The organism is Luteibacter sp. TLI7-4A (assembly GCF_056754745.1).
This window is the reverse complement of record NZ_JBPGWO010000001.1, coordinates 1,253,033-1,310,703: the sequence shown is the minus strand read 5'-3', so window position 1 is coordinate 1,310,703 and position 57,671 is coordinate 1,253,033. Positions and strand designations below refer to the sequence as shown.

Sequence of the window (57,671 nt, the reverse complement as noted above, 5' to 3'; positions counted from 1 at the left end):
GCCGCGATGCATGAGCGTGAGGCGGTCGAGGCGTAGGTGACAACAGGCGTACAGTGGCGGCTATCCTTTCTTAGAACAGGCCGTTGGAGCGGGCGTAGTCGTATAACTGTTTGTCGCCGTCCAGACCGAGCTTGCGCATGGCATCGCGCTTCTGCTGGCTGACGGTTTTCACGCTACGTCCTGTGCGTCGGGCGATTTCGGAGACAGTAAGGCCCTGGGCCAGGAATCGCACTACTTCGGCCTCGCGCGGGGATATCGACCCAGGCTCGTTGTTGGCTATCACCGTCTCTTCGATCTGTTTACGCGTACGTTCGCTGAGATAGATGCGTCCCGCGCAGATGACATCGATCGCAAGGATCAGCTCCCGGGTCATCGCCATCTTGTCGACGACGCCACCCACCCCGATCGCAAGCATGCCTTGCACCAGAGCGGGATTGCGGAGCATCGTGAGTACAAGAATGGAAAGCTTCGGATAATTTTCGCGTATCCCGGCCAACATGGACAGGCCATCCTCGGAAGGCTGATCGCCCGGCATGGAGAAATCGGTGATAAGCAGATCGCAAGGCTCGCGTGACAGCAAGCTGGCCAGCTCCCTGCCATTGCTCGCCTCGCCTATGATGCTGAACCTGTCTCCATAGCTTTGCAGCGCTGCTTTCAACCCCATCAGTACAACAGGATGGTCGTCGGAAATAATGACCCGCACTGCGCACCTCACCCTACGGTTTATGGTCACCCCATAACTCAGCCATCACCACCGCGTATAAATCTTCGCACACGGCATGATTTGTGCATGAATTGGCCGTAATTGTAACATGAACGCGCAGCAAAACCTGCCATGAACTCAGTCAGCACTGCGGCGTCGAGGAGCGATATGCCGACCACACTGCCCCATTTGTTGCCTGGGATCGCTACCTTCGAGGCATCGTATGGAGTCACCTGGATCAACAATCAGGCGACCCCTATTTCCGCCACTACGCTTGTGCTCGCCGTGCTGCTGATCCTAGTGGCAGCCGTGGCGATGGGGCTTGCCTGGCTGCTGCAGGCCCATGTGAGTAAGGCCAGGCGCCTGCATGAGGAACTCCTCGCCCAGCGTTCGTTTTCCGAAGGCGCCCTGGACGCGTTGCTGGCGCCCGTGGCCATCCACGACCTCGATGGACGCATCGTAGGCACGAATGCGTACTACCGACAACACCCCGCCGCTGCAGAAGCGATGACGGCGGCGATCTTGGGCGAAGGTTTCGGCGGAACAGCGGATGGGCACGACCCTCGTGAAATCGACTACACATTCGACGACGGCATGCCGCGGCAGGCGCTGTTATGGAATCGCCCGATCCACACGGAGAGTGGGCAACTCGTCGGGTCTATTGGCATCCTTATCGATGTCACGGCGTTTCGTGACGCGGAACGCGCCGCGCGGATCACCGACCTGGGTTTACGCGACATCGTCCAGCAAATCCCCGTGGTGGTCTTCACCATACTCAGAGACACACAGGGGGTCCGCCATCTCACGTTTTCCGCTGGCGATGCACGCGCCCTGTTCGGTCTGGAATTGGTGGACCTACTCGGCACGGGCGACGTGCTTCGAGAGCATGTGTTGCAAGGCCGCATTCATCCCGACGATATGGCCTCTTTCGGTCGACTGATCTTCCCCGCCACCACCGACCTGGGGCAACGCTCGCTCGATTTCCGCGCATTCGGCCGCGACGGCCTGCGCTGGATTCGCGCGACGCTTGCGACGCAGCAGTTGCCAGATGGAAGCGTGCGGCTGATTGGTTACTTCATCGATACGACCGAACTCAACGCGCGCAACGAAGCCCTGCGAATTGCGCGTGATGTCGCCGAGCGCGCATCGAAGGCAAAAGCGGATTTCCTGGCCACGATGAGCCATGAAATCCGTACGCCAATGAATGGCGTGATCGGCATGCTTGAATTACTCGGACGCACGCCGATCGACGCTGAGCAGCGTGAGCTTCTACGTGCCGTTGAGGATTCTGCGGACATATTGCTCCAAGTACTGAACGACATCCTGGATTTTTCCAAACTCGAAGCGGGTGATCTCAGGCTGGACGAAACGCCATTCGATCCGCGTGTATTGGTCGACAACGTCATAAGCGTAATGGCGGCGCGTGCTCAGACGAAAGGCCTTGGCATCCATGTAGCAATCGATGCCACCGTCGCAGGCATCTTGCGCGGCGACAGCGTTCGCCTACGCCAGATCCTGTTGAACCTGCTGAGCAACGCCATCAAATTCACGGAGCGGGGCAGCATTGCCGTGCGCATGGTCGTGCTTGGCGACGAGAGCGATCACCAGCACTTGCGCATCAGCGTCACGGATACCGGCATCGGTATTCCAGGAGAAAAGCAGGCCACGCTGTTCAAGCCGTTCACCCAGGCTGAGGCCTCGACCAGCCGGCGTTATGGAGGCACCGGGTTGGGCCTTGCCATCTGCCGCCATCTGGTCGAACTCATGGGTGGCGCGGTCGAGTTGAGCAGCGAGCCCGGCGTGGGAACGACGGTGGGAGTTGAAGTCCGCCTTTCTGTAGTACGGCGAGAAGTCGTCGCACCCGCCGGACTACATGGGCGCCATGCGGTCGTGAGGATCAGCTCGGCTGAAACGGCCAGGTCATTGAGCGAGCACCTGAAGTCCTTGGGCATGACGGTGGAACAAGCCATGCCATCGCAAGCGTTACGCGAAGGCATGGCGGCGAGCTTGCTGTTTATCGACCCCGCCGATAAAGACAGTGAGTCCCTGATCAGCGCTCATGTCATTGCCGTTACCGGCGATGCAGGTCCTTCGACGGTGGGGGATGACCGGGTGCCCCTGAGCGCGAACCCGCTGAAGTGGCAGTCACTGGTGCGCGCCTGCCTTGTCGCACTCGAGCTGCGCGATAAAACATTGCAAGAGACCGGTGAGGGGCTATCGTCGGGCGCGATAGCGGACTCCGATCCGTTGCCTTTGTTCTTGGCTGGTGCGCCGGTCGATCGCGGGCACATCCTAGTCGCCGAAGACCATCCGGTGAGCCAAAAGCTGATCCTTCGGCAGTTGGCGATCCTCGGCTTGAGTTGCGAAGTGGTGGACAACGGGCGGGACGCTTTCGAGGCCCTGACCGGTAACGAATACGCGATGCTGCTCACTGACTGCAACATGCCCTTGATGAGCGGATACGAACTCGCTATGGCATGGCGCCAGTACGAAGCGGAGACCGGTCGCCAACGACGGCTTCCCATCCTCGCCATGACCGCCAACGCCCTGGCCGGGGAGGCCGTGCGCGTCCGCAACGCCGGCATGGACGACACCCTGAGCAAACCGCTGCAACTACTCCCGCTCAGCCAGAAAATCCGCCAGTGGTTGCCGGAACAACCGGCATCCACGCTTGCCCATATACCCCATGCTTCCGACGCCGTACAGCTGGCCAGACTGACCGGCGGTAACGAGGAGGCAGGTCTGTACGCCGAAATGCTGCAGGCCTTTTCCAGCGCCAGTCGCGACGACCTGCTTGAACTACACCGTTGCGTCGAAATGGACGACGCGGCGGCCGCATCCTTGAGCCTGCATCGCCTGCTTGGTGCCCTACAACTGTTTAACGATGGCGCATTACTTACCCGGGGCAAGCAATTGCTTGAGTCCCTGCATACGGAACAGGGGAACGACGCTCTCTCCCAATTGCCCGGTTTTGCCCTGGAAGTCGAGACCCTGCTCTCAGGCTTGAATAACCAACTAGCTGAATAGACGGGTCAAATAGCAATTTCCCCGAAACTTCACGATAATAACACCGTCTTTGTGCCGCATCAGGCCTGTCGAATCCGGACGGTTCGGCGTGCCTGGAAGGATCGCGCGGCAGAGCGCTTGGGGGCGCAACAGGAGTGAGGTTATGTCACGCAAGGTTTTGGGGCAGTCCCGGCTTCGCCGCTGGTTGTTTGCTGTGTCGCTTGCTATCGCTTTCGGCCCTATATTTTTTGCACCGGCATTTGCCACGCCGGCTGCCGACTGGAACTATCGGGTACGTCCCAACGACACAATCTGGGATCTTGCCGGGCGTTACCTGAAACCGAGCATCCCCTGGCAGAAACTCCAGGACTACAACAAAGTCGCCGATCCGCTTCATCTGCCGCCAGGCATGACTCTGCACATTCCGGTGGCGTGGCTGCGGCTGGAACCCGCGAGGGCCAGGGTGATTGCCGTCATCGGCCATGCCACAGCCACCCTGCCCGGCACCGCGCAGGCGATGCCCGTGACGCAAGGCATGTCGTTCGGTTACGGCGCTACGCTGGTGACTCAGAGTGATTCCAGCCTCACCTTGGAGTTCGCGGACGGTTCGCGCATTCTCGTGCAGAGCAACAGCGAGCTCGCTCTTGATCGGCTTAGCGCCTACAAAAACACAGGCATGGTCGACACGCGCGTACGTCTGCAGCGAGGGCGCATCAACAGTGACGTTACCCCCATGAGCGGGAACGCCGCGCGATTCAATGTGTCGACTCCAGGCACGATTTCAAGCGTGCGCGGCACCCACTTTCGCGTGATCGCCAATTCGGCGACCGATGAGGCGCGAACCGAGGTGATCTCCGGCAAGGTCGATGTCGGCAACGACAAGCGACATGTCCTGGCGACGACCGGACTGGGCGTGACCACTGCCGGGGAAGCTTCTCCGGGACAACCGCAATCGCTGCTTCCGGCACCGGCACTGCAATGCCCGGTAGTCCCGATCAATCAGTTTCCTTACGAGTTTCAGTGGCAGGCTTTGAACGGCGCCCGGCACTATCGCGTGCAGGTCGCGTCCAGTGCGAAATTCGAGGCCCTGCTGCTGGACCGCGTCGTCGATGATACCCGTGCGGTCATTCCCGATTTGAGCGATGGCACCTATGCGATCCGCGTGCGCGGTGTCGGTACAAGCGCGCTTGAAGGCCTCGACGCCACCTGTTCCGCCATATCCATCGACAACCACCCGCGACCGCCGCTGATCGTGTCGCCGCAGCCAGATAGCCGGGTGCGCGATACCCGACCGGCATTCCGTTGGACGGAAAGCCAGCAAGCTACGTCCTACGCCTGGCAGCTGGCTAGCGATCCGGCATTCGAACACCTGCTGGCCGATCAGCCGCAGGTGACGGGAAGCGACGTGCGCCCGGCCCATTCGCTACCTCTTGGCCGCTACTACTGGCGCATCGCCAGCCGCGACGACACCGGCAAGGTGGGTCCGTACACCCATGCACTTCCCTTCGATCTGGTATCCGAACCACCCGCTCCGGTACCTGGCGAACCCAAGCGCTCGCATGGCGATCTGACACTGAGCTGGCCAGCGGGCCAACCGGGTCAACGCTATCACGTACAACTGGCGCGTCATCCAGACTTCACCCGGCCAGAAGTGGATGCCACGCTCGACAGACCGGAAATCGACCTCAAGAAGCTGTCTTCCGGCAAATGGTATGTGCGCGTGCAAACCATCGACACCGACGGCTATGCCGGACCATGGGGCTCGGTGCAGAAAACGCGCATGCCATGCGTGGCCTGCCGCTGGGCAGCGGCAGGCGGCGGTGCATCGTTGCTATGGCTACTACTTTGATGCCATGAACCGCTGCAGCCGAACCGACGCATGGAACCTCGCCGATGTCGTGGCAGTCGACGATGCGTCCTGATCCGCTCGTCGTACTCGGGCGTGTGCTGACCTGGATGATCGGCGTGGCCTCGCTCACCCTGATCATGGCGAGCGGCGTGGCCACCCGACTCGACAACACATTCTACGACCTGCACATGCGTCATTGGTCGTATCGGACCAGTGACGCCGTGGTTATCGTGGCGGCCGACGCGAAGAGCCTGTCCAGGCTCGGCAATTGGCCGTGGCCGCGCGCAGTACACGCACGACTGCTCGATCGCCTCACCGATGCGGGCGTTCGCGGTGTCGGTATCGACATCACCATGGCCGAGCCCGACATCAATCACCCAGAAAACGATCGCGCTTTCGCGCAGGCCATTCGCCGAAACGGGCACGTCGCCATGCCCGTGTTCGCCGAAGCCGCCGAACTCGGCGGAACGCTGGAAGAAATGTTGCCCACGCAGGAGATCGCCAGTGAGGCGTCTGCCTTCGGTCACGTCGATGCCGCCAAGGACGATGACGGCGTCATTCGTGGCGCCTATCTGAAAGCTGGCCTGGGGCGCCCGTACTGGCCGGCCCTCGCCCTCGCCGTCTATGGTATGGACCGGAAAACGCAAAAGCCGGTACTGCCCAGCCTGCACAGACCGGATACGGACATGGAATCGCCTTACCAATGGATGCGCGACGACTATGTCCTGCTCCATTTCGCCGGACCGGCCGGTAGCTTCGACCAGGTCTCCTACGTCGACCTGCTGGAAGGCCATGTGTCGCCCGCGCTACTCAACGGACGCTGGGTATTCGTCGGTGCGACGGCCTCGGGACTTGGCGACCTGCTCGACACCTCGGCTTCGGGTGGCGATGAGCGCATGCCGGGCGTGGAGTATCAGGCCAACCTGCTTGAGTCCATCGAAAATGCCAGCACGCTGACACCACTGAACTTCACGAACCAGCTCGTCATCGGCGCCACGTTGCTGACGTTGCCGTTGCTGCTCTACGGTCTGCCCGGATTTCGCCAGATGTGGACGATCGCACTGGTCGCGCTGCTCGCATGTTTCGGAACGAGCATTGCACTTTTGCGGATGGAGGGATGGTGGTGGCCGCCCCTGGCCTGCGTGATCGTCATGACTGCCGGCGTGGGCGGCTTCTCGGCGCTGCGAAAGTTAAAGGACCGCCATGACGCTTCGAGGTGAGGTTGAATCAGGCTATAGGCACCCGTCAAGCCCCGGGAGCGTCCCCACGCGGAGGCAATGTTGTCTCGTGCGCGCGGATGAACGCCGCGAGACCATCGGCAGGCAATGCTTCGCCAAACAGATAGCCCTGTGCTTCAGTGCACGCCTCTTCCTTTATGTGCGCGAGCTGTAACGTACCGTCGTGTACGCTCGGTAATAGCTGTTGGCGTCGTTCACCCGGGCCACGACCTGATCAATGAAATCCGCACGGTACCCACTCCGAATCCCAACTATCTGGACGGCCTGCCCCGCCTACATGAGGGCCTCAGGAAAAGACGGTCAGGGCTTTGGCCGATACCAGGGCGTCGTCCAGGGCCTGCTGCCTGATCTCGACGCCACGGCTGAGGCGTTCGGCCCGTACGAACTGCACATCCGTGATGCCGAGGAACCCGAACATGGTCGACAGGTACGCTTCCTGGAAGTCCATCGCCTTGGCGGCACCCTCGGAGTACATGCCGCCGCGCGTCGACGCGACGATGATCCGCTTTCCCCCGGATAGGCCGACTGGACCGTGCTCGGTATAGCGAAAGGTTCGACCCGGCTGCACCACGCGATCAATCCACGCTTTCAGCTGGGTGGCCACGGAGAAGTTGTACATCGGGGCACCGATGACGATGACATCACTGGCGAGGAACTCGCTAACCAGCACATCCGAGCGTGCGTGTTCGGCAGCGATTCCATCGTCGTGTCGATCCTGTGCAACCGGACGGAAGCCGGAAGCGATAGCTCCATCGAGGTGAGGAATCGCCTCGGCAACGAGGTCGCGGTAGCGCACCGACGCGTGCACGTGATTGTCGCGAAAGGTGTCGACGATCGCGGCGGTCAACAGGCGGGATGCCGAGGCGTCGCCGAGGACGCTCGAATCCAGATGAAGCAGTTGCATGGCATCGTTCTCCAGGAAAGTGTGCATGAGGACGGGTTACGGGCCCGCATTTCGACTTACGGCCTGCGCCGCCTCGTCGATCAGCCGGGCGACGTCCGTCGGATGGGATACAAGGGACAGGTGACTGGACGAGAGCAGGACGTGATGTGCACCGATCGCCTCCGCGATGCGCTGCTGGATGTCCAGCGGCAACGCATTGTCACGCTCGGTCAGGAGGTACCAGGTCGGTTTGTCGCGCCAGGCGGCGCGGGATACCTTGCCCGCAAAGGCCTCCACGGCCATGGGTGGCGCGACCGCGGCCATGACGGCGACTTTCGCGGCAGGCAGGTCGCCCGCCATCACATGGGCATAGGCAACCGGGTCGTTCAACCACACCCGCCCCTCTGTATCCGGCTGCATGCCTTGCATCGGGGCATGGAGCCGGGCCAGCAGGTCGCTGACCGATTCGCCGCTGTCGGGCACCAGCGCCGAGAGATAGACGATGCCCTTGACCCTGTCTGCGTTTCCGGCCTCGGTGACCACGGCCCCGGCCCAGGAATGCCCCACCAGGATCACGTCGCCATCCTGCCGGTCCACGACTCGTCGCGTCGCAGCCACGTCGTCGGCCAGCGAGGTGAGCGGGTTCTGTACGGCCGTTACGTGGTAACCCTTCCGGCGTAGCAAGGCGATCACCTCGGACCAACTCGAGCCATCCACGAACGCGCCGTGGACCAACACCACGTTCCTGACCCCGGAGTGCACCGGTGCGGCGGTCGCCAGCAACGGGAGCGCGAACAACCAAAGCGTCAGCAACAGTTTTCCCATGAAAGGCGGTACGGGCACGGTCGACATGGCGGCTCCAAACGGGATTTGGTGCAGCCCTGCCCCGGCCGTTGGGAGGTAAACGGCCTGTTGGGGTGCTGCGTGACGCGCATGCTACTCGCGCATCATTGACTTATTAATGCTGACGACATACACACTCTGTATGTTTTTGGCATACAAATGGGCTGGTCATGGCAGGCTTCTCCAATCTCAAGCGGATCGCCTATTTCGCGGCGGTGGTGGAGACTGGCTCGTTTACCGCCGCAGCGGACAGGTTGGGCATCACCAAGGCTGTGGTCAGTCAGCAGGTGGCGAAACTGGAAGCCGAGTTCCATACCGCACTGCTTTTTCGCACCACACGCAAGGTGCAGCCGACAGAGGCCGGCCAGGCCTTCTACCAGCGGTGCGCCACCATACTTCGGGAGGCCGAAGATGCCTTCGCCGGATTGCATGACCAGACGGCGGAACCCTCCGGACTGCTCCGCCTCACCGCGCCACTGGATTATGGAATCAGCGTAGTCGTACCCGCCATCGCCGCCTTCATGCAGCGGTATCCGCAGTGCAAGGTGGATGCGGTCCTAAGCGACCAGAAGCTCGACATGATGGATCGGAACATCGAACTGGCCGTGCGTATCGGCTGGCTGGCCGACAGCCAGCTGCAAGCCCGACAGATCGGCACATTCCGCCAGCTGTTGGTCGCGCCCGCGCCGTGGCGGGATCGCGTGGAGCGGCTGGTCGAACCGGAGGCTGTCGGCACACTGCCGTTCGTCGCCAATACGATCCTTCGGGACCCGCTTCAATGGTCGTTTTCACAGGGTACAGCCGCACGTCAGGACGTGCGCTTGCAAGCCTCGTTGTCGCTCGATGCGACGCTGCCGGTCCGCGAAGCCGTGCTCCAGGGCGCAGGCTTGTCCGTGTTACCGGATTACGCCGTGACGGACGATATCGTCGCCGGCCGGTTAATCCATGTCCTACCCCAATGGACGCTTCCTTCCGGGGGAATATACGTGGTCTTTCCGACGGCCCGGTTCCGGCCACCGAAAGTGCGCGCGTTCGTTGACCTGTTAGCTCAGTTCGCCACGCACGCCGAAGAGCGCATGTGGCACGTCTAAGGCCACCAGCGTTAGGGTACGACGGTCCCCGCAGCTGCATCCCGATGGGAGTTCCGGCCGTCGCGCGATCGCCGCGTACCCGAAGCAGGAGCCGTGTCGCGATCGATCTTCCCGGACAAGACACCGCCGGCAAGCGGACTCCAGCACAGCATACCCACCTTCTCGGACTGGGCTGCGGGTAGCAACTCCCGCTCAACATCACGACCGGCGAGTGGAAGGATTGACACCCCCAATCGGGTTGGCGGCCGATACGTCGGTGCCAAATGTCATCCGACCGAGGCACGGGCGCGAAACGATAGTGCCGGTATGGTCAAGCGTCGTGTACTGCATGGTGTCAACCAGCCGTCGGCTGGTAGTACTCCGCGACAAGCCCGTCCGGGTTCCGGACGGTTGCATTGCGACCGCCGGGTGCATCCTTCGGGCCATGGAGCAGCTCAGCACCAAGCCCCAAAACCCATTCGAGGGTCGTGTCGAGGTCATCGACGACAAGGAGGGCCGTAGCAGCGCGAAAGGGCTCGAGCGCCTCCGCCGTGCCGCCAAGCACGATGAACGCGCCAACGACGGCGACCTCGACCCCAAGGTCCGGGAACGGAATACGGCGTTCGCATGGAACGGCCTGCAGTTGCTCGTAGAACGCAACGGTAGCCTCTAGCCGGGTGCTATCGACGTAGAGACGAAACGCGTGGTGAATGAGTTTCATCGATCAGTCTCCGGTATGGTCCATGACAATGCATTCAAGATTTCCCGCTGTCCGCGCCGCGCGCATAGCCTCGTGCAGCGAGGCCAGCGGATAGATGCGCGGTTCGATGGCAGCCGGATCGAGCAGGCCCGCCCGGAAGAGGTCGAGCAGCCGTCGGTAGGCGTCCCGGGGATACATGAAGTTGCCGATGATTTCCCAGCTGTGCAGCATCACCTCCGTGTAGGGGATCGGCAGTGGGACAGCCATGCTGCCCATCAGGACAAGCCGGCCGCCGTCCGCGAGGCTGCGTAGCGCGGCAAGCGTCATATTCGGATCGGTGGCACCGCCCACCATGTCGAACGCAAGGTCGACGGCACCATGGGCGACCTCGCGGATGCGAGCGGCATCCTTCGCCGCATCTCCGGTCACCGTGAGCGGCGTGACGCGGTCACTGGCCAATGCCGTCAAACCGGCCAGCTTCCCTGCATCGCGGCCGAGCACGACCACTTGCCGCGCGCCCATCGCCAGGGCGACGAAAACGGCGGCGGTCCCGTAAGCCCCGGTCGCCCCGGCTATCACCACCGTTTCTCCGGCGGCGAGGCGACCGCGTAGCAATCCGCCATACGGCACCAGGTATCGCATCGATACCGCAAGCAGCGGCGCGCTGATTTCCCCCAGGCCATCCACCGGCGTGACCAGGTTGGCGGGAAGGACGGTGTAGTCGGCGAGCGTGCCGTCGGCCCAGTCGTCTTGCATATGGGCGGCGATGGGGCCTTGCCCGGTGACGCCCAGAAGGATCTGCGCCGGGTTACGCACGTTTTCTTGAGCCACCATGTGTGAAGAGATGGCCACGCGTTGTCCTCGCTGCAGGTGCCACACCCCCTCACCCACCGCGTGGATGGTTCCGACGCCGTTGCCACCGGGGACGAACGGCCGGCGCGGCGCCTGGTAGATCGGAAGCTTTCCGTCCACGTAATCCTGCATGTACGACATCAATGAAGATGCTTCGATGCGAACCACGACGCTCCCCGGCCTTGCGGCGGGTACGGGTGAATCGATGTATCGGAACGAACCGCCAAGTCCGTCCAGTTGCCAGGCTTTCATGGGATGACTCCGTTGGGTTCGGGAGCGCCCGCTGATGGGCGACAGAGCTATCCTCTCGCCAATCGATATATCTTTGTATAACCTAAAGTCCTTAATACATTACGGATCGTACCGATGGATGCCCTATCCGAAGTGCTCTCCATGCTCCGGGTCAGCTCTGCGCTCTCGTCCCGGTTCGAAGGCCACGGCCGCTGGGCCTTTCGCTTTCCGGCCTACCAACACATCAAGTTCGGTGGAGTTCTCAGCGGCCGGTTTCATTTATGGCTGGAAGGATCCCGCGATCCCCTGGCGCTTGAGGAGGGCGACTTTTACTTGCTTACGACGGGACAACCCTTCTGCTCCGCAAGCGACCCCTCATGCATTCCCATCGATGGCCCCACGACGTATCGCGCCATACGGGATGCCGATGGCGTCGTTCGCTACGACGGTCCATTGGGGGACCTGTCGGATGTCAGCCTGGCCAGCGGGCGCTTCATGTTCGAGAACGACGTCAGCGAGTTGCTCCTGCGCCACCTTCCGCCGCTGATACATCTGAAAGCAGGCTCCCCCGGCACATCGTCACTGACGCACTTGCTTGCATTGCTCAAGGGCGAGACCGGACGACCGATGCCGGGCACGGACGTAGCCCGCAGCAGCCTCGCCGCCCTGGTGCTTGTCAGTGCGCTGCGTGCATACCTCGATAACGTGCCAGCGCCATCGGGATGGCTCGGCGCCCTGTCAGACCCACGTATCGGGCAAGCACTGACGCTTATGCACGGCCAGCCGGGTGAACGCTGGACGCTGGACACTCTTTCCCGCGCCGTGAACATGTCCCGCACCGCGTTCGCCGCCCATTTTCGACGCCTTGTCGGCAGCGCGCCCATGGATTATCTCAACCGATGGCGCATAGCCGTCGCGCGAACCGCCCTGAGGCACTCGGACGATTCGCTGGCGGATATTGCCGAGCGGATCGGCTATCTCTCGGATACCGCTTTCAGCATTGCCTTCAAACGCGCCACCGGCCAAAGCCCGGGTCGCTTCCGGAGTGAGAGCCGCAGTTTCGTCCCGGCTTGATCGATACTTTACATGTTATACATTTTCTGTAAACTCAGTACATGGATGACAAAGCCCCCGGTTCCGATCCCGTCCTCGATGCTGCCGCCGCCACGTTTGCGCGACTCGGCTATCGCCGCACTTCCATGGATGCCGTGGCGCGCGCCGCGGGTTGCTCGCGCCAGCTCCTTTACCTTAGGTACGAATCCAAGGATCGGCTCTTCCAGGCCACGGTACACCACGCGCTTGCGAGCCAGCTCGCAGCCGCGTCGGTGGCGCTCAAGGCCTGCGGCAGCCACGCGGTAATCGTCGCCAACGCCCTGGCGGCATGGCTCGGTCCCCACGCTATCAGCAGCGCCCAGGATGCGGGCGAGCTGACCGAGGCGACCCGGCAACTCGCCACGGCGATCGCTACCGAACTCGAAGCTGCGTTCGTCACCTTGCTCGCGGCCTCGCTCCACACCGAGACCGCTGCGCGTGGGAAAGCCCAGGCCCGCCTTCTGCTTTACGCGAGCCACGAAGCCAAGCGCCGCAGCGCGTCGCTCAAGGAAATGCACACCCAGATACTGGCGGCGGTACGCGCTTTCCTGCCGAGTGAGGCATGACGCGATGACTAAGCACAACGACACCGCCGATAGCGTCCTCGAGGGCGAATCCCTTGAAGGCCAGCGTATTGTCATTACTGGCGGAGCGGGAGGCATTGGCCTGGCGGCCGCCCGCGCGCTCGCGTCGAAGGGAGCACAACTGGTCGTCCTCGCCCGCTCGGTCGATGCGGCGAACCTGGCAGCAAGGGCCATCGGTTCCCGCGCGACGGGCATCGTTTGCGACCTCGCCGATCTCGCGTCCATCGAGGTCGCGGCTTCGGCGATTACCCGGGACCCAACGCCCATCGATGCCGTGATTGCCAATGCCGGCATCGGCAACCTGCCCCGGCTCGTCCTACGCCACGGCGTGGAGATGCAGTTTCTCGTCAACCACCTCTCGCACTTCCTGCTGATCGACAGGGTATTGCCCCTCTTGAGGGACGGATCGGCGCGCATCGTGGTGACCAGCAGCAGCGCAAGCGTCGGCCAAGCGCCGCGCGGAGGCATCCAGTTCGATAACCTCGATGGGGCCAGGGGCTATCGGGCATCGACCTTCTATGGCCAATCCAAACTGGCCAACGCCGTGTTTGCGCGGCGACTCGCTGAAAAGTTGGCGCCCCGTGGCATCGTCGCGAACGCTCTTCACCCAGGCGCGGTAGCGCACACTGGTTTCAATCGCTCCCTGCGTTTCCCACTTAACGCCATCCTGCGTCTCGCGACGCCGTTCATGAAGTCACCCGAGCAAGGCGCCGCGACGATCGCACTGCTTGCCGGAAGCCGGCGCGTGAGCGGGAAGACAGGCCTTTACTGGGTTAATGGCATGCCTGCCAGGGCCAATCCGCTTCTGGTAAACGAAGCCCTTGCAGACAGGCTTTGGGAGGCATCGAAAGACATCCTTGCGCGCGAAGGATTCCGAACCTCCCTATAGACCGGATCGCGCCGCGATGGCATTGATGACGGCATCCGTGCTGAACATTTTATATCCACGTTCGCGCCATCGCGCCGGTAGATCCGGACTCGCACACCTAGGCAGCGAAGACCCTAAGCGAGTCGGCAAAATACAGTTCCAACCGTCGCCTGGCGATTCGCCACCCCTCCGCCGTCCGAACCAGCTCATCGTGGAATGCACCGGCGGCGTTCAGGTGGAACGCCGGCTCGATGGAAGGCAGGCTTCGGTGCGATGCAAAGAAATCGGTTCGCGCTGTCGCAACGTCGCGATCCAGTACCACCTGGGGGAGGCTAAGCATGTGCTGCCAGTGGGAGAACCCACTCATGCTGCCTTTTTCGCCACGCATCCACCGGGCGAGTTCCCGCCATGTGCCGACGGGACCGCCAGCGGCGCTGTAGTCAACCTCTCCATCGTCGGTAAAGGTGTCGGCCCACGCGGGTACGACATCGCCGCTCGCGCCTTGCTGGCTATCCTGCCCATAGGAATACCGCGATATGGTGTCCTGGATCTCGATGCGATCCATGGCGCGTAAAGCGGCGGCCGAAGATGCCGAGTCGCTATAATTCCCAGTCATGTGCTGTCCCGTCGGTGATCGATGGCCGAAAATCTAGGGATCTCCATCGCAAGGCACAAGGCGGCACTTTTTTCTCACCAGATTTCCATGACGTAACCATGAAACTTGTCGATGAATCCCCGGCGCCCCCCTGCTCCGTCGACGAACTGGATGCTGCGTTGAAGGCCTTGGACGGACGCTGGAAGGTCTTGATCGTCTACCATCTTTTCGGCGCGGAGGCGCTTCGCTTCAGCGAGCTTCGCCGTTACCTGTCCGGGGTCTCACAGAAGATGCTTTCGCAGCATCTCAAGGCGCTCGAAGCCGATGGCGTCGTGTCACGCACGGTTTACGCGGAAGTGCCACCGCGCGTGGAATATGCACTGACTGAACTGGGCCGCGAGCTAAAGCCCGCGCTCCAGGCTCTCCAGGCATGGGCTGTTCTTCGCGGCAAGCGAATGCAGACATGACCCCGTCACCAACGACCTATCTCATCGGTAGTTCGAGGTTTCGTCGTGCCCGCTTTCCTGCGTGCCCTCGTCGAGGTGATCAAAGCTGTAGGCTGACTGAGGATGCCATCTCATGACCCCAGATGATCTTGCGCCCATCTACCGTGACTACATCGCCTGCCTGAACGCTCGGGACTGGGAGAACCTGGGCCGATTCGTACACGTCGATGTTCGTCACAACGGCATCGCACTCGGCCTGGATGGATACCAGTGCATGCTCGAAAACGACGTTGAGCAGATACCCGACCTCTTCTTCGAAGTCCGGATCCTCGCCGTCACAGAACCCCATGTCGCGGCCAGGCTGTGGTTCGATGTCGCGCCAAAGGGCGAATTCCTGGGCCTTCCCGTCAACGGGCGGAAGGTGGGATTTGCGGAGAACGTCTTCTACGCATTTCGGGACGGCCGCATTCAAGAGGTGTGGTCGGTCATCGACAAAGCCGCCATAGAAGAGCAGCTTGCACGGAACGGCTGAGCGAGTGCTAAGCCAACCGATCCATCAAGCTCATGGCGTTCGGCATGGCCTCGCCCCGCGCTGTGTTGTCGAAAATGCACCAGACATCCTGCTTTTTCGCTAGCGCGGCACGTATGCGCGCGGCGATGCCGTCAAGGAATGCGTCGTCGTAAGCCGAGTAGTAAATGTCGGGACTGCCGTGCAGGCGTAAGTAGAGAAGATCTGGATCGCCGTCACACACCGCATTGGCGACAGGTGAAGGGTCCGCGTTCACGCAGGCGATGTCGGCAATCTTCAAGATGGCACTACCCAAAGGAGTGAACCACGTCGGGTGGCGTGGTTCGCAAGCGACAGGCGACGGCGTGCGCTCGCGCAGCAGCGTGAAGAACGCGCTGGCATCGCTTTCTTCGAGCGCAAGGCTGGGCGGCAATTGAACGAGGATGCAACCCAGCTTGTTCCCGAGCGACGCGATCTCGCCAAGGAAGGCATCCAGAGGCCCTCGGCAATCCCGCAAGCGCAACTCGTGAGTCATGGTGCGCGGCATCTTCACACTGAAGCGGAACGACTCGGGCACGCTCCGCGCCCAGCGCTCATAGGTCTTCGGCTGGTGCGACCGATAGAAAGACGTGTTGATCTCCACGCACGGAAGCACTTGCGCGTAACGCTCCAGGTGGCTGCCTTCCGTGGCGAAGTGGCTGGCTATCCTGGAGGGGATCGACCAGCCGGCACAGCCTACGCGGATCGAGGGTACTGCGTGGCCAGGGCGGGTTCGTTCAGTCATGAGGCAAGGACAGAGCTCCGCGTTCATCGATCGACGCTGCCCGTATACCTTCGCGCATGTGTACGAATCGAGATGCGCGCGAATGGTTTGTCGAATCGTCGTGCGCCACGGTGCACGACGTCTTTCAAAGCAGCCGACGCTGACGCGTTGGCCGAGCGAGTTGTATTTACGCGACGGGCTGCGCCTGCCCCCTAATGAGATATAGGATAAATACCCAAGGCTCTTCCGTCAGCTTGCCTATCCTTGCCTCACCTGATGGCCTAGCAACCACTGCTTTCGCCAGTACCACGCCGTCCCGGAGGAATGTCATGCGCCCCAACGTTCAGAACCTATTGCTCGCCTATTCCGTCGTCATGACGACCGCCATAGGCATCTCACTTGCGGTAGCCCATGCAAGAAGCCAACCGGCGGAGCCGCCCGTGCTGACCGTACAGCAGATCAGGATTGTCGAACCGGATGGCACCCTTCGCACCGTCATCAGCAACAAGTCCCGGTTCCCCGATCTGATCATTGGCGGCAAGACCTATAGGCATCCGCGTGACACCGCCGGTACGCTGTTCTTCGATGACGAAGGCAGCGAAATCGGGGGCCTCATTTACGGCGGAAAGTCGGGTAAGGACGGCAGCTCAAGCAACTCAGGTAGCTTGACCTTCGACCGTTATCACCAGGATCAGGTCGTACAACTGGTCAACGTGGACGATGCCAAAGATCACTATAGCGGCCTCAAGGTCGTCGATCGATCGGCTCGACCGCTGGATATAGAAGGATGGACGCACTACCAAACCATGCCCGACGGTCCGGCGAAACAAGCCGAGGGCAAGCGGCTTGCACAAGCCGATCCCGCCCCCAACCGATTGTTCGTGGGCCGCGACAACGGTGATGCAATGCTTCAACTCAGCGACGGTCACGGAGCTCCCCGCCTGAAGATGATCGTCAAGGAAAGCGGAGAGACTTCCATTCAGTTCCTAGACGCGAATGGCAACGTCACGAAGACGATCGATGGAAAGTCCTGATCGACCAGTTCGGCCTTTGGCCAGAGCCTTTCTAACGCGGAAACAATGCCCTTGGAACGAGCCACCTCGTTCGCTCCAAGGGTTCGCAACGCCGCTGCCACTGCCAGGCATCATTGATTCTCCGGCTGGCCCGGTCACTCGTGTCGATCACGGGCGAAGGATCACCCGTCCAAACGCTTTGCGGTCCGCAATGTAGCGGTGAGCTTCGGCAGCATCGGACAGCGGATACACCGCATCGATGACGACAGTGAGATCGCCGTGCGCCACCTCGTCGATGATCTTTTGCACGACGCCGTGAACTCGCTCATGCTCCAGGTCCAGCGAACTCGGGAAATAGACACCGTGCATACTGTTGTTGCCTCGCCATAACGAGACCGGGTCGGGCCGTGTTTCGTCGCGACCCGAAACGCCGACTGTGATCACCCGACCACGGTAAGCGAGCGCCTGAATACTGCGGGCCAGGTTTTCGCCAGCGATGCTGTCTATCACCAGGTGCACACCCTGCCCGTTCGTAACAGTCCGACTGGCGGCGACGAAGTCCTCGCGTACATAGTCGATCCCGACATCGACGCCATAAGTACGCAAGGCTTCGAGTTTTCCAGGGCTAGAGGCGGTCGCCATCACTCGCGCTCCAGCGCGCTTCGCCAATTGCACCGCGGCGAGGCCAAGCGCACCCGAGGCCGCATGGATCAATACCGTCTGACCGGCTTTCAACTGGCCAAACTCAAACAAGCACTCATGCGCCGTCCCCCATGCCACCGGAATCGCCGCGGCAACGTCGATGTCCATGCCATCCGGAAGTACCCACGTGTCCTCCACGGGTGCCACGCAGAACTGAGCATGGGATCCCCATGACACAATGGCTACGACACGCTGACCAATGTGTCGGTCAGTAACGTCTGCGCCCACTTCGACGATCGTACCCGCGCACTGATAGCCCACGACGTGGGGGACGTGCACCAACGGGCGGATCTCCCTGTTAACCAGGTCGCCCCCTTCGATGGAAATAGCGGCCACCTCGATGAGCACTTCACCAAGCCCGCATCGAGGCACGGGAACGTCCTCGAAACGAAAAACGTCAGGACCGCCGTTCTGGTAATACACCGCTGCTTTCATCGTCATCGCAATCACCTCACCGTCAGATTGAATTACACGAACCACATAGTCTTATATGCCCGTAATCGAACGACGGAAGGTGGGCGACATCAGGCTACAGCGAGCGTGCCGTCGGGCTCGACCAGCCCCATCCGAGCGATTCGGTACATGGTCTGGCGCATGGAAAGCGCCTGATCTTCGCCGAACTCTCGTTCGAATAGTGCTTGTGCCCTCTCCCAGTACGGACGCACTTCCGCCTCAAGGCGTTCGCCCTTTTTTGTAAGTCGCACTTCGCGTTCACGTCGGTCGGTCTTTCCGACCGTGATAGTCACGAGGCCGTCGCGCTCGAGGGGGCGCAAATTGTGCCCCAACGTCGCGCGGTCGAGAATCAACAATGACGTCATCTCACCCATCGTCATCGGACCTCGAAGGACCAGGTTGGCCAGCATTGTGTACTGGTTTGTACCCACTCCGGTGGGAGCGAGGCAGGCGTCGTAGAAGCGCGAGACATGCCTGGCGGCCTGGCGCAATGAAGTGAAATTGCACCGCAGCGCGGGTTTGGTGTTAGTCGTACGGGTATTCATGGCAGGTCACGTTGCCTCGTTGAAGGCATATTAGTCTCACATAAGACTATTTGCAATACCCTTCGTGCATCTTCTGGGAGGCCGGGCGCCCGGTCGCTACACGCATCCTCCGATGCGGCAGAGGCCTCCCACGTATCCACCACCACCGGTCGGCGCATAGGAATCAGGTATCTTTTTGACCGGACTGAAGAAAAGCTCCAAGGTCATCAATAGATGCCATCCGGGCAAGGACCGCGAAGACATCCGTGGCCAACTGCGCCGGGGAGCCGGTGCCAGCATCGACCCTCATCGCGGGCGTCTCCGGCACTTCATAAGGCGAGCCGACGCCCGTGAATAGGGGCAGTTTGCCCGACCTGGCGAGCATATAAAGCCCCTTCGCGTCACGCGATTCGCAGATCTCAATGTCTGTCGCCACATGAACTTCCACGTAGTTTCCATGCACTTCGATCATTCTTCGTGCCTGCTCCCTGGCATCCGCATAAGGCGACACCATCGCGCAAATGGCAATCCCGCCATGCTTCGCGATTTCGCTCGCGACGTAAGCGACCCGCAGTACGTTGGCATGCCTGTCCTCGCGGGAGAAACCCAACCCGGCTGAAAGATGCCTTCGCACTTCGTCCCCATCGAGGATGCTGACGGTGCGATTCGTGTGCTCCATGAGCAACGTGGCGAGCGCTTTGGCAAGCGTTGACTTGCCTGCCCCGGGCAGGCCAGTGAGCCAAACGACGACCCCTTGTCGCGCGCGCGCCCGGAAGGCCTCGCGCAGGATATTCGTGACCTCCGGGAAACTGTACCAGTCGGGCACCCCTTCCCCGCTGGCCAGGCGCCGGCGAAATTCGGTTCCGCTGATTGCCTGGGCGATATCCTCCTTGCGTAATTCATCGGCCGCCACATAAGTGCCCCTGTTGGCGACGTACATCATCTCCTGGTAAGGCAAGATGCGCATGCCGAGTTCGTCGGCATGCGACAGCGCCAAAGCCTGAGCGTCATATGGCCCGTAGTAAGGTGTTCCACGCGCGTCCATGCCCGGCCCGGCATGGTCGCGTCCGACGATGAAGTGAGTGGCGCCGTAATTCTTTCGGATGATGGCGTGGAGAAGTGCCTCGCGCGGGCCACCCATACGCATGGCTAGTGGAAGCAGTGAAAGCCTGGCGCAGGCGTGGTCGTAATAAGGCAGCAAGGCCTGATAGCAACGCACGCGGGTGAAATGATCCACGTCCCCCGCTCGGGTACGGCCAACAGCGGGTTGCAGCAGCAGTTTTGCGCCGGTATGGGACATGGCGCGCATGGTCAACTCGAAATGCGCGCGATGCATCGGATTGCGGGTCTGGAAAGCGACGATGCTGTGCCATCCATTCGCGTCGAACCAGGCCCGGAGGCTGCGCGGCGTGTCGCGCAAGGCTGTGAAGTCCGCATGCGCCGGTAGCTGGATGCCGCGGATCTGCCCTCCCAGACAGACCCGGCCAGTTTTGGCCAGCGCCTCCGCAACTCCGGGATGGCCAGAGTCGAGAGTGCCGAACACGCGCAGGGCTTCACGCACAAAGTCGGGGCGAAACACATCTTCCACTGTCATGACCGCCAGTGGCGTGCCATCGTCGTCACGCAAGGCCACCTCATGTCCAGGTCGGATGCCGTCCGCTATGGCCGCAGTGACGTCCAAGGTGACCGGCATCGGCCACAGCGTGCCGTCCGCCAGACGCAGGTTTTCGATAACGCTCAGGTAGTCGGCTTCGGCCATGAAGCCTTTCAATGGCGAGAAACCGCCGTTGAGAAGAAGTTCGAGATCGCAGATCTGTCTGTGGTCGAGTCCTATCGCGGGCAGTGTCGCACTGTGCCTGCGGAGCACCGCGGCCTCACCCCGCGCAAGAAGCAGGTCGACGAGCAGGCCACCATGTGGCGGGTTTCGGTGGAGTCCGGATATCGCCTGATCGCCTGCGCCCTGGGCCAGCTCGTTCGCCACTTCTTCGCCAGAAGCTCTCATGTTCTCCATCCACCTGCTGATCTTCCGAAGATCGCGATAAGGGTCGACTATCGCTGGCCGTGCCCATAATGCATGGCCCCGCCCGATGGCGCCACGGGTGCGTCACCAGCGCACCCGCACCCCTACATTGGCCGATTCTTCTCGATACTTGCTCCCGCTCAGTTCGCGGCTGGCCGAGAGCACGCCGAACAGACTCACGCTCGGGTTGAGCCGGGCTTCCACGCCCGCGTCCAGGCGCACCGTGGTGCCCAGGTCCTGGTTGGGCAGCATCAAGGCGTTGCCGCCCACACCGGGCTCGACCACTTGCAGGGCATCGGCCGCCTGATTGAGCGTCCGGTGCATGGCAAGCGTCGCCCACGGCCTGATCGTCGCGCCGCGGTCGGTGGTGAACACTTTCTCCATGCGCAGACCCGCGAGGGCCGTGCCCATCCAGTGATTGTCGAAGGTCAGCTCGCGCTGGTTGGCGTCGACCGTGCTGTCCCAGTGCACCTGGGTGGCTGCAAGCTTGACGTGCGGCTCCAAGGTCCAGCCGCTGTCCAGCAGGTAGCGGTGCCCGATCTTCGCACTGACGGTCACGCTGCCGCCGCTGAGCGACTGCGTGAAACCATCGGAGGTTCGGATGCGGGCGCGTGCACGCTGGCCGCTCACCACGGTGTCCAGATAGCTGCCGTCGTTCCAGTACAGGCTGCCGTACCAGCCGGCCACCGGCGTATCGAGGCGGATGCCGGCCTTGCCTATGCCGGGCAGGCCGGTCGAGTTGCTGCCCGTGGTCCAGTAGTTGCCGTGCAAATAGCCCACGAACGCGCCGATGCGTCCGCTGCCACCGCTGTCCGACCCCACATAGTCGTAGCCCATGTACATGCCCACGTCGCTGCCGGTTGCGGCAACGCCGGGGTCGGCGCCGAGGTCCGTGCTGCTCGCCGTCGCCGCCACCCAGAAGCCGTGGCAGTCGTCGACGAAGCGCGTGTCGGCCTGTTCGCTCTCGCGCTGTTCCGGCTTGTTGCCGCACTGCGGATGCTCGGTGCTGCGCATGCCGGCCAGGCGCTGGTGGATCAGGTCGTCGTTCTGCCGCGCCATCAGTGCACCCAAGGTCGGCAGTACGGCATAGGCAGGCAGTTCCGGCAGCAAACCGGCCTGGGCTTCCAGATACCAGTCGTGATCCGCTTCCTGGCCGAAGGTCCACGGGAAGGCACTGCCGCTCAGGCGCACCGCGCCATCGACGGCGTTGGCCGGCACGAAGCTCCCAGGGGTGCTCGGATCGTCGTGCGGGCTGGAGATGACCAGGATCGACGCCTTGCCCGCGCCGGAGAGCGTGGCGCCGTCGCTATTGAACGCCACGCGGGTGACGCCGCTGACGTCGCCGCCGACGTTCAGGCCGCCCGCTTTCAGCGTTTCCGGCGCCACGTCCAGTTGCAGCGTACCGTTATTGCCGACGTAGTTGCCGCTGATCGGCAGGCGGTTGCTGCCGACGTCGATCAGGCCGGCATTCTCGATGCTGCCGCCGAAGGACGCGCCGGCCTGAGCGAGCAGCTTCGACGTGCCGTCGATCGCCAGCGTGCCGCCCTCGAGGTTCAGTGGTCCGTTCAGGCTCAAGCTACTGGTATTCAACAGCTCCATGCGCTCCCAGCCGCTCAACAAGGGTAGTTTGCCGCTCTCCAGCGCAAGGCCGCTAAAGCTGAGGCGATCCCCACCTTCGCCGCCATTCAGCGCGGCGACGCCGCTGATGTCGCCTCCGACGAAGGCCACCGTGTCGTTGCCGGTGCCGAAGTCAAATGCGCCGCGCACGGTACCCATCGAGGTGAAGCTGTCGTCGCCACCGGTGCCGCCGTAGCGGCCTTCGACCTGCAGCGTGGCGCCGGCGGACACGGTGGTCGCCTGCGCCGTGATGCTGCCGCCGGCGGTCACGTCAAGCGTGCCTTCGCGCACATTCACCGCGGTGAGATCGGAACTGGCCGGGCCGTTGACATTCAACACTCCGGCGCCGGTCTTGCTGAGCGTCTCGAAGCCCTGCACCGCGCCGAGGTCGGCGACAGTGGCGATGTCGGCGTTGAAGGTGTCATTGCCGGCACCGGCTTCCACCGTGCCGAGGATGCGGGTGTTGTCGTGTATGGTCAGCGTGTCGTCGCCGTCGCCCAACGCCAGCGTTCCGCCGGCGGTATCCAGCGTTCCGGCCACGTCGAGTACGTCGTTGCCGGCGCCGAGGTCGCCGGTCGCGCGAAGGGTGGCGCCCTCGCCCACCATCACCGTGTTGATGCCGGCGCTGCCGCTCAGCACGGCCGTGGTGGCGCCGGCGCCCTGCACGGTGCCTTCGACGTTGAGCGTGGTGCCGTCGGCCAGGGCTACGGTCGGTGTCTCCAGCTGGCCGGCGACAGTCAGTGTGCCGCCGTCGATGGCGGTGCCGCCGCTGAAACCCTGGCTGCCGGTGAGCGTGGCTTCGCCGGCGTTGAGCTTGCGCAGGAACTCGAAGTTGATCGTGCGCGACGCATCGAAGCTCAACGCGCCGGCGTTGTCGAGCGCCACCGTATCGCCGAGGTCGTGGCCGCCGCCGCCGATGGTGTTGTCGAGCACGGCGCCATCCTTCAGCGTCAGCGTGTCGTCGCCGCCGCACAGGTCGATCGTGCCGGTGCCCGAGACGGTGCCGGCTACGGTCATCGTGTCGGCGCTGTCGCCGCAACCGAAATGGCCGTCCACTTTCAGGGTGGCTCCGGCCGCTACCACGGTGTCGAGCGGGCCGCCGGCAATCGCCGCTACGGTGGCGTTCGGGGCGATGTTCAAGGTACCGCCGAGCACGCTGACCTGCTGCAGATGGGTCATGGCCGGGCCGTTGATATTGAGCACGCCAGTGCCGGTCTTGGTCACGCCTTCGAAGTTGACCAGGGCGCCCAGGTCGGCCGTGAGATTGATGTCGTACACGCGGGTGTCGACCCCTGCGCCACCATCCACCGTGCCCTGCACCACCGTGCCGTCGTGCACCACGAAGCTATCGTCACCGTCTCCCAGCGCGAAGATGCCGCCCGCGGTGTCCAGCGTGCCGCGCACGTCGAGCACGTCGTTGCCCGCGCCCAGGTCGCCGGTAGCCAGCATGGCGCCGGCGATGTTCACCGTATTCACGCCGGCGCTGCCGGTGATGGCGGCCGCCGTGCCGCTGCCGGCATCCAGGCTGCCGGCGACCGTCAACGTGGTGTCGTCGCCCATCGCCACGCCCGGCGTGTGCAAGCCGCCGCTGACTGCCAGTTCGCCGGCCGCCAACGTGGTGCCGCCGCTGAAGGTCTGGTCGCCCGTCAGTGTCGCGGTACCGCTATTGGTCTTGTCGAGGAACTCGAAGTTGGTGACCGTGCCGTTGCCGAAGGTCAGCGCCTGTGCGTTGTCGAGCACTACCGCATCGCCAGTACCGTGCGGGCCGCCGTCGAGGGTGCCGATGAAGCCGCTCAGGTCGGCGCCATCACGCAAGGTCAGGACGTCGTCGCCGTCGCCGAACGCGATGACGCCGCTGCCGCTGAGTGCGCCGGCGACCGTCATGCTGTCGTTGCCGGCCGAGCCGCTGAAACTGCCATCGACATGCAGGGTCGCGCCATTGGCCACCGTGGTGGTGACCACGCCACTGAGGCTGCCGGCCACCCCGACATCCAGCGTGCCGCCATCGACGTTGACCGTGGTGAAGGACGAAGGCGCCGGACCGGCGACGGTCAGCGTGCCCGTGTTGGTCTTGGCCAGTGTCTCGAAGTCGGTGGCACCGCCGAGCACCGCGTGGCCGGCCAGGTCGGCGACGAAGGTGTCGTTCCCTGCCCCGCCGGTGATCGGCGTGGCCAAGCCGGAAAGATCGGCGCCGTCCTTGATGGTGAAGGTGTCGTCGCCATCGCCGAGATTGATCGTGCCGCTGCGGTTGCCGCTGCTGAGCACCGTGCCGGCCACCGTGAAACTGTCCGCGCCGCTGGTGCCGGTGTAGCTGCCTCCATCGGCCAGTTCGAGCGTCGCGCCGGCCAGGATGTTCGTGGTGATGGCACTGACGCTGCCAGTGTCGGTCACGCGCAGCACACCCTCATTGACGTTGACGTCGATGAAGCTCGACGACCCCTGGATCTCCAGCGCGCCCTGGCCGGACTTGCCCAGCGACTCGAAGCCCAGCAGGCTGCCAAGCGGCACGGTATGGCCGTCGCTGACGTTGACGTCCAGCGTGTCGTTGCCCAGGCCGCCGTCGATGGTGGCGCCGACGGTATTGGTGGTGTCGAACACCTTGAAGGTGTCGTCGCCCGCGCCCAGCGAGAACACGCCGCCGTTGGTCTGCAGTGTGCCGGCCACGCTGAGCACGTCGTTGCCGTCGCCCAGGTCGCCCGTAGCGACCAGCAGTGCGCCGGCCGCCACGTTGACCGTGTTGACGCCGCTGCTGCCGGTGATCGCCGCCGCGCTGCCCACGCCACCGTCCAGTTGGCCATCCACGTTGAGCACGGTGCCATCGGCCATGGCGATCGTCGGCGTATCGAGCTGGCCCGCCACGGTCAGCGTGCCGCTGTTGAGCAGCGTGCCGCCGCTGAAGGCCTGAGTACCGGTAAGAATCGCCTCGCCTGCGTTGTCCTTCTGCAGGATCTCGAAGTTGGCGACACGGCCCGCGTCCAGCGTCAGCGAGCCAGCATTGTTGAGCACCACCTTGTCGCCGGTGCCCGCATCGCCGTCGATCGGGTTGGCCAGGCCGGCCAGGTTCGCGCCATCGTTGAGGGTGAGCGTGTCGTCGCCGCCGCACAAGTTGATGGTGCCACTGCCGGACACCGTGCCCGAGACACTCATCGTGTCGTTGCCTGTGCCGCAGCCATAGGTGCCGTCCACGTTCAGCGTGGCGTCGCTGCCCACGGTGGTCGCGAGCGGACCACCCGCGGCGGCCTCGATGCTGGCGCCGGCGGCCACGTTGAGCGTGCCACCGAGCACCTGCACGTCCTGCAGCGCGGTGGCGACAGGTCCGATGACGTTGAGCACGCCGGTGCCGGTCTTGGTCACACCTTCGAAGTTGAGCAGCGCACCGAGCGCCGCCGTGCCGTTGATGTCGTAGGTGCGCGTGTCCAGGCCGGCGCCGCCATCGACGGTGCCGATGACCGTGGTGCCGTCGTGCACGGTGAAGGTATCGTCGCCGTCGCCCAACGCGAACACGCCGCCGCCGGTATCGAGCGTGCCGGTCACGTCGAGGGTGTCGACGCCGGCGCCCAGATCGCCGGTCGCCAGCAGGTCGCCCCCGAGGCCGACGGAGACGGTATTGCTGCCGGCATCGCCGCTGATCACGATGGGATTGCCGGTACCGGCGTCAGCGGTGCCATCGACGTTGAAGGTGGTGCCGCTGGCGAGGTTCACGGTGGGCGTCCGTAGCGTGCCATCGACGTCCAGCGTGCCGCCGCTGATCGTGGTGCCGCCGACGAAGCCCTGGAAGCCGGCCAGCGTGGCGGTGCCGGTGCTGGTTTTCTGGAGGAACTCGAAGTTGGTGGTGTGGCTGGCGTTGAAGGCAAGCGCGGTGGCCGTGTCCAATACCAGCGTGTCGCCCGTGCCGGTGCCGCCGCTGATCGTGTTGTCGAGCACCGCGCCATCCTGCAGCGTCAACGTATCGTCGCCGTCGCACAGATCGATGCTGCCGCTGCCCGACACGGCGCCGGCGACGGTCATGGTGTCGTTGCCCGCGCTGCAGCCGTAACTGCCGTCTACGTTCAGGGTGGCTCCCGCAGCGACGGTGGTGGTCAACGGAATGCCGGGACTTCCCACCACGCTGCCGGCGGCGGTCACGTTCAGCGTGCCCGTCTGCACGCTTACCGCGTTGAAGTCCGAACTCAGTGGGCCATTGATGTTGAGGGTGCCGGTGCCGGTCTTGGCCAGCGTCTCGAAACCCTGCACCGCGCCGAGATTGGCGACCGTGTCGATATGCGTGTCGAAGGTGTCGTTGCCCGCCCCCGCCGACACCGTGCCGATGATGTTGGTGTTCTCGTGGATGGTGAGCGTGTCGTCGCCATCGCCCAGCGCAAGTACGCCAGCACCGGTGTCGAGGGTGCCGGCGACATCGAGCACGTCGTTGCCGGTGCCCAGGTCGCCGTTGGCCAACAGAGTGCCGCCGGTGCCGACGCTGACCGTATTGTTGCCGGCACTGCCGGTGATGGTCGTCGTCGTTCCGCCGGCCGCCTGCACGACGCCGTCCACATTCAGGCGGGTACCGTCGGCCAGGCTGACGGTTGGCGTGGTCAGGCTGCCATCGACGTCCAGCGTGCCATTGGCGATGGCGGTGCCCAGCGCGAAGCCCTGGGTGCCGGTCATCGTGGCCGTGCCGGTGTTTTGCTTGAGCAGGCTCCCGAAGCCGGATGTCTGGCCACCGTTGAAGCTCAGCGCGCCGGCGTTGTCCAGCACCAGTTGATTCAGGCCGGTGCCGCCATCCACGCCGACGCCGGCGATCGTCGCGCCGTCGCGCAGCGTCAGCACATCGTCTCCATCGCTCAGGCCGAGGACGCTGCCGCCCGTATCCAGCGTGCCCGCCAGGGTCACCGTGTCATTGCCGAGACCCAGGCTGCCATTGGCGCGCAACACACCGCCGCTATTGACCTGGATCGTATTGACGCCACCGCTGCCGATAAGAAGAGCTGGTGCACCGCCGGACGCCTCGACCGTGCCATCGACATTGAGCAGCGTGTTATCGGACACCGCCAAGCTTGCCGTGGTCAGGGTGCCGTCCACGTCCAGCGTGCCGCCGGTGACCGTGGTCCCGGCGCTATAGGCCTGCGTGCCGGTCAGGGTGAGCACGCCGCTGTTCTGCTTGGTCAGCTGCTCGAAACCGGCAGTACCCGCGCCGCTGAAGACATACGGGTTGGCGTTGTCGATCACCAGCTGGTCGGTGCCGGCACCCGCGTCCACGCCCGTACCCGCGATCGACGCGCCGTCGTGCAGCGTCATAACGTCATTGCCGTTGCCCAGGCCCAGCGCAGCGGTGCCGGTGTCGAGCTGGCCGGTGAGGTTGAGCGTGTCGCTGCCATCGCCGAGGTCGCCATTGGCCCGCAGCGTGCCGCCGCCGTTGACGGTGACGCTCTGGCTGCCGGTATCGCCGGTGACCACGGCCGGCGTGCCAACGCCCGCCTGCACCGCGCCATTGACGGTCAGTGCCGAGGTGCCGGTCATGCCGATGGTCGGCGTGGTCAGGCCGCCATTGATCTGCAGCGTGCCGGCACTGATCGTGGTGGCGCCGATCTGGTTGCCCGCCGACGTCAGCACGCTGGTGCCGGTGCCGATCTGCGCCAGCGTGCCGGGACCGCTCAGCGTGCCGCTGAAGGTGAAGGTGTCGCTGCGATTGAGCGAGAGCGTGGAGGTGGGCGAATCCACGATCACGTTGCCGACGCCGGCGTTGCCTGTGGTCCCGCCGTTGCCGATCATCAGGTTGCCATTGTTGATGACGGTGTTGCCGGAATAGGTGTTGTTGCCGGTCAGGATCCAGGTGCCGCTGTCGTTCTTGGCCAGCGTGGTCTTGCCGGTGCCGTTGTCGCCGATGGCGCCGCCCATGGTGTTGGCGCCAGCGTTGGTACCGCCGAGGGCTATGGTGCGAGTGGCGTTGGTGCCGAGCAGAGCCACCGCGCCGGTATTGGTGAACTGCAGCGGACCGGTGCCGGAAGACTCGATGTAGGTGACGCCGGTGTCGAGCGTGAACTGACGGTCGGTGCTGTCGCCCGTGCCGGTGTAGCGCAGCGTGGAACCGTTGCCGATCACCAGGTTGCCAGCCGCGTTCGACGAGGCGCCGATACTGCTGGCCTGGCCGCCGTTGGCCATCTGGTCGACGCTGAGCACGCCGCCGTTGATGCGGGTGACACCGGTATAGGTGCTGTTGGCGTTGGTCAGTCGCCAGGTGCCGGTGCCGGTCTTGGTCAGCGAGGTGACGCCTGCGCCGTTGTTGTCCAATTGTGCGGCGAGCAGGTTGTAGCCGGTGTTGGTGCCGGCCAGGGTCAGCGTGCGGGCGGTATTCGCGCCGGCCAGCGTGATCGGGGCGGTGCTGGTGAACTCGACGATGCCTGTGCCGGACGCATCCAGCGTGGCGCCGCTGGTGCCCACGGTGAACTGGCGGTCGGTGCTGCTGCCGGCCCCCAAGTAACGCAGCGTGCCATTGATGGTCAGATTGGCCGATGCGGCACCGGACGCGCCGATCGAACTGGCCACGCCACCGTTGTTGAGGCAGTTGACCGCCAGCACGCCGGCGTTGATCGTCGTCGCGCCGGTATAGCTGCTATTGCAGCCGGACAAGGTTTGCGTCCCCGTTCCGTTCTTGATCAGGCTGCCGGCGCCGGAGATCGCACCGGCATACGTCTGGCCCAGGCCATCCCTGATGGTCAGCGCGCCCGTACCCAAGGCGATGTTGCCACCCACGCTTCCGCCGCCGACCAGGGCTCCCGCGTTGGCGTTGAAGTTATTCAGATCCAGCGATGCGCCGGCGGTATTGTCCATCCAGAACGAGTTGGTCGTGCCGAAGGCCGTGGCCGAGCCCGCGCGCAGGACGCCGCCTCGTACGTGGGTGTTGTTGGTGTAGGTGTTGTTGCCGGACAGTACCAACGTGCCGACGTCGTCTTTGTACAACTCGCCTCCGCCGACCACCTGGCCGCTGAAGCCGAGCGTGGTGGCGGCGTTGGATACGTCGATGACGCCGTAGCCCAAGAGATTGAACCCGCGATCGATGCTGACCGTCGCGCCGGTGTAGTTCAAGTTGCCATTATTGAACACCAGGTTGGCCGATGCGCTGCTTGAGGCGCCGATGCCGCTGGCCTGCCCCCCGTTGGCCAGGCAGTCGGTCGTGATGGTGGCGCCTTGCAGGGTGGTCGCGCCGGTATACGTGTTGTTGCAGCCGTTAAAGGTCTGATTGCCACCGTCGGTCCGCCAGACACCGCCCGTGCCGCTGATCACGCCCGAGTAGTTGCCATTGCCGGCGGCGATGCGCAGCGTGCCCGAGCCGAGCGTCACGTTGCCGCCATTGGCCCCGCCACCGTTGAGCGGGCCAATCAGGTTATTGAAGTTATTGAGGTCGAGTAACACACCGGCCGTGTTAGCCAGGTTTGTGCTCGAAGCGGTCAACGCTCCGAATACGTTCGCCGCACCCGCGCGCAGGATGCCGCCGTTGACCGTATTTCCGCCGGTATATGTGTTGGCACCCGTCAGCACGAGCGTGCCGGCACCATTCTTGGTCAGGCGGCCGCTGCCGGCCACGATACCGCCGTCGGTCAGCGTCGTGGCAGCCGCGGTCACGTCGACGATGCCTCCGCTGCTGCCCAGGGTGAAGCCGCGGTCGGTCACGGTCGTGCCGCCGGTGTATTGCAGGCCACCGCCATTGAGGACCAGGTTGCTCGAGGCGCTGCCTCCCGCGCCGATGCTGCTCGCCTGCCCGCCGTTGGCCAACGTCGTCGCGCCCAGCAGGCCGCCGTTGACAGTGACGATGCCGGTAAACGTATTGGCGGGATTGGCCAGCGTGAGCGTTCCGGGACCGCTCTTGGCGAAATTGGCACCGTCCGGGCTGCTCACCAGTCCGCTGAAGGTGAGGTTGGCACTGGCGTTGGTCACCTGGATGCCACTTTCCACGATGGCACCGGACTTGGCGAAGGTGAAACCGCGGTCGCTGGTGTCGCCCGCTCCGGTGTAACTCAGCGTGGCGCCTTCCAGCGACAGGTTGGACGACGCGGCGGACGAGGCGCCGATGCCGCTGGCGACGCCGCCGTTCTTGATGCTGGCCACCGACAGCGTGCCCTGGGCCACGCGTGTGGCACCGGTGTAAGTGTTGCCGTTATTGCTCAACGTCACCAGGCCAGTGCCAGCCTTGACGAAGCCCGTGCCCGTCCCGTTATCGACGATCTGCGAAGCGATGGTGAAGTTACCGGTGCTGTTCTGCTGCACGGCCAGGTCACCGCCGCTGGCGCCGGTCATCATGCCGCCGGTGATCAGCTGGTTGGTATTGAGTACCGAAGGCGCGACGATAATCGTGCCGTCCACGCCCAGGGTCTGGCCGGGGCTCACGGTCACCGTCGTGGACTTGGCCACCGTATAGCGCAGACCGCCCAGCTGCTTGGTGCCGGACACCGTATTGAAGAAGCCGGTGGAATCGGTGATGTATTCGCCGTTCAACCAGTTGGCTGCGTTGTCCTTGTTGGTGTAGTCCAGCGGCGCGAAGGCGACGATGTTGCCGCCCACCACCTTGGCGTAGTCCGTGCCATTGACGGTCGCCCACCCTCCGAGCGTGGTGCTGGTGGTGGTGATATGGCCGCTCGTCGGCAGGTTGAAGTTGATCAGGCCGCCCGTGCGGTTGATCGCGCCCAGGTTCACGCTCAGGCTGCCGCCGGTGCCGGACTTGGCGTCGATCGTGTTGTTGCTCGCGGTGACGTTGAGGCCGTTGAAGGTCTGTGTATTGCCCTCGCCCGCCGCCCCGACCACATTGAGTCGGCCACCCGTCATGTTGAGCGTCGAGCTCGCGCTGACGATGTTGCTGGCCGGGCCGCCGGCGGGACTGAAATCGAGGGCGAGGACGCCGCCGCCAACGGTGGTGGCGCCGGTGTAGGTGTTGGCGCCGGTCAGTGTCTGCGTGCTGGCACCCAGCTTCGTGAGGCCGCCACTGCCGGTGATATTGCCGGCGTAGGTCGCCGTGGTGCCCGCCACCGCCTGCAGCGTCAGGGTGGCGCTTCCAAGATCCACCGTGCCGCCCGTGCCGGTCAACGTGGTGAAGGTCCGGTCGAAATCGTTGAGGTCCAGCGTGCCGCCGTTGACCTGCGCACTGGCCGACGCGCCAAAGGCGGCGGCCGTGCCGGCGCGGAGAATGCCGGAGTCCACGATGGTGTTGCCGGTATAGGTGTTGGCGCCGGTCAGCGTCCAGGTGGCGCTGCCCGCGCTGCGCAGATTGCCCGTGCTGGAAATGACGCCTGAAATGATGTTGTCGGCGCCGGTGAAGCTTCCGCCAAGGGTCGCGGTGCCGCCGATGACCACCGTGCCGTTAAGCGCTAGTGCTCCCGTACCATTGCTGTTCAACGCCCCGTTGGAGATCGCCCAGTTCTTGTTGGTCGACTCGCCGGTGCCGAGATAGGAAAGATTGCCACCATTGATGAAGATCGAGCCGGCCCCGAGAGAGCCGGCGACGCCGGCATTCGCAATCAGCGTCGCTTCGACCTTGCCGGCACCGTTGATATTCGCCTGGCCCGTAAAGGTATTGGCCGTACCCAGCCGGATCGCATGCCCACTGCCGGCATTGAATACGACGGGGCGAGTGTCGTTGGCGCTGATTACGCCCAGCAATTCCATGTCGGCAGATTGGGCAATGAAGCCAAAGACATGCCCACCCGCGCCACCGCCGGCAATATTGCCGGTCAGCCGCAACGTGCCGCTGCCGGCGTTGTACAGATAGGCGGAGCCGGCGTAGGCGCCCGGGTTCATCTGCCAATTGCGGTTGGAGCTGTTGCCGGTACCGGTGTAGAAGACCTGATTCGGCCCGAGCGACTGGCCGCCACCGGGGCCGATCACGATGGTGCCGTTGGCCACGGTGGTCGGAGCGCCGAGCGCGCTCGCCACGCCCAAGTCGGCGATCGAGCTGAAAGAGTTGGAGCTGCCCGACCACCCGGTCTGGGTCGTGAACAGGGTTTGCCCCAGGTAGTCGTTCGCGTTGTTGGTGAGCGCTACGCCGTCGGCAAGGGTCAACCCGCCGGCTCCCGTATAGCGCACGCCCCCCACGCCAGCGCCGCTTATGCCGGAGATGCCGCCCGTGAGGTTGACGGTGCGGCTGGTCGCGATCGTGCCTGCCGACGAGAACCATCGCCCACCCGCCAGATAGATCTGATTGACGGAATTGCCCAGTGCCGCGTCGCCGATCGCGCCAATGCTCAGGTTGCCGCCGGTAACGTTGATATTGCCGGTGAAGCTATTGGCCGCGTTCAACGCCAGTGCGCCACCGCTGATGGTGAGCCCCCCGCCGAAGCTGTTGCTTCCGTTGAGCGTCAGCGTACCGCCGCCGGTCGTGGTCAATCCGCTGGTGCTGGTGATCGGGGACGCGATCGTGACGCTGCCGGTAGCCACCGAAATGGTCGGGTTGGTGCCGCCGAGGGTCAGGCTGCCGCCCGTCAGGGAATAGCCCGTGGTCTGGAACGTGAGGTTGTGGGCGGTGATCGCCCCACCCAGGGTAACCGTGCCTGCGGTCCCGCCGAAGTACGCGTCATAAAGCGCCGCGTTGTTCCAGGCGCTGTAGGGACCGCTGACGCCGTCGTTGCTCGGGCTCCAGAACGGGCTGGTGGTGTTCCAGGTGCCGGTGCCGCCATTGCCGAGGCTGGTGCCATTGACGTCCCAGTATCGATCGACGGCGCGGGCCGGGGCGTGCAGCGCCAGGAGGACGGCCAGGATGCCCAGTCGCAGCGGCCACGGCGAAGCCGCGCGATCCACGGCGAGCCGATCGGAAATCTTGCCGCCGGCGGCGCCACGCTCATCGATACAGCTGCCGCTCTTGCCGCGACGCGTCGCCAGTTCGGACGCCACGACCCAGGTATGCAACGCCCGGGACCAGATGATGCGGAAAACACGGTTCATGAGCCCTTCCTCCCCTGCAGGGCCCAGTGGCAAACGGGCCGCACGCAAAGGCTAGGGTTCGACATCCTTGCCGGGCTACTGGGAAAACTCTTAGGGTGATCGCCCACCACCAATCACACCACGCGCACTCCTCTGGAGTTCGAAGACGCGTGGCGCCAGAAGGCATCGTTCTCGAAGCGCCGAAAGATGTCCGGGGGCAGCACGGTGGCGCGTTCGCGCGCCAGGACTCTGCTGCCGACCGCGTGCAGGCCCGGCATGCCGGTGCGCTCGTCGAATTCGCCGGCATCGAACTGTACGTTGTCGAAATCGTGCCGGAAGCCCGGCTCGCCAATGAAGTCGTAGACCGCCGCCATGGCCATGGCCGGATCGTGCACCAGCGTCTCGTACTGCAAGAGCATGAGGTGCGAGGCGTGGTCGCCGAAGAAGGCGTCCTTCAAGGCGTTGTAGGAATACCCGAGGATGCCCTCGCCGGTGGCGAAGCCCTCGACCCGGTGATAGATGGTGCCGGTGGTCTGGAAATTGAACATGAAGGATGGGCGCAAGGCGTTCTTCTGCACTGCCCTTTCCAGGCTGTCGATGATCCACGGAACGTGGCGCACGCAGGCGATGACCTTGAAATCCGGAAATAGCTCGCGCAACACCGGCATCTTCGCGCACCAGGTGCGGCTGGTATCGAAGACGACCTCCGCGGTGTATTCCGCGCCGTAGTACCCGGCGAACAGGCCACGGAGCACACGCCGGCGCTGTTCGTCCGTGATGAAGGCCGAATACTGGTTGCGATCGCTCATCTCGCCCAACATGGCGTCGACCATGCCGGCGAGCGGACCACTCATGTGGGCGTGGAACCTCGGGTTCTGGCGCAGCAGGGCCGCCAGCAGCGTGGAGCCGGACCTGGGCAGGCCGGAGATGAAATGGACAGGTGGCATGCTTCCCCTTCGTTCGATGTTTTCAGTTCGCATGGATGACATGACCGCTCGGTCGTTCGACGAGGAAGCCCAGTCCGTGGTGATTGAGGAATAGACCGATCTCGGCCTTCGAGCGCAGGCCGAGTTTCTTGAAGGCGTTGTATTTGTGTGTCGATACCGTCTTGTAGCTGCGCTGGCTATCAATGGCGAGCGCTTGCATGTTTTCACCCCTGGCGAGCGCGAGCATGACATGGCGTTCGGCTTGGCTGAGGCGGTACCAGGGATGATTGCGGGCCGCTTCTACATCGATCGACGGATCGATGTAGGTCTTGCCCGCGACAACGGCTTTGATGGCGTCAATGGCCGACCGCGGCTCGCTGCATTTGGAAATGTACGCCACTGCACCGTGGTCCAGCGCCGCCAACGCCGCGCAGGAGCTCGTGTTGCCGGTATAGACGATCAGCTTCAATCGTGGACCCGCACCCCGCACGGCGTCGAACAGCGGAACGCCTTTGGATGCCGTCGCGATGTCCGGTTCCAGGACAAGGTAGTCGTAACGAGTTGCCTCCAGCTGGCGCAGCAAGCCGGACTCACCGGCAGCCGTATCGATCCGCGAGATCCTGTCGCGAAATTCCGTCCGCAGCATGTCGGATAACGCCACAAGAATAATGGGATGAACGTCGGCAATCAGGAACCTCATTGTCCCCCTCCCCCGAAGTGCGCACCTGCAAGGTTGTGGATCGGCATCTACCCTGGTCGATCCGCGAACGCACACCCTCTACTCAAGCGCTCCTAACTCATGCCGGGGTCGCCTGTATCCATCGAAGCGGTGATCTCATGCCTGAAATGTCGGGCTTCATTCTGCCTTTGGTCTGGCCGAAAATGTGCCCACGCCCCCCACCCATAAAGGGGGGGATGCGATAGCGACGGCGTAGCGACGGCGTGGCGCATGATGAATCTGCCTGCTCCGGATACTGGAAACGCTACCTCGCAATTTCTTGTCGGCGGAGATTATCATTCCGCCAGCGATTGACAAGGCGTTTTAAACACGGCTGTCGGACGTCCCAGGGGCGGTGCCGCGCCGGGGGGCTCATAGGGGGGTGTGTCATGGCTTTTCCCGGTAAGGCGACCGGCGCAAGCGGGCGGTTCCACGTCGGCCATCTGGCTCATGAGCTGCGGTGTCCCCCCAGCCCATGATTGAGCCCGAGCTGGTTCTCAAGACGACGCCCCCGCGCCTGCTGCGTGATGCGGCGAAACGTGATCGGCTTCAACCTTTCTGGGCGTCCGCCCGCGAACGCGTCGCAATCCTGGTGGCGGCTCCCGCCGGTTTCGGCAAGACCACCATGCTGCTGCAGTGGCGGCGCCAGTGGATGGAACAGGGCGCGCTGGTCGCCTGGCTGAGCATCGATCGCCAGGACGAACCGATGCGTTTTACGCTCGGTCTGCTGCACGCGGTCGGCCTTGTCAGTGGGAAAGCGGTATTTGGCAGGCTCGCTGCCGAATGCCAGGCCAGCAGCGATCAAGAGGTGGCGATCCTCACCGCGCTGTTGGGAGAAATCGCGCTACTAGGCACCGACACGGTGCTGATAATCGACGACGCCGAACGCCTGCCTGAGCCGACTGTGTTCACCTCGCTCCAATACCTTCTGCTCAACGCGCCGGCGAATCTGCACGTGGTGATCGGATCGCGCGTGCTACTGCCTCTTTCGATCGCGGAACTGGTGGCCAAGGGCAATCTGGCCGTGCTGAAAGCCGACGATCTGCGCTTCCGACTCGAGGAATCCATCGACATTCTCGACAGACGCCTGGGGGCCCGCCTGAGCGTGCATCAGTCCGCCAAGCTGCACGATACCGTGCAGGGCTGGCCGATCGGCTTGCAATTCGCCATCTCCAGGATTGAATACGCCGACGATGCGGCACTTGCGGCTTCTACCTTCTCGGCCCGCCACGGCGACCTGCAGAGCTATTTCGCCGACGCCCTGCTCTCCGGTCTCTCCGAGGCGGACGCGAACTTCCTGATTCGCATCGCCATGCTCGACTACCTCCACGCCGATCTTTGCAAAGCCGTGACCGGCCACCCGTGCGCTGAAACCCTGCTCGACACGCTTGCCCGGGAAACCCCTTTCATGATGATGGGGGGACGGGAGGACTGGATTCGTCTGCATCCATTGGCGCGGGAATTCCTACTGGAGCGTTTCGAGGCCCTGCCTCGCTCCGAACAGATCGAATTGCATACTCGCGCGTCGTATTGGTTTGCCGAACGCGATCGCTTCCACGAAGCGGCGCGCCACGCGCTGGCCACCGGCAATGAAGAACAGGCCTATGCCTATGCCATGCGTGCGATGTGGATGCTCGGTACGCAGGGGCGGCTGGCCGAGGCGCGGGAATGGCTGGCGCGCATTCCGCCACGGCTGCTGGCCAGGGACATGTCGTTCAAGCTGGTCGCCGCCTGGGTCTGGGCGCTCGGCGAGCGCCATGAGGAAGCGCTGCGGATCGGCCTCAAGGCGGCGGCCGACCCGACAAACACGCCACAGCGGCTGATGGTCGCGTTATGGGTGGCTGGCGCCGCGGCGATCTATACCGACCGTCTCGGATTGGTGCCCGAACTGGTCGCCCGATGGCCGCAGCCGGCGACACAGTCCGATGAGCCGGTGTACTTCGCCGCACCGATGACCGGTAGCGCCATCGTCGCGCTGCATGCAGGCCTTACCGGCAAGGTGCGCGAGCTGGCTGCGCAAGTGGCGACACTGGGCGAGAGCGGATCCCTCCGGCTTACCGCAGCCTTGTCGAAGGTGATGGTCGGCCTCAGCCATTTGTGGGATGGCAATGCTTACCTCACCGAACTCACGCTGAGTCCCCTGCTGGCAGCGGCAGAGATGGAGGAAGGCCGGCGCAGCACGATCGCTTGCACGTATGCCTCGGTGCTCGCCGCCGCCACCTTGCAGCGCGGACAGCCGGAAACGGCGCAGGCGCTGCTGGCCAATCGGCTCGACGTCATCGACGGCTGCTACCCCGACATTATCCTGACGGCGTATTACGTGTTGGTCCGCATCGCACTCGACAAGGGCGACGAGCGGCGCGCCCTGGCCTTGCTCGACCGTCTCGACGAGCTGGCGAAGCAGCGCAAATCGCCACGTCTGCAGCTGCACGGCCTGGCCGAGCGGATACGCATCCATGCATTAAGCGGACGCGCCGAGACGGTGGAAAGGCTGGTGGCGACGCTGGACCAGCTCGGCCCCATGTTCCGGCGCAAGGCTTACAAGCCGTTTATGGCCCAATATTCCCTGGCGTCCGCGATCGCCAAGGGATATGCATTCTTCGTCCGGCATCATTTCGACGAGGTGGAGCGGCAGCTGAAAGTCGCGGACTCGCTCGCTCACCAGTTGAGCCGCAATCAGGATGTGCACGCACTCAAGGTGCTGCGTGCGGTACTGGCACGGCGGCGCGGCACGGCCGAAGCGGCCGCGCTGATGTCGGAAGCGATTGGCTTGGCCCATCTTGGCGGCAATGTACGGCTGCTGGTCGACACGCACCCGGAAGCGGTGCACATGGCCGAGGAACTCCCGCCATCGTCAGGCCGTGAGCGAGTCACCGCATACCCGGGCCGCACTGAAGCCTCACCCTCCGTCTCGATACGGCAGGGCCTGCTAACGGCGAAAGAAGCCGAGATCCTCCAGCTGCTGGGCAAGGGCATGCCGAACAAGCTGATCGCCCGCACACTGGATATCAGCAGCGAAACCGTCAAATGGCACCTGAAGAATTTATTCCAGAAGTTGTCGGCGGGCACGCGTAGACATGCAGTCGATCGGGCGCGACTACTCGGCCTCTTCGATGAATAAACATTCACTGCTATTGGGCACGCCTTCTAAGATATCGCGAGCGGCAATGCCCCTGTCACCACTGCCAATAACCCACTTGCCAGAAACGTACGGTTGCAAAGTTCAGCACCCAGTCCAGGTAGGCAAAAGTTCCCATGCGGGAGGGGGCAAGCACGTAGATACCCTGCCAGTCGCCGATGCCGGAGGGTGGCGCCATCGTCATCGCCGGGATGGAGGCAGCGATGCCAAGCGAGCGGATAAGCAGCTCATCCATCCGTTCGTAGTCGTCAGCGTTTCTCGACAAGTTGCTTTATAGGCACCAGGCTCTCGCACCGGGGCACGAAAAATCGTGTTCGATCAGCCGCCGTACTGCTTCGGAATCGGGAACTCCGGCCGCTCGCCTTGCCAGTAGATCGTCACCACCCACCAGCGCTTGCCGTCGAACAAAAGCTGGAAACTGTTGATGCCCCGCTGGAAGGGCTTGCCATCCTTCTCGTGGCGCGACTCGTACGTGCTGAATACCTGGGCGATGTCGCCAAAGCGATCTTCCGTGCGATGCGCCTCGCGCTCGAAGAACCCGTCCTTCTTCAGCAAAGGATCGCCCAGCCGGATGTAGTCGTCCACGCTCATGACATGCGCCGAGGTGACACCGTCCTTCCCCGTATGCGCTGAAATGAGGCGCGCGCCTGGCACGAACAGCGAACGCATCCGGTTCCAGTCGCGCTCCTGGCCCTTGGGACCTGAAATCACGTCGTAGACGGCTTCGATGATCGCGCCCATCGAAGCAACATCCGAGGGACGCGCCGCGGGTGTTTCCGTCGCGCTCGTGATGGCGGGAGCCGCGGCGGGGGAAGCGCTCTGCGCAACGGCAGGCTGCAGCGGAACGCTTGCCAGAACCAGGGCGTAAAGCAAGATCGACGTACGAAGCAGCACGGTTTCCACAGCGTCCCCTCCCCTGTCAGCGGCATGCCGAGGGCGCACGATAGGCAGCCTCGCGATCGCCGGCAAGTGCGGTTCGTCACCCCAGGCGGTGGCCAGGCGGCCCCCCTTCCCCCTGGCATGCCGGCCAGCGACGATCGTCCTTACGCGGCTCTGGCTGCGAGCAACTCGTCCAGCTGCGCGAACTGTTCGGGCAGGCCTTCCGCCGAACCAGCGATGGCTTCGTCGCGGGCCGCACTGGTGGGGTAGATTTCGTGCAGGGTGACCAGCGTCTTGCCGGCATGTTCTTCGAACGTGACCGTGGTCACGGCGCCCTGGTCGCTCTCCTCATTCGTCCATACCAGCCGCTTGTCTCGCGTGACCTCTTTGTAGGTACCGAAGAACGACATCGGCTGATCGAAGGTCGGATGGCTGAACACGAGCCGGTACGTGCCTCCGGTGCGAATATCCATGTCGCACGAAACCAGCGACATGCCCGCCGACTTCGGAACCCACCAGAGTTTGAACAACTCGGGCTTGCTCCATGCTTCGAAGACGATGTGCACGGGAGCATCGAACGTTCGCGTCACGACGAGCTCGCGATCGGATTTGCGGTTCACGGCGGTCTGGTTCACGGCGGCACTACCTTTTCTTGCGTTGGTCATCTGCCTTCTCCTTGCGTTTCAGGTGTTCGACAAGCTCGTCCAGCGCGTCGAAACGCGCGCTCCAGAGTTGGCGGTGCCGCTCGATCCAGGCGGCCTCTTCTTCCAGCCGGCGCTGTCCGAGCTTGCAGGTTCGTACTCGCCCGACCTTTTCGGTGGTCACGAGCCCGGCCTGCTCCAGGATGCTGACGTGCTTCTTCATGCCCGTGAGGGTCATGTGAAACCGTTGGGCAAGGTCGGTGATCGAGGCGTCCGAATCCCCAAGCTGCTCCAGCACCCCGCGTCGGGTGACATCGGAGAGTGCGGCGAAGGTGGCGTCGAGGCGGGCTTGATAGTGAACCATATGGTTCACTGTACGGCATGCATGGGTGACTTGCAAGCGGATGACCTGATGACAGCCAGGGGTTCGGTCACGGCCTGGCCAGACGCTCTTCGCGTCGCACTAGTCAGGACAGACGTGTCTCAGGCCGAGGTTCCTTGCCTTGCCGCCAAGGCCGTGTCGCGCTTGCGCACGACACGTTTGTGCAGCAAGGACCCGAGCACGTACAAGGCGGGGCGCGGATCGCTCCACCGGAATACGTGCAGATCCGCCCTCGCCCACTGCATCGCCAACCGTAAGACGCCGCCGATTTCCTGCTTTGGCGTTCGCCCGAGGCTGGACAGGTCATGGTGGAGATCGACGCACAACTTGCCGGTCGGATAACGTCGTGAGGCCATTCGCACCGGCTCGCCCAGCGCATCCCGCCAGGCCATCTCGCACACGTTCACCCCATGACGGGCAGCGAATTCGACATACGTCCATGCGCGCGTGTTGACTTCGATGATCCTGAACTGCCCGTCTCGCGGATCGCGCTTGAATTCAGCGCTGAAGATGCCACGGTAACCCACGTCGTCGAGCAGGCGGCGCACCTGCCCCACCGCCTCCTCCGCCCGATCCAGCGGAACCGAGCACGAGCAGGAGCTGTTTCCGAAATCGGGCGGAGACATGCGCATCCGCTGGCGAACGAACAGCCCGGGATAGGCGCCGCTGGCGTCGCGGAATCCGTCCACGAAGAAATGCTCGGTCGCGGGTCCGGGGATGTATTCCTGGGCCATGAGCGAGAAGCCCTGGGCATGCAGACGGGCCCACGTGTCTCTCAGCTCGTCCCGAGTGCGGACCCATACGCCCTTGACGCCCACGACGTCGCTGAAACGCTGCGAATTCACAGGCTTGATGAAGACGCGCTGGAGCGTTTCCATGGGAACCGCATCGACCTCGGCAAGCGAACCCAGATGGAAGGTTCGAGGGTGTGGAATGCCCAGGCGCTCGAGGTGGCGGGCAAAGGTGGCCTTGTCCTGCAGGAGCGCCTGGACCGCACGACTGGCGGTGGATACCCGGAATCGTTCCTGGAGATCGGACGGCAGGCCGGACAGCCACATGGCGATGTCGTCCGCGCCGGCGATCAGGACCGCACGCTCCAGCGGCACCGCGCGCAACGCATCCTCCGCGGCGGGGCCCGGGCGACCATCCCATGAAGCTCCCGGGACAGGACGGTACCAGCGCGATCGCGTCGTGAGATCGTCGGGCGGGCATGCCATATAGACGGGAATCCCGGCCATCGTCACGGCACGCAGGATGCCGAGCGCCGTGGCCCCTTGGCCCATGACGATGACCGGCACGCGGCCGGCGTCGATGACGTTCATGATTCCCCCTCGCGCGCGCCGCCCTGCCTGGTGACGGTTCCATTACATGCCAAAGATGCGCGAGGCGGCAGTCGACCGCATGGCCTATCCCTCAACCCTTCCGTTCGACCAGGCGGGTGATCGCTTCGTCCAGGGAGACCTGCCCCTTTCGGGCATGGGCTCCCCGGTCCTCGAAGTCGATCCAGCCCTCATTGAAACCGTCGATCATCTGCATGCGCAGTGTGGGATGACGCATACCCTGCTGTCGGAAGATGCCTTCCCACTGCTCACGCGGAACGATCTGCGCACGGACGTTCCGACCCAAGGCGCGGCCGAGCGCCGCCGCCATCTGGTCGGGCGTCACGCGCTCGGCGGCCTCCAGTTCGACGATCCGGTGTCCATCCCAATGTTCCATCAGCAGTGCGGCGGCGGTGCGGCCGACGTCTACGGTGGAAATCATCGGCACTTCATGATCGAGTGGCTGAAGATAGGAATGCAGCACGCCTTCGTCGCGCGCCGATGCGATATCCCACTCCGCGTTCTCGATAAACCAGGCGGCGCGCAGAAACGTGATGGGAAGCATCACGTCCGCCAAGGCCGCTTCGACCATCCCGAGCGCGTTCAAGAGATTGGGCCGGGTCGCCTCGGCACCGACCGTCGACAGCACCACGACCTTGCCCGGTCGCGCCCGGGTCAGGGCGCGGCGAACCGCCTCGATGCGGGGCCGTAGCTCCGGGAAGGTTGGCTCCGAGTCGTAGATCGGGGGGAAAAGGATAAAAGCCCCCTCCACACCACGCAGTGCCTCGGTGAGCGATTCCGCGTCGTCGAAGTCGGCGACGGCTACCTCGCAGCCCTTCGCGGCCCATGGCTGGCCCTTGCTTTCGTCCCGGACGATCGCGCGAACGCTCCTCCCTGCGCCGAGCAAGGTGTTGGCGAGCTCACCGCCGACGCGCCCGGTAATGGCTGTAATAGCGAACATAGGTCACCTTTCAATAGTCGATTGCGGATAGGGCAAGGCGGGTCGGGGAAGGCCTTGCCGACGATCGACTGTAGCCGCGGGGGACCACCTGTGATTAGATGCAAATGGCTCAAGCTTTCTTTGCATTTTTTCAAGAGTGCACCCATGCCGATCGACGCGCGCTTGCTTTCGGGCGTAACCATCCTCGCCGCCGTGGTGGAACACGGCAGCTTCACGCGGGCGGGTACGCTTCTGGGCCTTTCGCCTTCGGGTGTGAGTCGGGCCATTTCACGCCTCGAAGCGCGCATGGCCATCCGGCTTATCGCCCGCTCGACCCGCGCGCTGAAGCTGACGGCCGAAGGGAGCCGCTTGTATGAGATGGCGGCGCCTCACCTGGCAGCCATCGAGGAAGCCGCAACGGCTGCTTCACGCAATGCGTCGGAGGTCACCGGACTACTACGCGCGAGCGTGGCGGCTGCGTTCGCACGCCATATCCTGAGCTCGCGACTGCCTGAGTTCGCCCGGCGCCATCCGGCTCTCGATCTTCATATCAGTCAGCATTCGGACGCCGGCGACCTGAATGCCGATGGGGTGGATGTCGCTGTCCGATTCGGTGCCCAGCCGTCATCGAGCATGATTTCCCGCCGCCTTCTCGAGACGCGCGTGCTCACCGTGGCATCTCCCGCCTATCTGGAGAGATGCGGACGCCCTGCTCATCCGTCGGAATTATCCAACCACAACTGCCTGCAATTCGTGGATCCCCAGAGCGGCCGCCCCTTCGACTGGGAGTTTCAGCGCCCCGGAGAGACACTTCCCGTCAGCACGGCCGGCAAACTGACTTTCTCCGACGTGGATACGAAGATCGGAGCGTGTCTGGCTGGGGGCGGAGTCACTCAGGTATTGGCGATCAGTGTGCGAGACGAACTGCGCCGCGGCACGCTCGTGGACCTTTTTCCGGAATGGCCGGGCGAGACCTTTCCGCTGTACATCGTTTGGCCCTCGAGGAAATTCACGCCGCTCAAGGTTGAAAAGTTCGTCGAGTTCTGTCTCGAGGTGGCTCGCGACATTCAAACGGACTGATTGACGTTCCGGAAGAAGATCGCCCATGACGGCGAGGCTCTCAGGCCTTTTTCAAGAAGCACACCTTGAGTACGAGGCCCTTGATCTTCTCCGAATTCCCTTCGATGTGCTCGGCATCGCCATCCACCAGGCGGATGCCACGGATGATCGACCCTTGCTTTAGCGTGAGCGACGAGCCTTTTACCTTCAGGTCCTTGATCACCACGACGGAATCGCCGTCATTGAGCACGTTGCCGTTGACATCGCGCACCGTTACCGGCCCCTCTTCGACCTTCGCCGACAGCGGGAACCATTCGTGCGCGCAATCCGGACAAATGTACATGTCGCCGTCGGGATACGTGTTTTCCATGGCGCAAAGCGGACACGCCGGGATATCTGAGGTTTCCATGCAAAGGCTCTCTTGATCGGTAGGGCAGATACGTTATTTCTTTCTGGAGCGGGGCCCGGATGCTTCATCGGGCAAAGCCTCGTCCTCCGCATGCCAGGGACGCCCCGAGGCGCGCTCTATGTATTCCCTGATGAGGCCGCGCACGACCTGGGACGGTGTCGTGTCCGCTTCTGCGCACAGGCGCTCGAGAACCGCCTTCTTGCGTGGGTCGATCAGGATGGTTAGTCGAGCGGTACGGTTTTCGGTGGGCATACCCGGACAGCCTGAATCACATGGAGTATGCATTCTATTATAATACGATTCACACTCTATTTGCCTTACCCCAGGGGAAACGATGGACGCGGAGGCCGCTCGCAACTACCTGCGCCTGTATCTGCCGAAGCTGTACACCGTGTTCTCCGAAGGCTATCGCTGGCGCGACCTTCGCGGCGACGCGATCGCAGGCCTGACCGTCGCCATCGTGGCGTTGCCGCTGGCCATGGCGCTGGCGATCGCCAGTGGCACCACGCCGGAAAAAGGCCTCTACACCGCCATCGTCGCGGGCTTCCTGATATCAGCCCTGGGGGGCTCGCGCGTACAGATTGGCGGCCCCACCGCGGCGTTCATCCCCGTGGTGTTCGTGGTCATCCAGAAGTTCGGTTTCGGCGGCCTGGTCCTGTGCACGCTTCTCGCCGGCCTGATGTTGATCGCTGCCGGGCTCTTGCGGCTCGGCACCCTGATGAAGTACATGCCCCAACCGGTCATCACGGGGTTCACCGCGGGGATCGCTGTCAGCATCTTTTCCAGCCAGATCAAGGACGCACTCGGGTTGTCCATGGCCACCGTGCCCGCCGACTTTCTCGAGCGCTGGATCGCCTATGTGCACCAGCTTCCCACCATGCAGCCAGCGACCGTGGGGCTTACGGTGATCGGTCTTGCCGTGATCGCGGCGATACGACGCTGGCGGCCCGGATGGCCCGGCTTCCTGATAGCCCTGCTCGTCTGCACCGCGCTGTGCGTGGGCTTCGCTCTACCCGCCGAGACGATCGGCAGTCGGTTCGGCGGATTGCCTTCGGCGCTGCCGACGTTCGACGTGCCGCATATTCCCTTCGAGCGCACGCGCGAACTGTTGCCGAGCGCGTTCACCATCGCCTTTCTCGCGGGCGTGGAATCGCTGTTGTCGGCCGTGGTGGCGGATGGCATGACGGGCGGCCGGCACCGGTCCAATGGCGAACTGGTGGCACAGGGCATCGCCAATGTCGGCTCCGCCTTGTTCGGCGGCCTTCCCGCAACCGGCGCCATCGCGCGCACCGCGACCAACATACGGGCCGGTGGCAAGACACCGCTGGCCGGCATCATCCACGCCGCCCTGCTGCTGGTGTTCATGCTGGCCCTGGCGCCCCTGATGAAGTTCGTGCCCCTCGCCGCCCTGGCCGCCGTACTGCTGGTGGTGGCCTGGAACATGAGCGAGATCGACCATTTTCGTCACACCCTGTCGGCGCCCAAAGGCGATGGACTGGTGTTGCTGCTGACCTTCGGCCTCACCGTATTCTTCGATCTCACCATCGCGATCGAAGTGGGCCTGGTGGTATCGGCCTTCGTCTTCATGTTTCGCATGGCGGAGACGGTCGAGGTCAACACGGGCATCAAGCTGCTGGATGAAAACGGTGACGAACGCGCCATGAGTGATGACGCTTCACAACGTGCCCGGCTGCCGGACGGCGTCGAGGTGTTCCAGATCAGCGGCCCGTTGTTCTTCGGTGCGGCCAATCGGCTGGACGATCTGCTCGACCAGTTTCAGAAGCCACCCAGCGTCTTCATTCTTCGCATGCGGCTGGTACCCATCATCGATGCCAGCGGTGTCCATGCCCTCAAGACCTTGCTGGAGCGCTGTCGCAGACGCGGCATCGTACTCGTCGTCTCCGGCCTGCAACCGCAGCCACAAAAGGTGATCCGGGCCATGGCATTGCACCCGCGTGAGGGCGAGTTGTATTTCGTCGACCACTACGAGGCCGCGTTGGCACTCTCGCAAGAGCTGAGCGTCAGGCATTCTTCTGCCGAGAACAAGAAAGGGTCGAAACCCGATGACACCAAATGACCGGACCATCGAGTCGCTGCGCCGGCGCATCCCCACGTTCACCTGCATCGTGGGCTGCCATGACTGTTGCGGGCCGGTGACCGCTTCGTCGGAAGAAGTGGCGAGGTTGCCCACCCGAACCGAGGCCGAACACGACAAGGCACTGTCCGACCTGAGCTGTCCGTACCTGGGCAAGCATGGTTGCGAGGTCTACGGGGAACGCCCGCTGATCTGCCGCCTGTTCGGCACGACACCACGGTTGCCCTGCCCTAACGGAAAGCGGCCGGTGTACATGATCGATACGAGGACCGAGGCCGAGATCCACCAGTTCCTTGCGCGGACACGGCAAGTGCTGTTGTGACGCGTTTCAGCGGGAAGCGGAAGCCACGATGCCCGCATCCGACGGCTTGCGCTGCACATGCTCTCGGCACAACTGTTCGACAAGCGCACGATGGTCCGGCAGGTCGTCAAGCGCACGAATGGCCGCCTGCTGGATCATCGCGAACTCCTGGCGCGCCGCTTCCATCTGCGGATAAGCGCTGCGCATGGGCTCGAGATCGGTCTTGAACTCCATCCCATACAGAATGTACTGCCAGCTGGAAGTCATGAACATTTCCAGGTCGCTGATGAAATCCAACCGGTGCGGCGGACGCCGTTTCCACTTCGCCAGCTTTTCCTGAAGCGTTTGCGGAATGCTGGCTGAGTCGGCGTTGTCGATCCAGAACGGTGAGTCACGCCGCTGGCTCAGGCAATAGTGCATCTTGATGAAGTCGATGATGCGGTCGTAGCGGGCCACCATCATCTCGTTGAAATGACGCGCGGCGCTTTCCATATTGTCGGTATCGCCGGGCAACAGGTGCGTGAGCAGATAGGTCGCCAGCTCGATCAGCGCGATGCCGGTGGATTCCAGCGGCTCGACGAAGCCGCCGGCCAGGCCTACCGCCACGCAGTTCTTGCGCCAGTGCTCGGGGCGGTACCCCGTCTCGAACTTGATATGCATGGCCTTCAGGCCTTCGCCGGCACGGCCCAGGTAGCGCCGGAAGACTTCCTCGGCACGATCGTCGGTCGTGTGCCGCGACGAATAGACATAGCCGGAGCCACGCCGCTTCTGCAAGCCGATGTCCCAGATCCAGCCTGCCTCCTGGGCGGTGGAGATGGTGTACGAGGGGATCGGTGCATCGGGGGTGTCGTACGGCACCTGCATGGCCACGGCGCGATCGGCGAAGAGCACGTCCGCCCGGCTGCGGAAGGGGGACTGCATCACGTTGCCGATCAACATCCCGCGTAGCCCGGTGCAGTCGACGTAGAGATCGGCGGTCAGCTCACCCTTCTCCTTCGTCACCACGCGCGCGATGGCTCCGTCCTCGTCCAGTTCCGTGCGCTCCACCGTCGCCACATGCCGAACCACGCCGAGCGCCTGCTGGCCGTGCTCGGCGAGCACGCGTGCGAAGCAGGCGGCATCGAAGTGGAAGGCGTGATTCATCGGTCCCTGGTAGTCCGCGTCCCTTGCGCGCTTGGGAGCGCGCGAATAATCGACCAGGATGCTCTGCATCGACACGGCATCGGCGAACGGCATGCCTTCCGGGGCGGCACCCAGCAGCCAGTACGGCAACAACTCGGGGCCGCCCGGACGCTGGCTGGGTACGTTGAAGGGATGAAAGAAATGGTCCGCGCCGGGTGTTCCGGGCGGCCGCACCCAATGACGATAGTGAATGCCCTGCTTGTATGTCGCGGTGGCACCGACCAGGAAGCGACGCTCGTCCAGGCCGATGGCCGACAGCGTGCCGCGAATGGAGGGAAACGTGGCTTCGCCCACGCCGAGCAGGCCGATGTCCGGCGATTCCACCAGATGCACCTGCACGCTCCGGGGATCGACCGCGTTGACCGCCTTGGCCAGATAGCACGCCGCCAGCCAACCGGCGGTGCCCCCTCCCACGATCAACACTTTCTTCAGACGCGCCATGATGTGTCCCGGAAAGAACTGCCGGGCCGCCCCACGCGGACCCGGCAAAAACGCCATTCACGGGGAGAATGGGCGACGCTCTTCCGAGCGTCGCCGGCAGAACGGCAAACCTCAGGCGGCAGGTGCGTCATGGGGGCCGCCAAGCATCACGTCAGAACCACACACCGACCTGGACGCCGTAGGTGCGCGGCGCGAGGTACTGCGACACGTACTGCAGCGAGCCGTCGGACATCTGGAACCGGCCGGCACTGGTGCGGGTCTTCTCGTCGGACACGTTCTGCACGTACGCGTTGACCCACCACTTGTCGCCCGGCTCGCTGTAACGCAGCGACACGTCGCCACGCGTATACGCCTTCTGCCGGTCGCCCGACCCCAGGTTGAAGTAGCTCAGCCACTGCGAACTCTGGTACTGCGCGCTGACGCGTGGCGTGAGGCGTCCGCCGTTGGCAAGGTGGAACGTGTGCTCGTAGATGCCGGTGAGCGATATGTTCGGTGCATGCGGCAGGTCGTTGCCGGTGACGTTCATGCAGTTGGCGAGGTTGGACTCCGGCGGGCATGCCGGCAGGCCCTGGTAGTCGTTGGACCCTGCATAGACCAGCCTGCCGAGCTCCTTCTTCGGAATGGCAGAGAAGATCAGGTTGAAGCGATCGTCCTTCTGCTGATAAGCCAGTTCCGACTCGATGCCGAAGACCTTGGTGCTGCCGCCCACGTTGGAGAAGCCCAGGCCGTGGTTGCCATCGGGATAAACGATGGGCGCGGAAAGCTGGAAGTTCTTGAAGTCTTCGTAATAGATGGCCGAGTTCCACGTCATGTGGCCATCGAAGAAGGTGAACTTGCTGCCGATTTCATAGTTGGTCAGCGTCTCGGGCTTGTACAGCGTGCCCGCGTCCTGCGTGCCGCCGGACTTGTAGCCCGTGGACACGCTGGCGTAGAGCAAGCCGTTCTCGCCGACGTCGGTATCCAGGCGCACCAGCCAGGTCGGCTTGCTCTTGCTGTACTTGGCGCTGTTCCGTTGCGAGATGTTGAAACCGTTCGACGGGTCCGGATACACGTCCGGAGAGATCGGCACCTGCGGCACGTTCGGATCGTAGTTCCAACCCCAGTTGATGCCGCCCTTGTTCTCCTTGTCGTCATGCGACCAGCGCACGCCTCCGGTGAGGCGCCAATGGTCGTTGAGATGCCAGGTGGCCTGGCCGAACAACGCGTACGACTCCACCGTCTCTTTCGGCTGGATGAAGGAACCCTGCCAGCTCACGGTGCCGTAGCGCGTGCCGTTCATGATGGGGATGTCGAAGCGGATGTCGTTGTCTTCGTAGCCGTAGTACGCACCGAGGATCCAGTCCACCGTCTGCGGACCGACGGACTTCAGGTTGATTTCCTGGCTCCAGCTCTTGTAGTTGGAATCGTTGGTGCGGTCGTCCTGGTAGACGCCATTGGTGGTGAAGCTGGTAGGCACGCTGACACCGACGTCCTGGTCGAAGTCGCTCTTGCCGGAGTATTTGTTGTAGCCGGCGATGTAGCTGAGCTGCACGCCGTCGTTGATGTTCCAGTCCATGCGGCTGCGCACCGTATGGGACGTACGGTCCAGGTACGGCGCGGTGTCGATCAGCGCGGACCAGAAATCCTGCCCCTGGCGCGGCGTCTGCATCAGGCTGAGGCTGGGCGTGCCGCGATCGCGGAAATACTCGTACGACAGGTTCCACTTGAATGCGTCGCTGGGCTGCCACAACGCGCTGACGCGCGCGGCGGACTGATCCTGCGAGTTGTACTTGTCGCCGCCCTGCACGTACTGGCCAGGGTCGATCGGCTTGAAGTTGGCCAGCGAGCCCCCGGAGATGGGCGAAGCGAGATACGCCTGCTGCTGCTGCGCCACCGTGGGCAACTGGCCCGACGGCTTCTGGTAATCGACGTAGCCATCGTGTTGCTGGTGCACCACGGCGACACGCATGGCGAAGGTGTCGCTGATGGGCAGGTTGAACGCGGCGCGCGCACCGCTCTGGTTGAAGTTGCCCGCTTCGACCTGCGCATTGCCGTAGAAGCCCGCGCCGATATCCGGCTTGGCCGTCTGGAAACTGATGGCGCCGGCGGTGGAGTTGCGACCCCAAAGGGTGCCCTGCGGACCGCGCAGCGTTTCGACGCCATCCATGTCCAGCAACAGGCCCGACGCGGCCTCGGCGCGTGGCGCATACACGCCGTCGACGAAGGTGGCCACTTCCGGGTCGGCGTACTCGGTCTTGGCGCTGTCGTTGCCGATGCCGCGCATGGTCAGCGTCACCACGCCATGATCGCCCTGCGACGTGCCTTGCAGGCCTGGCACCAGTTTGGTCAGGTCCTGCACCGTCATCACGCGCTCTCTGTCGAGCGTGTCGACCGTGATCGCCGTGACCGCCACCGGCGTCTTCTGAAGCGGCGTCTCGCGCTTGGTCGCGGTGACCGACACGGCATCCAGGTTCTGTACTTTCTTGTCAGCGGCCCCTGGATTCCTGGACGCCGGATTTTGCGCTGTCGTGTCCTGGTCTGCCGCGAGCAACGTGCCCGGAGCGAACGCGAGCGACATGGCGACATACAACAACTTGCGATGCAGATTCATCTGGCTCTCCCCAACAGTCGTTCGGATAAGTGTTGTCCGCCGCACACGTCGGCCATGACAAAGATTTCCCTACTCCCCCACGGCGCTCATACCCAGAATGACAGCGCTGTCATTGTGGGATGATAGAGCGCCATAGCGACGAATGCTTGCCGCATGGCAGCACGTCATCAACGCATTACAAACTCATGCCGCACGGCCCGGAGCGGCGCTTGGCGGGCCTTCCAACTACCTGATAATGGTGCAAAGCAAATAAACATCCCGGCATCCGAACCACGAAGACAAGCGTCATGGCTTGTCGCCGTGCGTCGGGCACGTCAACGTTCGGTCCGCCACCGTGCCCAGTGACACGTCGGTGATAACGACCTGCCCGCCGGAACGACTGGACCATTCAAAGGGCCGATCGATCTTGCTCATGTTCGCGCCGGCGTCGCGGAAGCATTTCAACGGAACACCCACGCGCAACCACTGCCCTTTAGGCAAGGCGGAAAGCTGCGGGCCGACGGATACCTGGCCGCCGCAACCGGCACCGCAGCCGATGCCGACGGTCGACGTATCCCCTGGCGACACCGCATCGATCCTCAACGTGGTCACCAGCAAGACGTCGCCGTTGGTTTCGCGTTCCACATCGAGCGGCGCGGGCGCCACCAGTTCGATACGTGCGGCACCGGCACCGACGCCGGACCAGGTCAGGCTGCGCGCGTCCTCCTGCGCCTTGTAGTCGAGCGCGCTGATCCGCAGGCTGCCGTCTGGCGTGGCGGCCGGTATGGCGGCGACATTCACGGTGTTGCCGTTCGCGCCGGTGAGACGCACCACGAAATCCTGTGCCGGCTTGCCACGGGTGAAGTAGACGCCGGCCTGCCCGGAACTCAGTGCGACGCCGGCATCCTCGGGCAACGCGCCGGTGTTTCCACGATCGGCATAGGTCAGGCCGAAGCCATAGGGGAACTGCGGACGCTCACCTCGTGCGGTGGCCGCGACCGGTACCTGTATCGCATTACGCGGCCACGCATAGGCCAGCTTGCCCTGGAAATCGTGTGCGATGCGGCCGTCCGCGGTACGCAGCAGCACATCGGCGATACCCTCGCCCTCGCTGCCCGGCAGCCACGCCACGACGAAGGCGTCCGCGGCGTTGATCTCGCGATTCACCCATAGCGGACGGCCGGTCAGGAATACCGCGACCACGGGAACGCCCTGTCCATGCAGCTTGCGAAGCAGGTCGAGGTCGCGGTCGTTGCCCGGGCGGTATGCGAGGTTCGGCAGGTCGCCCTGGAACTCGGCGTAAGGGTCTTCGCCGAACACCACGATGGCGACATCGGGCTTCTGCTTGTAATCGCCGTCCAGCGCCAACTCGGCACTGCCGCCAGCCGCCTTCACCTGTGCCTGGAGACCCGCCCAGACGGAGGTGGCCCCCGGGAAATTCGCGTTGGTCAGGCCGGTGCCCTGCCAGGTCAGCGTCCAGCCACCGTTCTGTTTGGAAATGTTGTCGGCACCGTCACCGGCCACCAGGATGTGCTTGCGCGGATCGATCGGCAGCACCCCCCGGTTGTTCTTCAACAGCACCAACGACTCGCGTACGGCGCGGCGCGCCAACGCACGATGCGAAGGACTCCCGATCACTTCCGCCGATCTGACCGCCAACGCATTGGCCGACGGCGAACCGGCTTCGAACATGCCAAGACGCATCTTCACCCGCAGGATGCGAGTCACCGCATCATCGACGCGGCTCATCGGAATCACCCCTGCCTTCACCTGGGACAGGGTGTTCTTGTACAGCCCCTTCCAGGAGTCGGGCGCCTCCAGCATGTCCAGCCCGGCGTTGTAGGCCGCGGCGCAATCCTCGTTGGTGCAGCCGGGCACTTGCCCGTGCGCGTTCCAGTCGCCCAACACGATGCCATCGAAGCCCATCCGCCCCTTCAGCACATCGGTGATCAGGGACTTGTTGCCGGCCATCTTCACTCCGTTCCAGCTGGAGAAAGAGACCATCACCACCTGCACGCCCGCCTTGATCGCAGGCACATAGCCGGCCGCATGCACATCGCGCAGCGTCTCCTCGCTGACCTGGGCATCACCCTGGTCCTTGCCGTTGTGAGTGCCGCCATCGCCGACGAAATGCTTGGCGGTAGCGATCACATGCCCTGCGTCGAGGAAGGCGGGAGTACCCGGCTTGCCTTCCAGTCCGCCGACCACGGCCGCGGCGTATTGCGCCACCAGTGCGGGGTTCTGCGAATAGCCTTCGTAGGAACGGCCCCAGCGCACATCCTGCGGCACGGTGAGCGTGGGCGCGAACGTCCAGCTGATGCCGCTGGCACGCAGTTCCCTCGCGGTCACTTCACCGATGTCGTGGATCAGTTGCGGATCGCGCGTGGCGCCCAGCCCGGAGTTCTGCGGGAATAGCGTGCTGCCGACCAGGTTGTTGTGGCCATGCACGGCATCGATACCGAACAGCACCGGAATCGCCAGGCCGCCGCGAGATGTATCCATGGACGCGTGGTAGAACGCATCGGACAGCGCCTGCCACTGCGAGGCGACAGGGAACGGCTGTCCGGGCGGCTTGGAGTTGCCGCCGGCCAGCACCGAGCCCAGGCGGTACTCGCGTACATCGTCCGGCGTCACGTACTTGATGTCGGCCTGGATCATCTGGCCGACCTTGTCTTCCACCGACATCTTCGCCAGCAGAGCCTGGATTCGGGATTCGATCGCTGGATCGGGCGGCAGCGGCGACTCGCCTTTTGGCCACCGCTCCGGATGAACGACGGTGCCATCGCCAGCCATGGCAGGAACGGTCATGAGTAACGCTCCACAAAAGGACAGCGCCATGGGGATGCTTCGTAAAAACAGGCTCGATCGCTGCAGCAATGGCACGGCAAAGCTCCCTGCTGGCGCACCGGCGGTACGCTTCCGAGCCGCATCCTGGCAGGAATGACAGCGCTGTCAATTTGCGTTGCAGCATGACCCTGTCCCGCTCCGTGGCGTCGGGGGCCTACGGTGCGATGGCGGTGGAGCCGCGAATCTGCAGGGAGAAAGGCAGTTGCACGAGCCGGCCGGTACCGTGACCACGCAACTCGCTCAACAACTGCTCGGCGGCGATCTTCCCCATCTCGCGGCTGGGTTGTTGAACGGTGGTGAGCGCCGGCCACAACTGTCGCGACAGGGGCGTGTCGTCGAATCCACAGACGGACAAGTCGTGCGGCACCTTCAAGCCGTACTCACCCGCCGCCCACATCACGCCGGTGGCCATGTCGTCGTTGGCGGCGAACACCGCCGTCGGCCGCTCGGCCAGTGCGAACAGCTGTCGCGCGGCCTCCACACCCGAGCCGAACGTGAAAGCCCCCTGCACCACCAGGGCCGGGTCCTCGGCCAGGCCAGCGGCGGCCATCGCCTCGCGATAGCCGGCCAACCGCCAACGGCTGGCGCCATGATCGGCGATGCCGACCACGTGGGCGATCCGCCGATGGCCCAGTTCCAGCAGATGCTCCACGATCGCACGCGCGGCGTGCTGTTCGTCCATCGTCACACCCAGGGCTTTGCCCCGCCGCAGCGGCGACACGCTGGCATAGGGCACGTTGCGCTCACGCAGGCGTTTCAGCAGCGGCGCATAGTCGGTGATCGGCGGTGTCAGGACGACGCCGTCGGGGTGATGGTCGGAAATCAACGCATCGAAGCGACGGATGAAATCGCCATCGCGCATGCGCAGTGGCCGTACCATCATGCTGTAGCGATGCGCGTCACAGGCCTCGAGCACCCCGTCCTGGATTTCGGCCAGGTAGGTCGAGGACGGGTTATCGTTGTTGTCGTACAACATCGCCACCAGGAACGATCGATTGCCCGCCAGGCTGCGTGCCGACGGATGCGGACGATAATCCATGGCCTCCATGGCGGCGCGCACGCGTTCCCGCGTGGCGTCGGTGACGTTGGCCTCGTCATTCAGCACGCGCGAGACGGTCTTGGGCGACACGTTCGCCGCGCGCGCCACATCTTCGAGGCGTACCCGCATGGATTCTCCGCTGTCCTCACACTGTCGATCGACTATGCCGCCAGAGCCCTCCGCTTTACAAGGGTGGCCGCGGGCCCCGATGCTGCGACCGCAGCATGCGGGATCGGACGGCCCATGACATAACTGTCGCTGGAGGAGGTACCCATGACCTGGATCAACCACAGCGCAGACCGCCGATGACGGAGAGATCCGCACTGTCGTTCTGGCAGATATGGAACATGTGTTTCGGCTTTCTCGGCCTTCAGTTCGGCCTCGCACTACAGAACGCGAACGTCAGCCGGATATTCCAGACCCTGGGTGCGGACGTGAATGACATTCCCGCCCTATGGATCGCCGCGCCGCTGACCGGGCTGATCGTGCAACCGATCATCGGTCACTACTCCGACCGTACCTGGAACCGCCTGGGCCGGCGCCGGCCGTACTTCCTGGCAGGGGCGGTGTTCGCCTCGCTGGCCCTCCTGTGGATGCCGAACGCGCCGGCGTTGTGGATAGCCGCCGGATTGCTCTGGATCCTGGATGCGTCGATCAACGTGTCGATGGAGCCATTCCGGGCCTTGGTCGGCGACCAGCTGCCCACGCGACAAGGCCCCGCCGGTTTTGCGATGCAGAGCTTCTTCATCGGCGCGGGTGCCGTGATCGCCTCAATCCTGCCCTGGGTACTCGCGCGGGCCGGTGTCGCCAACGTGGCGCCGGATGGCGGCATCCCCGACACGGTGAAGTACGCGTTCTACGTCGGCGGGGCGGTACTGCTGGGTGCCGTGCTCTGGACCATGCTGACCACGCGCGAATACCCACCCGCGCAGCTGCAATCGTTCACCGACACCGTGCCCGAGGGGCCATCGGTGGATGTATCACGCGCTGGGCGGCCGGGCTTGCTACTGCTGCTGGCGGGTATCGCGGTGCTGTTCGCGATCAGGCATTTCGTGCTGGAAAAGGAGGTTTACCTGCTGGCCGGCGGCCTGATCGCGTTTGGCCTCCTGCTCACCTGGCTCAGCCGCAGTCGCAGCCGCGGCATGCTGCGCGAGGTGATGGGCGACCTCTACGGCATGCCCATGTCGATGCGGCGGCTGGCCGGGGTGCAGTTGTTCTCGTGGTTCGCGCTGTTCGCCATGTGGATCTACACCACCGCCGGCGTGACGCAGACGATGTACGCGACCGCCGATACCAGCTCGTACGCCTATAACGAGGGGGCCAACTGGGTTGGTGTGTTGTTCGCCGCGTACAACGGATTCGGCGCGCTGGCCGCCGTGGTCATCCCGCTGATGGTGCGCCGATGGGGCCTGCGCGTCAGCCACGTGGTGAACCTGTGCCTTGGCGGAGTGGGCCTGCTGTCGTTCCTGTACATCCGCGATCCGCGCTGGTTGCTCGCCTCGATGGTGGGTGTCGGCTTCGCCTGGGCCTCGATCTTGTCGCTGCCGTATGCGCTGCTGTCGGACCACCTTCCGACGGCGAAGATGGGCGTCTACATGGGCATCTTCAATTTCTTCATCGTGATTCCGCAGGTGCTCGCCGCCAGCATCCTCGGCTTGCTGCTGCGACTGTGCTTTCACAACCAACCCATCTGGGCGCTCGGCATGGGTGGGGCCAGCTTGCTCATCGCAGGCCTGTGCACGCTGTACGTACCGGAGCCCGAACGCCGGGCTTAGGCACGGGCTGGATATCGCCGATGCGATGCTGTCGGATTCGGCGGCCGTTTAGCCGCCTAACCCGCGCCACGGGCAAATACCTCAAACTTGCATAAGTACCCAAACTCACCCATTCTTCCGCGATGCCGCAAGGCAGGCTGTCGTCGATCGGAGGGGTACGCATGATCTCGTTTCGCTGGGCCGGCCTTGCGCTGGCGGTACTGGCTGCGTCGAGCGCCGTAGCGGCGCCCGCGCATACCGTCACCTATGACCGTTACTCGCTCGTGATCGATGGGAAGCCCACGTACCTCTGGTCGGGCTCGTTCCACTATTGGCGACTGCCCTCCCCCGATTCCTGGCTCGACGTGTTGCAGAAGATGAAGGCGGCGGGCCTCAATGCCGTGGAAATCTACTTCGACTGGGGCTACCACTCGCCCAAGCGCGGCGTCTACGACTTCTCCGGCATCCGCGACGTGGATCGACTGCTCGATATGGCGCGTGACGTCGGCATCTATGTCATCGCGCGCCCGGGCCCGTACATCAACGCGGAAACCGACGCGGGCGGTTTTCCCGGCTGGCTGGTGACCACGGCGGGCAAGCCCCGCTCCGATTCACCCGAATACACCGCCGCGTACCGGGAGTGGATGACGCAGATCAACCGGATCATCGCGCGCCACCAGGTCACCGACGGCCGCGGCAGCGTGCTTCTCTATCAGGTCGAGAACGAACTCTACGACGAGTCCGACGACACCCGTCGCTACATGCAGGATCTCGAGGACAAGGCACGTGCCGACGGCATCACGGTGCCACTCACCGGCAACCACAACAGCAATTTCGTCGAAGGCCTGGGTGCCACCGATATCCCCGGCCAGGACTCCTACCCGTTGGATTTCGACTGCACGCGTCCGGAACGCTGGAACGCCATTTACGACTTCAGCGCGGAGCGTCGGGAACTGACGCACACGCCCCTGTTCTTCCCGGAATACCAGGGCGGCGCCTTCGACGTTTGGGGAGGCCCGGGATACGAGGCCTGCCGTACATTCACCGGTCCGGCATTCGAACGCGTGTTCTACGAGTCGATCATGGCGGCCGGTTCGACGATGCAGAACTTCTACATGACCTACGGCGGCATCAACTGGGGTTGGTTGTCGTCACCGGGCGTGTATACGTCGTACGACTATGGCGCTGCGATTACCGCTAGTCGCCAGCTCACGCCGAAATACGACCAGCAGAAGCTCATCGGCTATATGACGCGTGCCGTCGCTCCATTGGCCCGTACCGATGCGATGGGTGCGTCGGTGCCGGACAACCGGCGCCTGCAGGTCACCGGACGCATCAATCCCGATGATGGCACGCGCTTCTATTTCCTGCGTCATGCCGAGGCCAAGGACACGACCGACGATGCCACGCATCTGAAGATCACTCTGGCCGGCGTGGGCGAAACCACGATTCCGCAGCAGGCCGGCACGGCGATCCATATCGACGGGCGCGACGCCAAGGTCCTGCTCGCCAATTATCGCTTCGGTAGGCAGAGCCTCGCGTACTCCACGTCGGAACTGATGACCCAGCTGCGGCTGGGCGGGC

General features: G+C 63.7%; 42 protein-coding genes (1 of these 42 cut by a window edge). 16 read left to right on the top strand and 26 right to left on the bottom strand.

Going from position 1 to position 57,671, the window contains the following annotated elements:
- Positions 1-70: 70 nt before the first annotated feature.
- The gene (locus ACR9Y6_RS05765) at positions 71-703 is read right to left on the bottom strand and encodes a response regulator (protein WP_448097627.1); all 633 of its coding nucleotides are present in this window, start codon (positions 701-703) and stop codon (positions 71-73) included.
- A gap of 168 nt (positions 704-871) precedes the next feature.
- On the opposite strand from ACR9Y6_RS05765, the gene ACR9Y6_RS05760 reads away from it, so the two are divergent.
- The 3 genes from ACR9Y6_RS05760 (at position 872) to ACR9Y6_RS05750 (ending at position 6,778) form a co-directional block, all read left to right on the top strand.
- Positions 872-3,730, top strand: coding sequence for a hybrid sensor histidine kinase/response regulator (locus tag ACR9Y6_RS05760; RefSeq protein ID WP_481280424.1), 2,859 nt, complete (start codon positions 872-874; stop codon positions 3,728-3,730).
- A gap of 142 nt (positions 3,731-3,872) precedes the next feature.
- The gene (locus ACR9Y6_RS05755; protein WP_481280423.1) at positions 3,873-5,558 is read left to right on the top strand and encodes a FecR family protein; all 1,686 of its coding nucleotides are present in this window, start codon (positions 3,873-3,875) and stop codon (positions 5,556-5,558) included.
- A 116-nt stretch (positions 5,559-5,674) separates the two neighbouring features.
- Positions 5,675-6,778 carry a CHASE2 domain-containing protein gene (locus ACR9Y6_RS05750; protein ID WP_481280422.1) on the top strand — a complete coding sequence of 368 codons (1,104 nt, stop codon included), beginning with the start codon at positions 5,675-5,677 and terminating at the stop codon, positions 6,776-6,778.
- A gap of 304 nt (positions 6,779-7,082) precedes the next feature.
- Here ACR9Y6_RS05750 and ACR9Y6_RS05745 read toward each other — a convergent pair whose 3' ends face one another.
- Together ACR9Y6_RS05745 and ACR9Y6_RS05740 are read right to left on the bottom strand one after the other, a co-directional pair.
- Positions 7,083-7,700, bottom strand: coding sequence for an FMN-dependent NADH-azoreductase (locus ACR9Y6_RS05745; RefSeq protein ID WP_481282698.1), 618 nt, complete (start codon positions 7,698-7,700; stop codon positions 7,083-7,085).
- A 36-nt stretch (positions 7,701-7,736) separates the two neighbouring features.
- Positions 7,737-8,531, bottom strand: coding sequence for an alpha/beta fold hydrolase (locus ACR9Y6_RS05740; RefSeq protein WP_481280421.1), 795 nt, complete (start codon positions 8,529-8,531; stop codon positions 7,737-7,739).
- 161 nt (positions 8,532-8,692) lie between these two features.
- Here ACR9Y6_RS05740 and ACR9Y6_RS05735 point away from each other — a divergent pair, with 161 nt between their 5' ends.
- Positions 8,693-9,613 (top strand): LysR substrate-binding domain-containing protein, encoded by a 921-nt coding sequence (locus ACR9Y6_RS05735; RefSeq protein WP_481280420.1) that lies wholly within the window; start codon positions 8,693-8,695, stop codon positions 9,611-9,613.
- An 11-nt stretch (positions 9,614-9,624) separates the two neighbouring features.
- On the opposite strand, the gene ACR9Y6_RS05730 is transcribed toward ACR9Y6_RS05735, so the two are convergent.
- The 3 genes from ACR9Y6_RS05730 to ACR9Y6_RS05720 all read right to left on the bottom strand — a co-directional run bounded on the left by ACR9Y6_RS05730 (position 9,625) and on the right by ACR9Y6_RS05720 (position 11,396).
- On the bottom strand, positions 9,625-9,840 hold the full coding sequence (locus tag ACR9Y6_RS05730) for an aldo/keto reductase (protein WP_481280419.1): 216 nt from the start codon (positions 9,838-9,840) through the stop codon (positions 9,625-9,627).
- Positions 9,841-9,947: 107 nt separating this feature from the next.
- Positions 9,948-10,313, bottom strand: a complete 366-nt coding sequence (locus tag ACR9Y6_RS05725) for a VOC family protein (protein WP_481280418.1) — start codon at positions 10,311-10,313, stop codon at positions 9,948-9,950.
- Positions 10,314-10,316: 3 nt separating this feature from the next.
- Entirely contained in the window at positions 10,317-11,396 is a 1,080-nt protein-coding gene (locus ACR9Y6_RS05720) for a quinone oxidoreductase family protein (protein ID WP_481280417.1), read from the bottom strand.
- A gap of 114 nt (positions 11,397-11,510) precedes the next feature.
- Between ACR9Y6_RS05720 and ACR9Y6_RS05715 the strand changes: the two genes are divergently transcribed.
- The 3 genes from ACR9Y6_RS05715 to ACR9Y6_RS05705 are packed head-to-tail and all read left to right on the top strand — an operon-like array spanning position 11,511 to position 13,940.
- Positions 11,511-12,449 (top strand): AraC family transcriptional regulator, encoded by a 939-nt coding sequence (locus ACR9Y6_RS05715; RefSeq protein WP_481280416.1) that lies wholly within the window; start codon positions 11,511-11,513, stop codon positions 12,447-12,449.
- A 41-nt stretch (positions 12,450-12,490) separates the two neighbouring features.
- Positions 12,491-13,033: a helix-turn-helix domain-containing protein gene (locus tag ACR9Y6_RS05710; protein WP_481280415.1), complete on the top strand. Its 543-nt coding sequence runs from the start codon at positions 12,491-12,493 to the stop codon at positions 13,031-13,033.
- A gap of 4 nt (positions 13,034-13,037) precedes the next feature.
- Positions 13,038-13,940, top strand: coding sequence for an SDR family NAD(P)-dependent oxidoreductase (locus ACR9Y6_RS05705; RefSeq protein WP_481280414.1), 903 nt, complete (start codon positions 13,038-13,040; stop codon positions 13,938-13,940).
- 97 nt (positions 13,941-14,037) lie between these two features.
- On the opposite strand, the gene ACR9Y6_RS05700 is transcribed toward ACR9Y6_RS05705, so the two are convergent.
- Positions 14,038-14,535, bottom strand: coding sequence for a nuclear transport factor 2 family protein (locus ACR9Y6_RS05700; protein ID WP_481280413.1), 498 nt, complete (start codon positions 14,533-14,535; stop codon positions 14,038-14,040).
- A gap of 98 nt (positions 14,536-14,633) precedes the next feature.
- Here ACR9Y6_RS05700 and ACR9Y6_RS05695 point away from each other — a divergent pair, with 98 nt between their 5' ends.
- Both ACR9Y6_RS05695 and ACR9Y6_RS05690 read left to right on the top strand, forming a co-directional pair.
- Positions 14,634-14,981: a winged helix-turn-helix transcriptional regulator gene (locus tag ACR9Y6_RS05695; RefSeq protein ID WP_481280412.1), complete on the top strand. Its 348-nt coding sequence runs from the start codon at positions 14,634-14,636 to the stop codon at positions 14,979-14,981.
- 112 nt (positions 14,982-15,093) lie between these two features.
- Positions 15,094-15,492, top strand: coding sequence for an ester cyclase (locus ACR9Y6_RS05690; protein WP_481280411.1), 399 nt, complete (start codon positions 15,094-15,096; stop codon positions 15,490-15,492).
- A 7-nt stretch (positions 15,493-15,499) separates the two neighbouring features.
- Here the strand turns inward: ACR9Y6_RS05690 and ACR9Y6_RS05685 are convergent, their stop codons facing one another.
- Complete coding sequence (locus tag ACR9Y6_RS05685) at positions 15,500-16,252, bottom strand: DUF72 domain-containing protein (protein WP_481280410.1); 753 nt, start codon at positions 16,250-16,252, stop codon at positions 15,500-15,502.
- A 308-nt stretch (positions 16,253-16,560) separates the two neighbouring features.
- Between ACR9Y6_RS05685 and ACR9Y6_RS05680 the strand changes: the two genes are divergently transcribed.
- Positions 16,561-17,265, top strand: a complete 705-nt coding sequence (locus ACR9Y6_RS05680) for a hypothetical protein (RefSeq protein WP_481280409.1) — start codon at positions 16,561-16,563, stop codon at positions 17,263-17,265.
- Between the two features lie 147 nt (positions 17,266-17,412).
- Here the strand turns inward: ACR9Y6_RS05680 and ACR9Y6_RS05675 are convergent, their stop codons facing one another.
- The 6 genes from ACR9Y6_RS05675 to ACR9Y6_RS05650 all read right to left on the bottom strand — a co-directional run bounded on the left by ACR9Y6_RS05675 (position 17,413) and on the right by ACR9Y6_RS05650 (position 35,073).
- The gene (locus ACR9Y6_RS05675) at positions 17,413-18,387 is read right to left on the bottom strand and encodes a quinone oxidoreductase family protein (protein WP_481280408.1); all 975 of its coding nucleotides are present in this window, start codon (positions 18,385-18,387) and stop codon (positions 17,413-17,415) included.
- Between the two features lie 83 nt (positions 18,388-18,470).
- A complete protein-coding gene (locus ACR9Y6_RS05670; protein WP_481280407.1) occupies positions 18,471-18,944 on the bottom strand; it encodes a MarR family winged helix-turn-helix transcriptional regulator in 474 nt (157 codons plus the stop codon).
- Positions 18,945-19,107: 163 nt separating this feature from the next.
- Positions 19,108-20,925 (bottom strand): bifunctional sulfate adenylyltransferase/adenylylsulfate kinase, encoded by a 1,818-nt coding sequence (locus ACR9Y6_RS05665; RefSeq protein WP_481280406.1) that lies wholly within the window; start codon positions 20,923-20,925, stop codon positions 19,108-19,110.
- 102 nt (positions 20,926-21,027) lie between these two features.
- A complete protein-coding gene (locus ACR9Y6_RS05660; protein WP_481280405.1) occupies positions 21,028-33,468 on the bottom strand; it encodes an autotransporter-associated beta strand repeat-containing protein in 12,441 nt (4,146 codons plus the stop codon).
- Positions 33,469-33,581: 113 nt separating this feature from the next.
- Positions 33,582-34,394, bottom strand: coding sequence for a sulfotransferase family protein (locus ACR9Y6_RS05655; RefSeq protein ID WP_481280404.1), 813 nt, complete (start codon positions 34,392-34,394; stop codon positions 33,582-33,584).
- A 22-nt stretch (positions 34,395-34,416) separates the two neighbouring features.
- A complete protein-coding gene (locus ACR9Y6_RS05650; protein ID WP_481280403.1) occupies positions 34,417-35,073 on the bottom strand; it encodes a response regulator in 657 nt (218 codons plus the stop codon).
- Between the two features lie 493 nt (positions 35,074-35,566).
- Between ACR9Y6_RS05650 and ACR9Y6_RS05645 the strand changes: the two genes are divergently transcribed.
- Positions 35,567-38,212 carry a winged helix-turn-helix domain-containing protein gene (locus tag ACR9Y6_RS05645; protein WP_481280402.1) on the top strand — a complete coding sequence of 882 codons (2,646 nt, stop codon included), beginning with the start codon at positions 35,567-35,569 and terminating at the stop codon, positions 38,210-38,212.
- 55 nt (positions 38,213-38,267) lie between these two features.
- Here the strand turns inward: ACR9Y6_RS05645 and ACR9Y6_RS05640 are convergent, their stop codons facing one another.
- The 6 genes from ACR9Y6_RS05640 to ACR9Y6_RS05615 form a co-directional block, all read right to left on the bottom strand.
- Positions 38,268-38,465, bottom strand: coding sequence for a hypothetical protein (locus ACR9Y6_RS05640; RefSeq protein WP_481280401.1), 198 nt, complete (start codon positions 38,463-38,465; stop codon positions 38,268-38,270).
- 83 nt (positions 38,466-38,548) lie between these two features.
- Positions 38,549-39,124: a hypothetical protein gene (locus ACR9Y6_RS05635; RefSeq protein ID WP_481280400.1), complete on the bottom strand. Its 576-nt coding sequence runs from the start codon at positions 39,122-39,124 to the stop codon at positions 38,549-38,551.
- A gap of 149 nt (positions 39,125-39,273) precedes the next feature.
- Positions 39,274-39,774: an SRPBCC family protein gene (locus tag ACR9Y6_RS05630; RefSeq protein WP_481280399.1), complete on the bottom strand. Its 501-nt coding sequence runs from the start codon at positions 39,772-39,774 to the stop codon at positions 39,274-39,276.
- The gene (locus ACR9Y6_RS05625; protein WP_481282697.1) at positions 39,752-40,114 is read right to left on the bottom strand and encodes an ArsR/SmtB family transcription factor; all 363 of its coding nucleotides are present in this window, start codon (positions 40,112-40,114) and stop codon (positions 39,752-39,754) included. The genes ACR9Y6_RS05630 and ACR9Y6_RS05625 overlap by 23 nt, the downstream gene beginning before the upstream one ends.
- Positions 40,115-40,233: 119 nt before the next feature.
- Positions 40,234-41,454 carry a carboxylate--amine ligase gene (locus tag ACR9Y6_RS05620; protein ID WP_481280398.1) on the bottom strand — a complete coding sequence of 407 codons (1,221 nt, stop codon included), beginning with the start codon at positions 41,452-41,454 and terminating at the stop codon, positions 40,234-40,236.
- Positions 41,455-41,545: 91 nt separating this feature from the next.
- Positions 41,546-42,412: an NmrA family NAD(P)-binding protein gene (locus tag ACR9Y6_RS05615; protein WP_481280397.1), complete on the bottom strand. Its 867-nt coding sequence runs from the start codon at positions 42,410-42,412 to the stop codon at positions 41,546-41,548.
- Positions 42,413-42,556: 144 nt separating this feature from the next.
- Here ACR9Y6_RS05615 and ACR9Y6_RS05610 point away from each other — a divergent pair, with 144 nt between their 5' ends.
- Complete coding sequence (locus ACR9Y6_RS05610; protein ID WP_481280396.1) at positions 42,557-43,471, top strand: LysR family transcriptional regulator; 915 nt, start codon at positions 42,557-42,559, stop codon at positions 43,469-43,471.
- Between the two features lie 40 nt (positions 43,472-43,511).
- Here the strand turns inward: ACR9Y6_RS05610 and ACR9Y6_RS05605 are convergent, their stop codons facing one another.
- Together ACR9Y6_RS05605 and ACR9Y6_RS05600 are read right to left on the bottom strand one after the other, a co-directional pair.
- Positions 43,512-43,859: a zinc ribbon domain-containing protein YjdM gene (locus ACR9Y6_RS05605; protein ID WP_481280395.1), complete on the bottom strand. Its 348-nt coding sequence runs from the start codon at positions 43,857-43,859 to the stop codon at positions 43,512-43,514.
- 33 nt (positions 43,860-43,892) lie between these two features.
- The gene (locus ACR9Y6_RS05600) at positions 43,893-44,111 is read right to left on the bottom strand and encodes a CopG family transcriptional regulator (protein ID WP_481280394.1); all 219 of its coding nucleotides are present in this window, start codon (positions 44,109-44,111) and stop codon (positions 43,893-43,895) included.
- Between the two features lie 82 nt (positions 44,112-44,193).
- Here ACR9Y6_RS05600 and ACR9Y6_RS05595 point away from each other — a divergent pair, with 82 nt between their 5' ends.
- A complete protein-coding gene (locus ACR9Y6_RS05595; protein ID WP_481280393.1) occupies positions 44,194-45,936 on the top strand; it encodes a SulP family inorganic anion transporter in 1,743 nt (580 codons plus the stop codon).
- Complete coding sequence (locus ACR9Y6_RS05590; protein WP_481280392.1) at positions 45,923-46,276, top strand: YkgJ family cysteine cluster protein; 354 nt, start codon at positions 45,923-45,925, stop codon at positions 46,274-46,276. Before ACR9Y6_RS05595 ends, ACR9Y6_RS05590 begins: the two co-directional genes overlap by 14 nt.
- 6 nt (positions 46,277-46,282) lie before the next feature.
- Here ACR9Y6_RS05590 and ACR9Y6_RS05585 read toward each other — a convergent pair whose 3' ends face one another.
- The 4 genes from ACR9Y6_RS05585 to ACR9Y6_RS05570 all read right to left on the bottom strand — a co-directional run bounded on the left by ACR9Y6_RS05585 (position 46,283) and on the right by ACR9Y6_RS05570 (position 54,462).
- A complete protein-coding gene (locus tag ACR9Y6_RS05585; RefSeq protein WP_481280391.1) occupies positions 46,283-47,878 on the bottom strand; it encodes a tryptophan halogenase family protein in 1,596 nt (531 codons plus the stop codon).
- A 151-nt stretch (positions 47,879-48,029) separates the two neighbouring features.
- Entirely contained in the window at positions 48,030-50,468 is a 2,439-nt protein-coding gene (locus tag ACR9Y6_RS05580; RefSeq protein WP_481280390.1) for a TonB-dependent receptor, read from the bottom strand.
- 285 nt (positions 50,469-50,753) lie between these two features.
- Positions 50,754-53,255 (bottom strand): glycoside hydrolase family 3 protein, encoded by a 2,502-nt coding sequence (locus ACR9Y6_RS05575; protein WP_481280389.1) that lies wholly within the window; start codon positions 53,253-53,255, stop codon positions 50,754-50,756.
- Positions 53,256-53,448: 193 nt separating this feature from the next.
- Complete coding sequence (locus tag ACR9Y6_RS05570) at positions 53,449-54,462, bottom strand: LacI family DNA-binding transcriptional regulator (RefSeq protein WP_481280388.1); 1,014 nt, start codon at positions 54,460-54,462, stop codon at positions 53,449-53,451.
- A 176-nt stretch (positions 54,463-54,638) separates the two neighbouring features.
- Here ACR9Y6_RS05570 and ACR9Y6_RS05565 point away from each other — a divergent pair, with 176 nt between their 5' ends.
- Both ACR9Y6_RS05565 and ACR9Y6_RS05560 read left to right on the top strand, forming a co-directional pair.
- Positions 54,639-56,108: an MFS transporter gene (locus ACR9Y6_RS05565; RefSeq protein WP_481280387.1), complete on the top strand. Its 1,470-nt coding sequence runs from the start codon at positions 54,639-54,641 to the stop codon at positions 56,106-56,108.
- 161 nt (positions 56,109-56,269) lie between these two features.
- Positions 56,270-57,671, top strand: partial view of a beta-galactosidase gene (locus tag ACR9Y6_RS05560; protein ID WP_481280386.1) — the beginning only. Its footprint extends 1,481 nt past the window's final position; 1,402 of the gene's 2,883 nt are visible here — the first part of the coding sequence; it begins with the start codon at positions 56,270-56,272; its stop codon lies beyond the right edge, outside the window.

Coding starts and splice junctions, on each gene's coding strand:
- ACR9Y6_RS05680 (WP_481280409.1), top strand. CDS start 16,561: ATGCGCCCCAACGTTCAGAACCTATTGCTCGCCTATTCCGTCGTCATG.
- ACR9Y6_RS05585 (WP_481280391.1), bottom strand. CDS start 47,878: ATGGCGCGTCTGAAGAAAGTGTTGATCGTGGGAGGGGGCACCGCCGGT.
- ACR9Y6_RS05600 (WP_481280394.1), bottom strand. CDS start 44,111: ATGCCCACCGAAAACCGTACCGCTCGACTAACCATCCTGATCGACCCA.
- ACR9Y6_RS05755 (WP_481280423.1), top strand. CDS start 3,873: ATGTCACGCAAGGTTTTGGGGCAGTCCCGGCTTCGCCGCTGGTTGTTT.
- ACR9Y6_RS05570 (WP_481280388.1), bottom strand. CDS start 54,462: ATGCGGGTACGCCTCGAAGATGTGGCGCGCGCGGCGAACGTGTCGCCC.
- ACR9Y6_RS05710 (WP_481280415.1), top strand. CDS start 12,491: ATGGATGACAAAGCCCCCGGTTCCGATCCCGTCCTCGATGCTGCCGCC.
- ACR9Y6_RS05675 (WP_481280408.1), bottom strand. CDS start 18,387: ATGACGATGAAAGCAGCGGTGTATTACCAGAACGGCGGTCCTGACGTT.
- ACR9Y6_RS05670 (WP_481280407.1), bottom strand. CDS start 18,944: ATGAATACCCGTACGACTAACACCAAACCCGCGCTGCGGTGCAATTTC.
- ACR9Y6_RS05665 (WP_481280406.1), bottom strand. CDS start 20,925: ATGAGAGCTTCTGGCGAAGAAGTGGCGAACGAGCTGGCCCAGGGCGCA.
- ACR9Y6_RS05565 (WP_481280387.1), top strand. CDS start 54,639: ATGACGGAGAGATCCGCACTGTCGTTCTGGCAGATATGGAACATGTGT.
- ACR9Y6_RS05630 (WP_481280399.1), bottom strand. CDS start 39,774: ATGACCAACGCAAGAAAAGGTAGTGCCGCCGTGAACCAGACCGCCGTG.
- ACR9Y6_RS05605 (WP_481280395.1), bottom strand. CDS start 43,859: ATGGAAACCTCAGATATCCCGGCGTGTCCGCTTTGCGCCATGGAAAAC.
- ACR9Y6_RS05655 (WP_481280404.1), bottom strand. CDS start 34,394: ATGCCACCTGTCCATTTCATCTCCGGCCTGCCCAGGTCCGGCTCCACG.
- ACR9Y6_RS05650 (WP_481280403.1), bottom strand. CDS start 35,073: ATGAGGTTCCTGATTGCCGACGTTCATCCCATTATTCTTGTGGCGTTA.
- ACR9Y6_RS05690 (WP_481280411.1), top strand. CDS start 15,094: ATGACCCCAGATGATCTTGCGCCCATCTACCGTGACTACATCGCCTGC.
- ACR9Y6_RS05645 (WP_481280402.1), top strand. CDS start 35,567: ATGATTGAGCCCGAGCTGGTTCTCAAGACGACGCCCCCGCGCCTGCTG.
- ACR9Y6_RS05640 (WP_481280401.1), bottom strand. CDS start 38,465: ATGGATGAGCTGCTTATCCGCTCGCTTGGCATCGCTGCCTCCATCCCG.
- ACR9Y6_RS05615 (WP_481280397.1), bottom strand. CDS start 42,412: ATGTTCGCTATTACAGCCATTACCGGGCGCGTCGGCGGTGAGCTCGCC.
- ACR9Y6_RS05660 (WP_481280405.1), bottom strand. CDS start 33,468: ATGAACCGTGTTTTCCGCATCATCTGGTCCCGGGCGTTGCATACCTGG.
- ACR9Y6_RS05580 (WP_481280390.1), bottom strand. CDS start 50,468: ATGAATCTGCATCGCAAGTTGTTGTATGTCGCCATGTCGCTCGCGTTC.
- ACR9Y6_RS05715 (WP_481280416.1), top strand. CDS start 11,511: ATGGATGCCCTATCCGAAGTGCTCTCCATGCTCCGGGTCAGCTCTGCG.
- ACR9Y6_RS05590 (WP_481280392.1), top strand. CDS start 45,923: ATGACACCAAATGACCGGACCATCGAGTCGCTGCGCCGGCGCATCCCC.
- ACR9Y6_RS05735 (WP_481280420.1), top strand. CDS start 8,693: ATGGCAGGCTTCTCCAATCTCAAGCGGATCGCCTATTTCGCGGCGGTG.
- ACR9Y6_RS05720 (WP_481280417.1), bottom strand. CDS start 11,396: ATGAAAGCCTGGCAACTGGACGGACTTGGCGGTTCGTTCCGATACATC.
- ACR9Y6_RS05685 (WP_481280410.1), bottom strand. CDS start 16,252: ATGACTGAACGAACCCGCCCTGGCCACGCAGTACCCTCGATCCGCGTA.
- ACR9Y6_RS05610 (WP_481280396.1), top strand. CDS start 42,557: ATGCCGATCGACGCGCGCTTGCTTTCGGGCGTAACCATCCTCGCCGCC.
- ACR9Y6_RS05725 (WP_481280418.1), bottom strand. CDS start 10,313: ATGAAACTCATTCACCACGCGTTTCGTCTCTACGTCGATAGCACCCGG.
- ACR9Y6_RS05760 (WP_481280424.1), top strand. CDS start 872: ATGCCGACCACACTGCCCCATTTGTTGCCTGGGATCGCTACCTTCGAG.
- ACR9Y6_RS05620 (WP_481280398.1), bottom strand. CDS start 41,454: ATGAACGTCATCGACGCCGGCCGCGTGCCGGTCATCGTCATGGGCCAA.
- ACR9Y6_RS05740 (WP_481280421.1), bottom strand. CDS start 8,531: ATGTCGACCGTGCCCGTACCGCCTTTCATGGGAAAACTGTTGCTGACG.
- ACR9Y6_RS05745 (WP_481282698.1), bottom strand. CDS start 7,700: ATGCAACTGCTTCATCTGGATTCGAGCGTCCTCGGCGACGCCTCGGCA.
- ACR9Y6_RS05705 (WP_481280414.1), top strand. CDS start 13,038: ATGACTAAGCACAACGACACCGCCGATAGCGTCCTCGAGGGCGAATCC.
- ACR9Y6_RS05695 (WP_481280412.1), top strand. CDS start 14,634: ATGAAACTTGTCGATGAATCCCCGGCGCCCCCCTGCTCCGTCGACGAA.
- ACR9Y6_RS05625 (WP_481282697.1), bottom strand. CDS start 40,114: ATGGTTCACTATCAAGCCCGCCTCGACGCCACCTTCGCCGCACTCTCC.
- ACR9Y6_RS05595 (WP_481280393.1), top strand. CDS start 44,194: ATGGACGCGGAGGCCGCTCGCAACTACCTGCGCCTGTATCTGCCGAAG.
- ACR9Y6_RS05575 (WP_481280389.1), bottom strand. CDS start 53,255: ATGACCGTTCCTGCCATGGCTGGCGATGGCACCGTCGTTCATCCGGAG.
- ACR9Y6_RS05700 (WP_481280413.1), bottom strand. CDS start 14,535: ATGACTGGGAATTATAGCGACTCGGCATCTTCGGCCGCCGCTTTACGC.